This window comes from Bifidobacterium aesculapii, from assembly GCF_001417815.1.
Lineage (GTDB): Bacteria > Actinomycetota > Actinomycetes > Actinomycetales > Bifidobacteriaceae > Bifidobacterium > Bifidobacterium aesculapii.
The window spans coordinates 1-55,270 of sequence record NZ_BCFK01000020.1; the positions used below are offsets into that span (position 1 = coordinate 1).

The 55,270-nt window shown below is 63.4% G+C and carries 38 protein-coding genes; 30 read left to right on the top strand and 8 right to left on the bottom strand.

The features are described 5' to 3' along the window. Positions 1-113: 113 nt before the first annotated feature. Together BFAL_RS02245 and BFAL_RS02250 are read right to left on the bottom strand one after the other, a co-directional pair. Positions 114-1,382 carry an MFS transporter gene (locus tag BFAL_RS02245; protein ID WP_055426816.1) on the bottom strand — a complete coding sequence of 423 codons (1,269 nt, stop codon included), beginning with the start codon at positions 1,380-1,382 and terminating at the stop codon, positions 114-116. A 155-nt stretch (positions 1,383-1,537) separates the two neighbouring features. After that, on the bottom strand, positions 1,538-3,268 hold the full coding sequence (locus BFAL_RS02250; RefSeq protein ID WP_055426817.1) for a glycoside hydrolase family 13 protein: 1,731 nt from the start codon (positions 3,266-3,268) through the stop codon (positions 1,538-1,540). A gap of 319 nt (positions 3,269-3,587) precedes the next feature. Here BFAL_RS02250 and BFAL_RS02255 point away from each other — a divergent pair, with 319 nt between their 5' ends. The 3 genes from BFAL_RS02255 to BFAL_RS02265 all read left to right on the top strand — a co-directional run bounded on the left by BFAL_RS02255 (position 3,588) and on the right by BFAL_RS02265 (position 6,941). Then, complete coding sequence (locus BFAL_RS02255) at positions 3,588-4,697, top strand: LacI family DNA-binding transcriptional regulator (RefSeq protein WP_055426818.1); 1,110 nt, start codon at positions 3,588-3,590, stop codon at positions 4,695-4,697. 141 nt (positions 4,698-4,838) lie between these two features. After that, on the top strand, positions 4,839-5,489 hold the full coding sequence (gene orn / locus BFAL_RS02260; protein ID WP_055426819.1) for an oligoribonuclease: 651 nt from the start codon (positions 4,839-4,841) through the stop codon (positions 5,487-5,489). 3 nt (positions 5,490-5,492) lie between these two features. Then, the gene (locus BFAL_RS02265) at positions 5,493-6,941 is read left to right on the top strand and encodes a DEAD/DEAH box helicase (RefSeq protein WP_082440282.1); all 1,449 of its coding nucleotides are present in this window, start codon (positions 5,493-5,495) and stop codon (positions 6,939-6,941) included. A 15-nt stretch (positions 6,942-6,956) separates the two neighbouring features. Here BFAL_RS02265 and BFAL_RS02270 read toward each other — a convergent pair whose 3' ends face one another. Continuing rightward, positions 6,957-7,829: a response regulator transcription factor gene (locus tag BFAL_RS02270; RefSeq protein WP_055426820.1), complete on the bottom strand. Its 873-nt coding sequence runs from the start codon at positions 7,827-7,829 to the stop codon at positions 6,957-6,959. Between the two features lie 9 nt (positions 7,830-7,838). Further along, the gene (locus BFAL_RS02275; RefSeq protein WP_055426821.1) at positions 7,839-9,038 is read right to left on the bottom strand and encodes a sensor histidine kinase; all 1,200 of its coding nucleotides are present in this window, start codon (positions 9,036-9,038) and stop codon (positions 7,839-7,841) included. Between the two features lie 468 nt (positions 9,039-9,506). On the opposite strand from BFAL_RS02275, the gene BFAL_RS02280 reads away from it, so the two are divergent. The 3 genes from BFAL_RS02280 to amrS all read left to right on the top strand — a co-directional run bounded on the left by BFAL_RS02280 (position 9,507) and on the right by amrS (position 14,636). Further along, a complete protein-coding gene (locus tag BFAL_RS02280) occupies positions 9,507-11,129 on the top strand; it encodes a polysaccharide deacetylase family protein (protein WP_055426822.1) in 1,623 nt (540 codons plus the stop codon). Positions 11,130-11,755: 626 nt separating this feature from the next. After that, complete coding sequence (gene amrB, locus BFAL_RS02290) at positions 11,756-13,465, top strand: AmmeMemoRadiSam system protein B (protein ID WP_082440284.1); 1,710 nt, start codon at positions 11,756-11,758, stop codon at positions 13,463-13,465. A 16-nt stretch (positions 13,466-13,481) separates the two neighbouring features. Further along, complete coding sequence (gene amrS, locus BFAL_RS02295) at positions 13,482-14,636, top strand: AmmeMemoRadiSam system radical SAM enzyme (protein ID WP_236691629.1); 1,155 nt, start codon at positions 13,482-13,484, stop codon at positions 14,634-14,636. 155 nt (positions 14,637-14,791) lie between these two features. Here the strand turns inward: amrS and BFAL_RS02300 are convergent, their stop codons facing one another. Continuing rightward, on the bottom strand, positions 14,792-16,891 hold the full coding sequence (locus BFAL_RS02300) for an SCO7613 C-terminal domain-containing membrane protein (protein ID WP_055426824.1): 2,100 nt from the start codon (positions 16,889-16,891) through the stop codon (positions 14,792-14,794). A gap of 433 nt (positions 16,892-17,324) precedes the next feature. On the opposite strand from BFAL_RS02300, the gene BFAL_RS02305 reads away from it, so the two are divergent. From BFAL_RS02305 to BFAL_RS02320, 4 genes are all read left to right on the top strand, one after another. Then, positions 17,325-19,106 carry a proline--tRNA ligase gene (locus BFAL_RS02305; RefSeq protein ID WP_055426825.1) on the top strand — a complete coding sequence of 594 codons (1,782 nt, stop codon included), beginning with the start codon at positions 17,325-17,327 and terminating at the stop codon, positions 19,104-19,106. A 434-nt stretch (positions 19,107-19,540) separates the two neighbouring features. Next, positions 19,541-26,176, top strand: a complete 6,636-nt coding sequence (locus BFAL_RS02310; RefSeq protein ID WP_152973489.1) for an Ig-like domain-containing protein — start codon at positions 19,541-19,543, stop codon at positions 26,174-26,176. 296 nt (positions 26,177-26,472) lie between these two features. Beyond that, on the top strand, positions 26,473-27,327 hold the full coding sequence (locus BFAL_RS02315) for an aldo/keto reductase (RefSeq protein WP_055426827.1): 855 nt from the start codon (positions 26,473-26,475) through the stop codon (positions 27,325-27,327). Between the two features lie 4 nt (positions 27,328-27,331). Beyond that, positions 27,332-28,099: an HNH endonuclease family protein gene (locus tag BFAL_RS02320; RefSeq protein WP_055426828.1), complete on the top strand. Its 768-nt coding sequence runs from the start codon at positions 27,332-27,334 to the stop codon at positions 28,097-28,099. Positions 28,100-28,102: 3 nt separating this feature from the next. On the opposite strand, the gene BFAL_RS02325 is transcribed toward BFAL_RS02320, so the two are convergent. After that, positions 28,103-29,488: an ATP-binding protein gene (locus BFAL_RS02325; RefSeq protein ID WP_055426829.1), complete on the bottom strand. Its 1,386-nt coding sequence runs from the start codon at positions 29,486-29,488 to the stop codon at positions 28,103-28,105. 593 nt (positions 29,489-30,081) lie between these two features. Here BFAL_RS02325 and BFAL_RS02330 point away from each other — a divergent pair. From BFAL_RS02330 to BFAL_RS02360, 8 genes are all read left to right on the top strand, one after another. After that, a complete protein-coding gene (locus BFAL_RS02330) occupies positions 30,082-31,341 on the top strand; it encodes an Nramp family divalent metal transporter (protein ID WP_055426850.1) in 1,260 nt (419 codons plus the stop codon). A gap of 1,070 nt (positions 31,342-32,411) precedes the next feature. After that, positions 32,412-33,884: a sugar transferase gene (locus tag BFAL_RS02335; protein ID WP_370696048.1), complete on the top strand. Its 1,473-nt coding sequence runs from the start codon at positions 32,412-32,414 to the stop codon at positions 33,882-33,884. 94 nt (positions 33,885-33,978) lie between these two features. Continuing rightward, on the top strand, positions 33,979-34,224 hold the full coding sequence (locus BFAL_RS02340; protein ID WP_055426830.1) for a hypothetical protein: 246 nt from the start codon (positions 33,979-33,981) through the stop codon (positions 34,222-34,224). Further along, a complete protein-coding gene (locus BFAL_RS10570) occupies positions 34,208-34,486 on the top strand; it encodes a type II toxin-antitoxin system RelE family toxin (RefSeq protein WP_082440288.1) in 279 nt (92 codons plus the stop codon). The genes BFAL_RS02340 and BFAL_RS10570 overlap by 17 nt, the downstream gene beginning before the upstream one ends. Before the next feature lie 281 nt (positions 34,487-34,767). After that, the gene (locus tag BFAL_RS11500) at positions 34,768-34,953 is read left to right on the top strand and encodes a BrnT family toxin (protein WP_152973490.1); all 186 of its coding nucleotides are present in this window, start codon (positions 34,768-34,770) and stop codon (positions 34,951-34,953) included. Then, positions 34,925-35,182: a type II toxin-antitoxin system BrnA family antitoxin gene (gene brnA / locus BFAL_RS02350; protein ID WP_055426832.1), complete on the top strand. Its 258-nt coding sequence runs from the start codon at positions 34,925-34,927 to the stop codon at positions 35,180-35,182. Before BFAL_RS11500 ends, brnA begins: the two co-directional genes overlap by 29 nt. Before the next feature lie 155 nt (positions 35,183-35,337). Then, entirely contained in the window at positions 35,338-35,604 is a 267-nt protein-coding gene (locus tag BFAL_RS02355) for a hypothetical protein (protein WP_055426833.1), read from the top strand. 10 nt (positions 35,605-35,614) lie between these two features. Then, positions 35,615-35,884, top strand: coding sequence for a ribbon-helix-helix domain-containing protein (locus BFAL_RS02360; protein ID WP_055426834.1), 270 nt, complete (start codon positions 35,615-35,617; stop codon positions 35,882-35,884). Between the two features lie 368 nt (positions 35,885-36,252). Here BFAL_RS02360 and BFAL_RS02365 read toward each other — a convergent pair whose 3' ends face one another. Beyond that, the gene (locus BFAL_RS02365; RefSeq protein ID WP_055426835.1) at positions 36,253-37,701 is read right to left on the bottom strand and encodes an ATP-binding protein; all 1,449 of its coding nucleotides are present in this window, start codon (positions 37,699-37,701) and stop codon (positions 36,253-36,255) included. Positions 37,702-38,148: 447 nt separating this feature from the next. Here BFAL_RS02365 and BFAL_RS02370 point away from each other — a divergent pair, with 447 nt between their 5' ends. From BFAL_RS02370 to BFAL_RS02420, 11 genes are all read left to right on the top strand, one after another. Continuing rightward, positions 38,149-39,387, top strand: coding sequence for a nucleotide sugar dehydrogenase (locus BFAL_RS02370; RefSeq protein WP_082440293.1), 1,239 nt, complete (start codon positions 38,149-38,151; stop codon positions 39,385-39,387). Positions 39,388-39,453: 66 nt separating this feature from the next. Then, positions 39,454-40,740 carry a nucleotidyltransferase family protein gene (locus BFAL_RS02375; RefSeq protein WP_055426837.1) on the top strand — a complete coding sequence of 429 codons (1,287 nt, stop codon included), beginning with the start codon at positions 39,454-39,456 and terminating at the stop codon, positions 40,738-40,740. Positions 40,741-40,848: 108 nt separating this feature from the next. Beyond that, positions 40,849-41,976: a glycosyltransferase family 1 protein gene (locus BFAL_RS02380; protein WP_055426838.1), complete on the top strand. Its 1,128-nt coding sequence runs from the start codon at positions 40,849-40,851 to the stop codon at positions 41,974-41,976. After that, positions 41,973-43,238, top strand: coding sequence for a glycosyltransferase family 4 protein (locus tag BFAL_RS02385; RefSeq protein WP_055426839.1), 1,266 nt, complete (start codon positions 41,973-41,975; stop codon positions 43,236-43,238). Before BFAL_RS02380 ends, BFAL_RS02385 begins: the two co-directional genes overlap by 4 nt. 2 nt (positions 43,239-43,240) lie before the next feature. Beyond that, positions 43,241-44,488: a glycosyltransferase family 4 protein gene (locus BFAL_RS02390; RefSeq protein ID WP_152973491.1), complete on the top strand. Its 1,248-nt coding sequence runs from the start codon at positions 43,241-43,243 to the stop codon at positions 44,486-44,488. 16 nt (positions 44,489-44,504) lie between these two features. After that, entirely contained in the window at positions 44,505-45,932 is a 1,428-nt protein-coding gene (locus BFAL_RS02395; protein WP_055426841.1) for a lipopolysaccharide biosynthesis protein, read from the top strand. A 35-nt stretch (positions 45,933-45,967) separates the two neighbouring features. Further along, positions 45,968-47,050, top strand: coding sequence for a polysaccharide pyruvyl transferase family protein (locus BFAL_RS02400; RefSeq protein WP_055426842.1), 1,083 nt, complete (start codon positions 45,968-45,970; stop codon positions 47,048-47,050). Between the two features lie 28 nt (positions 47,051-47,078). Further along, positions 47,079-48,221, top strand: a complete 1,143-nt coding sequence (locus tag BFAL_RS02405; protein WP_055426843.1) for a glycosyltransferase — start codon at positions 47,079-47,081, stop codon at positions 48,219-48,221. A gap of 24 nt (positions 48,222-48,245) precedes the next feature. After that, complete coding sequence (locus BFAL_RS02410) at positions 48,246-49,541, top strand: O-antigen ligase family protein (protein WP_055426844.1); 1,296 nt, start codon at positions 48,246-48,248, stop codon at positions 49,539-49,541. Continuing rightward, entirely contained in the window at positions 49,528-50,250 is a 723-nt protein-coding gene (locus BFAL_RS02415) for an acyltransferase (RefSeq protein WP_160319019.1), read from the top strand. Before BFAL_RS02410 ends, BFAL_RS02415 begins: the two co-directional genes overlap by 14 nt. Before the next feature lie 26 nt (positions 50,251-50,276). Then, a complete protein-coding gene (locus BFAL_RS02420; protein ID WP_055426846.1) occupies positions 50,277-51,272 on the top strand; it encodes an acyltransferase family protein in 996 nt (331 codons plus the stop codon). Here BFAL_RS02420 and BFAL_RS02425 read toward each other — a convergent pair. Beyond that, positions 51,231-52,652: a hypothetical protein gene (locus tag BFAL_RS02425; RefSeq protein ID WP_152973493.1), complete on the bottom strand. Its 1,422-nt coding sequence runs from the start codon at positions 52,650-52,652 to the stop codon at positions 51,231-51,233. The genes BFAL_RS02420 and BFAL_RS02425 overlap by 42 nt on opposite strands. 594 nt (positions 52,653-53,246) lie before the next feature. Here BFAL_RS02425 and BFAL_RS02430 point away from each other — a divergent pair. Next, entirely contained in the window at positions 53,247-54,713 is a 1,467-nt protein-coding gene (locus tag BFAL_RS02430) for a tyrosine-protein kinase domain-containing protein (RefSeq protein WP_082440290.1), read from the top strand. The last annotated feature ends 557 nt before the right edge of the window (positions 54,714-55,270 follow it).

Consider the following 55,270-nt stretch of genomic DNA (forward strand, 5'->3'; position numbering starts at 1 on the left):
AAGCCCACTTCCACCCGTTACGCATCGTGTGGAGCGATAAAAAATGGGTCGCTCCTCCCCCGAGGAGCGACCCATTGGAAGGGGGAGTGGGGCGGTCTGGCCGCCCCATGGTGTTACTTGACGCGCTTGATGCCGAGGACGGCGATCGCGGCGATCGCGGCCATGGCGATGGCGGTCGGGAACACGAGGTTGTAGGACTGGGTGGCGGCGACGATGCTGGAGGTGATCGCCACGCCGATGGCCTGGCCGGCGCAGGTGGCGATGTTCATGAAGCCGAGGTCCTTGCCGGCGGTCTCCTTGTTCGGCAGGACGTCCACGTTCAGCGCCTGGTCGACGGACAGGTACATGCCGTAGCCGAAGGAGGCGATGCCGCCGAAGAGGAACATGCCCATCTCGGTCGGGAAGATCCACGGCATGGCGAGACCCAGCGCGAACACGGCGCAGGCGACGGCGATCGGGGCCTTGCGGCGGTGGAGCGCGTCGGCGATTGGGCCGGAGATCAGGGAGGCGACCATGGAGGCGACCATGGTGAGCACGGAGATGATGGCCATCGCGTTGGCGGCCTGCTTGTCGGAGTCGCCGATGTGATCGGTGAGGATGTACAGCTGGTAGCTGAAGATCATCTGGTAGGCGACGATGAGGCAGGTGCGGCAGATGAACGCGCGGTAGAAGTCACCGCAATCCTTCAGCGGCGGGGTGAGGGACTCGACGATGACCTTCCACATCGGCTTCGAGGTGTCCTTCGGCATGTCCTTACTGGACGGCTCCTTCGGGGTGAGGAGCACGGCGAGCACGCCTGCGGCGAGGGCGCACAGACCGGTGCAGATGAAGCCGAGCTCGATGTTCTCCATGAAGCGGGAGCCGATGAGCGTGCCGATGCCCTGGCCGATCACGCCGCCGCCTCCGATCGCGGCGGACACGGTGGCTCGCGAGGATTCCTCGACGCGGTCGGAGATGAGGGCGTAGATCGGGGCCTGCACCATGTTCAGGCCGACGAGGGCGAGGATGTAGAAGATCGCGATGAGCAGCGCGGTGGACGGGCGCGACAGCGACCAGAAGCAGATGCCGTAGATGAATGCGCCGGTGAAGATCCACGGGGTGCGCTTGCCCCACTTGGAGCGCGTGCGGTCGGACAGGGCGCCGACGAACAGGGCGATGAAGATGGAGGCGATGGAGCCGGCGGAGTTGATTGCGCCGAGGGCGGCGGTCGATTCGACGGCGCCCATGCCGAGGTCGGCGCGCAGTCGCTGCGGGACCAGCACGGACATCGTGCCGAAGAAGGCGACGCCGGAGAGCACGGCGAAGGCCATGAAGCCGGCGACGTAGCGCCACTTCTCGGACTTGGTGTTGGAAGGCGTGGGTGTCACGCTTGCTGCTGTCATTGTTCTTGCTTTCTCTTCGTTGAGGGTTATTGCTGGAAAGGGAAATCTTGGGGGGGTGTGGGGCCTGTCCGGGCCGAAGGGCAGCCCGGACAGGCACGGTTGGTTAATCGGCAGGGGAACGGGCCCGGTGAGGGCGGCCGCCGCCTGGTAAGGACTCAGGCGAGCTGGATCCAGGCGGAGGTGTCCTGCGGGAGCTTGCCGTCGTCCGTCAGCGGCCCGGAGGTGAGGAGCACCTCGCCGGCGGGCAGGTCGACGGGGTCGGCGCCGAAGTTGGTGATCGACGCCCATCCGTTGGCTCGCTTGTAGGCGATGGTGCCGCCGGTGAATCCGTTCGCGCCGTCCGGCTTGCCGGAGGAGCGGTCCTCGGGAAGCCATTCGAGGCTCAGGTCGTCGGTCTGCAGCTTGTGGCGCAGGGCCAGCGTGCGGCGGTACAGGGTGAGCATGGAATCCGGGTCGGCGGCCTCGGCGTCCGCGGCGAAGTCGGTGAACCATGCCGGCTGGGGCAGGTGCGCCTCCTCGCTCGGGGTGCCGTCCGCCTTGGCGGCGGGCGTGAAGCCGAAGGAGTCGGCCGGGTCCGCGGTCCACGGCAGCGGCACGCGGCAGCCGTCGCGGCCCTTGGTGCTGGCGGCTTGCGAGGTGCGGTGGCCGGACGGGTCCTCGACGCGGTCCCACGGGATGTCCGCCACTTCGAACAGGCCGAGTTCCTCGCCTTGGTAGACGTATGCGGAACCGGGCAGGGCCATCTCCATCAGGATCGCGGCGCGGGCGCGCTTGGTGCCGAGCGCCTTGTCGAGCGGGTAGGTGGTGCCGTCGCGCAGCACCCAGTCCTTGGCGAGCTGGTGGTATTCGCTGGTCGGCACCTGCGGCAGGCCGTAGCGGGTGGCGTGGCGCACCACGTCGTGGTTGCTCATCACCCACGTGGCGGAGGATCCGGAGCGTTCGGCGCTGGCGATGCCCTCCTCGATGGCCTCGTGGAACGCGTCGCGGATCCAGTCCTTCTTCGCGAACTCGAAGTTGAAGATCTGTCCCAGGTCGTCCGGGCTGGCGTACAGGTACTGGCGGTTGGGCTGCACCCACGCCTCGGCCACGGCGAACGCCGGCGGGTCGTACTCGTTGAAGACCTTGCGCCACTCGTGGTAGATCTCGTGGACCTCGTCGCGGTCGATGACCGGGTGGGAGCCGTCGTCCGGCTGGTCGGAGGTGCACCACACGACGTAGTTGTCGAGGTCGTCGCGGTCGAGGTCCTTGGCGAGTCCGTGCGCCACGTCCACGCGGAAGCCGTCGGCGCCGTGGTCGAGCCAGAAGCGCAGGGTGGTGAGGAAGTCCTCGCGTACCTCGCGGTTGTTCCAGTTCCAGTCCGGCTGCTCCTTGGTGAACATGTGCAGGTACCACTGGCCGTCCGGCACGCGGGTCCAGGCGGGGCCGCCGAAGTGGTTCTCCCAGTTCGAGGGCGGCAGGTCGCCGTTCGGGCCCTTGCCGTCGCGGAAGATGTAGCGGTCGCGCTCCGGGGAGCCCGGGGCCGCTGCGAGCGCCTCCTTGAACCACGGGTGCAGGTTGGAGCTGTGGTTGGGGACGATGTCGACGACGATCTTGATGCCGTGCGCGTGCGCGGCCTTGGCGAGCGCGTCGAAGTCGTCCATCGTGCCGAGCTTCGGGTCGACGTCGCGGTAGTCGTCGACGTCGTAGCCGCCGTCGGCGAGCTGCGAGGGGTAGAAGGGGCTCAGCCAGATGGCGTCCACGCCGAGGTCGGCGAGGTAGCCGATCTTCTCGGTGACGCCGGCGATCTGCCCGAGGCCCTCGCCCTTGGTGTCCTTGAAGCTGCGCGGGTAGACCTGGTAGACGACCGCCTGCTTCCACCACAGGGCTGGATCGGTTGCTGCAGCCATTGTTCCTCCTTGAATAAAAACGCTTGCAGTTGTTTTCTTGAGCGTGTGCTCGCTGTTGGCGATACTTGAATAATAGCGCTTGCATTGCGATATGCAAACCGCATCATCGCCCGGCGTGTCGAACGGGTTTGACATTCGCATGATTCGCGGATTTGCAATGATGCAAACGGTTTTATAGACTGGGTATGCAAGCGTTGCGATGCATCACGGACGATGCGGTATCGTGGTGCATCGGCGTCATGTGGCCGGCCCCGCCGGCGAAGACGGAAACGCACATGCGCGATCATGCGCGGAACGCGCGAACGGAAAGGAGCGGAACATGGCCGATCGACCCACTGCCAGAACCACCATCGCGGACGTCGCGAAGGCGTCCGGCGTATCCGTTTCCACCGTGTCCCGCGCGCTGCGCGGCCTCGACAAAGTCAACCCGGACACGCGCGCACGCGTCGAGGAGGCCGCCGAACGCCTTGGCTTCTCCTTCTCCAAAACCGCCTCGTCGCTCGCCAGCGGCAAATCGATGCGCGTCGCCGTGCTCATGCCCAACGAGATCAACAGCTGGTTCAACGCGAACACGTTCGAAGGCGTCTACGAGGTCCTCTCGCGCGAAGGCTACGACGTCGTGCCGTACGTCATGTGGACGCGCGGCGACCTCGACTGGTTCTTCCGCACCCTGCCGGGCACACGCAACTTCGACGCGGTCATCGTCGTCTCGTTCATCCTCGACGACGACAAACGCGACACGCTCGCCGCGATCACCCTGCCCGTCGTCGGCGTCAACGTGCCGGACGTGAGCGGCTTCGACGCCTCCGTGCGCATCGACGACCAGGCCGCCATGCGCGGCGTCGTGCGCCTGTTGCGCTCGCTCGGCCACGAATCCGTCGCCTACGTCGAACAGCCCGTGCAGCCCTCGCCGTTCGTGTGCAGCGACTCCGTGCGTCTGCAGGGATTCCTCGATGCGGTCGAGGAGCAAGGCTACTCGGACGAACAGGTGATGACTGTGCCGTCGCTCGACGGATTCGGCGAACAGGACGACTCCACGGGTCTCGGCGACGGCTCATACGGCATGTCGCCGTCCGTGCTCGACGCGGAGGCCGCCGCCGTCTCCGATATCGCCGCGCAGCTCGTCGGCGCCATGCCGCGCCCCACCGGCATCTGCGTGGAGAACGACCGTTGCGCCGTGCTGCTGCTCAAGGAGCTGCGGCGGCTCGGCTGGCGCATCCCCGAAGAGGTCTCGCTCATCGGCTTCGACGGCGACGATCTCGGCGACGTCGTCGACCTGACCACCGTCAAACAGGATCCCGTGCGATTGGGCCGCGTCGCCGCCGGCAGGACGCTCGCGCTCATGCGCGGCGAGACGCTCGACGAACCGCACACCGTCGCCGCCACGTCGCTGCTCACGCGCGCCACCACCGCCCGTCTCGTCGGCTGACGGCCGCGCCGCGTGCGGGCGCGCTCGGGCAGCCGCGCGCGGGCGCTGCCGCGGCGGCCGGAGCACTCCGCCGCGGTCGTCTCGGCGGTATAGTCTGTACTGTTCCGTTCAGACGGAGAACACCCAAGGAAAGAGGCAGACATGGTGGACGCGCACGACGCGGAAACGTACACGGCGGAGGGATCCCGCCTCATCTGGATCGACTGCGAGATGACCGGACTCGACATCTTCGGCGGCGACGAGCTCGTCGAAGTGTCCGTCGTGCCCACCGACTTCGACCTGAACGTGCTCGACGAAGGCGTCGACTACGTGATCAAGCCGAGCGAGAAGGCCGTCGCGCACATGAACGACTTCGTGCGCCAGATGCACACCCGCTCCGGACTCATCAACGAGTGGGAGCACGGCCTGAGCCTCGAGGAGGCCGAACGCAAGGTCACCGAATACGTGGCCCGATTCACCCCGGACGGCGTCAAGCCGCTGCTCGCCGGCAACACCATCGGCTCCGACAAGAAGTTCCTCGACCACTACATGCCGAACCTCGTGAGCCACCTGCACTACCGCAGCATCGACGTGAGCACGTTCAAGGAGCTCGCCCGCCGCTGGTACCCGGACGTCTACGAGAACCGTCCGCCGAAGAACGGCGGCCACCGCGCCCTCGCCGACATCATCGAATCGCTCGACGAGCTGCGCTACTACCGCGCCGCCGTCATGGCCCCCGCCCCCGGCCCGGACGCGGCCGAGTCCAAGGCCATCAGCGAGCGCATCGTCGCCACCAGCCTGCTGAACAAGTAGCGTATGCGGCAATCCGAGGCGCTCGCCATCCTGAACGCCGGCGCGAACGTGTTCCTGACGGGCGCGCCCGGCGCGGGCAAGACGTACGTGCTCAACGAGTTCATCCGCGGGGCGCGGGCGGACGGCGCGAGCGTGGCCGTCACCGCGTCCACCGGCATCGCCGCCACGCACGTCGACGGGCAGACCATCCACTCGTGGAGCGGCGTCGGTCTCGCCACCGTGCTCGACGCGCGCCTGCTGAAGACCATCAGGACGCGCCGTCGGCGCAAGATCCAGGCGGCCGACGTGCTCGTCATCGACGAGGTGTCGATGCTGCACGCGTGGCTGTTCGACATGGTCGACCAGGTGTGCCGCGACCTGCGGCGCGACCCGCGCCCGTTCGGCGGACTGCAGGTCGTGCTCTCCGGCGACCTCTTCCAGCTGCCGCCCGTCTCCACGTCGCAGCGCAACCGCGACGTGGTCCCGCCCTCGCCCGAATTCGTCGCCTCGCGCGAGCGCTACATGCGACGCGGGCTCGACCCGGAGGGATTCGTCACCGAATCGCTCGTCTGGCCGGAGCTGAATCCCGTCGTCTGCTATCTGACCGAGCAGCATCGCCAGGATGACGGCAGGCTCCTCACCGTGCTCACGCACATCCGCGAAAGCCGCGTGGACGACGACGACCGCGATACGCTCGTCACGCGGCTCGGCGTCGCGCCCGAAGCCGGCACGGTCGCCACGCACCTGTTCCCCGTCAACCGGCAGGCCGACAACCTCAACGACATGCGGCTCGCGCGCATCATGGGCGAGGCGCACGAGTTCCACGCCGAACAGGCGGGGCCCGCGAACCTCGTCGAACGACTCACGCGCAACATGCTCGCACCGCAACGGCTCGTGCTCAAGGCGGGCGCGGCCGTGATGGCGCTGCGCAACGACACGGACCGGCAGTACGTGAACGGCTCGCTCGGCACCGTGCGCGGCTTCGCGGACGAGAACAAGGGCGGATGGCCGATCGTCGAATTCGAGAACGGCAACATCGTCACGATGAAACCCGCCTCATGGGAGATGATGGACGGGGAGACAGTGCTCGCCTCCGTCAAACAGGTGCCGTTGCGCTGCGCGTGGGCCATCACCATCCACAAGTCGCAGGGCATGACGCTCGACCGGGCCGTCATGGATCTGCGCCGCACGTTCGCGCCCGGCATGGGCTACGTGGCGCTCTCCCGCGTCGAATCATTGGACGGACTGTACTTGGAAGGCGTCAACAACCGCATGTTCGCGGTCTCCGATGACGCGGTGCGGCTCGACGGCTCCCTGCGCGAGGCGTCCCGGGAGGCTTCCGATCGGCTCGCCGCGTCCGGTGCCGGGGCGTTCAAGCCGGGATTGCTCGGTGTCGGGGGCGGCGGGGTCGGTGATGGCGGTGCCGATTCGTCCCGTACCGACGACGGCTTCACCCAATCCGCCCTGTTCTAGCGCGCCGTATCGCGGCTACCGGGAAGCGGACAGCCATTTGACCACGGCCTGCACCAGTGTCCGCGCGTCGAGCTTGGTCCGTGCACGTGACGAGTGGGTGCGCACGCTGGCCGCCGAGATGCCCAATCGGGCCGCGATCTCGCTTTGCGTGAACCCCAATGACGCCAATTCCAGCACCTGCGACTCCTGACGACTGAGCGCGTCCGTTCCTTTGGCGGCTTTCGCGTTCCTTCCGGAAACGGATCCCATATTCGCGAGTATGCGATGGTGCGCCGCGGCCGCGGTCTCGAACGTCGGCCACTCGCGCGAGACATCATCATATGGAACCGGCCACTCGCGCGAGATGCCATCGTCCGATCCCGGTCGCCGCACTTCGCTTCGCGTGCCGCGACCGCCGGCCTCTCCACGCCCGCGACCGCCGTCCCAACCATGGAGGTCGCCGGCCGTCGGCGACATGAGCGGTATGGCGAACGTGTGCCCGTCATGCACCAGACGAATCGCCTTCGAAAGCCATGCGTAATCGGCCTTGCCGACCAGCCCCTGCGCTCCGGCGAGCGCGGACTCGCGGCGGTACGCTTCCAGCGGATACGCGGTGATGATGAGGATGCCGGCATCCCCATCGGTCTCGCGCAGCCGGCGGCATACGCGCGTGCCGCGGTCATCGCCGAGCTCCGCGTCGAGCAGCAGCACCTCAGGCCATCGTTCATCGGTCAGGCAGTTGACGATCACCTCACGGGCCGATTGCGCCGTCCACAGCACGCGGAACCCGTCGACGCGCTCCAGCAGAGCCGTCAGCGCCCGCAACGTGATGGCGTCGTTGTCCGCGACGGCGATGGTGATATCCTCTGCGCACCCGTCGGCTCCCGCGCGCGGTGTACCCTCCTGCATGGTCCGATCCTATCCCCGTTGTGGCGCGGTGGGAATGACCGCGTGCAGATGCCACATGCCGTGTTCCGCTGAAGCGGTCAACGAGCCGGAACGTGCGGCGATGCGATGGCGCAGCAGCGCGAGACCGTGGCTGGGTGTGACTCGGCCCGCGTCGTCGCGCGTGGCCCGGGCGGACCGTTGAGGCGTAGGAGGAATCGGATTGGACGACGTGACATCGACGCCGCTTTCACTGACCGTGATGCGCAGCATGCAGCGGCGGTCGGCGGGATCGGCGTGACGGATGACATTCGCCACGATCTCACGCGCCAGTGCGACGAGCAGGTCGCGGGATGCGTCGTCGATGCCGTTCGTGTTGTCGTCCACGTCACCCTCCACGGTGATGTCGCAGGCGAATCCCGCGTCATGCAGCGCGTGCTCCCAGCCGTCGACGCGCGTGCGGAAGCCGGCGCGTGAGGGCGCGGTGTCATCGCCGGCTGCGGTCGATCGGCGTACGGTGCCGCCGCCGATGATCGCCGTGCCTTCCACAGTGTCGTCGCCTGCGTTGCCGCCGCTTCCCACCGCCACGTCACCAGCCGCTCCGGGAGAGTCCGGTCCGTCCGGTTCCTCGGCGAGCAGTCGAATGATCTCATGCACGTGAGCCAACGCTTCGTTCGACTGCGCGAGGATGCGTCGGAACAGTTCACTCCGTTCGTCCGTACCGGTCTCGTGCAGTCCCAGCCGCGCCGTGAGGCTGATGGAGGTCAGTTCGCCGCTGGTCGCGTCATGGAGACGATGCGCTGCGTCCATATTCCGTTCCATGTGCTGGACGTGCAGTATGCGACGGCGTAGGGTCTCGAGCTCCTGTTGCCGGCGGATCAGGATGCCGATGATCAACGCCGCCAGATACGAGCTGCACAGGGAGATCATGGTGCCGATCATGGTGGCGGGCGGAATCTGTATGCCGGTGTCCGCCATCTCCCAGTACTTCATCAGGCACAGATAGGCGAACGCGAGCGCGGAACACCACGGCCGCAGACGGAACGCGAGGTATCCGAGTGCAATCGTCAGACACCATCCATTGGATTCCAGATACGGGTAGGGGAGCCACAGATCGATCGAATACGCGGCGATGACCGCAACGCTCGCCGGAAGCGGCGCCACGGCGAACGATGCCGTCGCAGCGATGATCACCACCTGTGCGATGGCCTTCGCGATCGGCCAATCGCTCATTGCCATCAGCCCGATACGCCAATTGGGAATGGAAACCACCAGTGCCGTCACCGCGATGAGAGTCGTCCAGCGATGGCGCAGGCAAAAAGAGCGCAGCCATTGGATCGTGGCGCGTGCCGCTGTGGCATGTGTCGCGTCCTCGGACATTGCATCCGTCTCCGCGCGATTATCGTGCGCTCGGGAGGGGTTCTGCGCACGAGAATCGCGCCGAGGGGAGGTGGACGCGGTATCGGTGGGCGTTGGGGGAATCATGGCACGCTCCTTTGGGGTCGGGCTCCAATCGCTTTCGATTATCCGCTTCGATACGGCTCCGTTGCGGTCATGGCATATGCCCGGTCAACGAACGTGGACGGAACGCGCGGCCGCGCATGGGGAAGCCGGGGCGGCGGCCCTATGGTGGGAGGTATGCGGGCGAGGGATAATGGACGCGGAGACGATGGGGCGGCGGACAGCCGGAAAGGGGACGTCATGACGGACGAACACACGGGCGTGGTCGACGACGATGGGCGTGGCGGCGCAAACGACGGAGACGGTGGCGCAAATGACGTTCGCAGCGGTGCGAACATCGGGGCCGATCGCGTGAACGACGGACACGACAACAAGGACGACGCCGACGCGGAATACGCCGACCTCCTCGGATTCGATGAGACGCCCGACGGGGGATACGACGAGAGAGACGAGAAACCGGGCGGGAAATCCGAAGCCGGGAACACGACGATTGGTGCCGGTGACGGTGCCGGGCGCGGTGACGGTGCCGGCCGTGATGACTTCGCCATCCGCCGCCCGAACGGAACCCGCCCCAAGCCGCTCGTCGTCGCGCTCATCGCGGTCTTCGCCGCCGGACTCGTGTTCGCCGGGTGGGCCGTCACCCGCAGCATCCTCGACGCGCGCGCCCGCGACCATGCGACGGCGCTCGCCGACTGCCGCGCCGCCCGCGCGCGCTACACGGAGACGCTCACCGGCTACACGCCCACCGCGCGCAAGGCGGCGACGCTCCTCAAAGACACGGCATCCGTCGCCGGCAGCGACACGCGCGACCGGCTTCAAGCGCAGTTGGACAGCCTGACCGACGCCGATGTCGCCGGCCCGGCGAAACGCGACTGCGCGACCGATCTGAGCCGAAGCGACCTCGACGACCTCGGCGACCGGTATGCGACCGCCACCAGCATGATGAACGACGGCCTCATCTCCATCCGCTACGACGTGACCATGCTCCAGCAGATGAAAGACGGCCTCAACGCACAGGACGTGCGGAAACGGCTCTCCGGACTCGTCACGCGCGGCGAACTCGCCTACAGCCGTTCCGCGGGCAAGGCGGATGAAACGTTGCGCGCCACCCTGCGCGGCGCGATCGACGCGGCGAAGCAGACGCTCGCGGACACGCCGTCCGATCAGACGGATGCCGTCGCCGCGCGCGTCCAACCGCTTGCCGAAGCCGCCGACGCGGTGATCGCAGGCATGCCGCTCGACTGTCATTTCGCCGATTGCGTGGCCCTCACCTTCGACGACGGGCCGAACAAGGAGGTCACGCCGCAGGTGCTTGACGCGCTCAAGAAGGCCGGCGTGCCGGCCACGTTCTTCCTCCAGGGGCAGTTCGTCAACGGCTCCAACGTGAAGCTCGTCAAACGCATGGCCGCCGAAGGGCACAGCGTCGGGTCCATGTCGTGGCGGCATACGCAGATGCACGCCATGCCCGCCGACCAGCTCGCCAAATGGTTCAAGGACACGGACGCCGTGATCGCCGAGGCCTCGGGCAAGCCGGTCACCCTGTTCCGCCCGCCGGACGGAGCATGGAGCGATGCGCTGCGCGACCAGGCCAAGGCCAACGGTCAGGCGATGATTCTGTGGGGCGTGGACTCCGGCGATTGGGGCAAGCTCGACTCGGCGCAGATCGAGAAGCGCGTGCTCGACAACGCCTATGCCGGCTCCATCATCGCCCTGCATGACGGCAACGCGGCCACGGCCACGGCGCTTCCGAAGATCATCGACGGACTCAAACAGAAGGGGTACCACATCGTCACCGTGGACACACTCCTCGCCGGCGACATCCAGCCCGGCTCCGTGGCCTACGGTCTCAACGACGTGCAGTAGCGGATTCCGCTCCGGACCCGTCGGGCCATGCGCCGCTTTCGGAACGGTCGTGCCGCCGGGATGGAACAGTCGGAGACCGGGATGGACGTGATGGGCGAACCTGCGCAGTGCGGGGCTGAACCTGTGCAGTTCACGCGCGAACCTGCGCAGTTCACGCGCGAACCTGCGCGATTCGACATCGAACCTGCGCAGGGGGTTCCTGAAGAGCACCGGATTCTGGCGGGTTGCCTGAATCAAAAACGGCGGAATGAAGCCATTCGCCAATAGGAGGCATGTACGAAAACGAGGCTTCTTCAGCAACCCCCTGCGCAGGTTGGACATCAGACTGCGCAGGTTGCGCGACGGATTGCGCAGGTTCGTCTTCAGACTGCGCAAGTTGGCTGGTCAATCGCGCAGGTTCGCCCGCGAACCGTTCCGGATTCGCTTTCAGACTGTGATTAGTTCAGTGACTTGCGTAGGGCGGGGTTCCCGGGGAAGGGATTGGCCTGCGTGGGGCATGCACGGGGCGTGGCTTGCCATGACTACGCATGCCGGCGCCCCTGGATTCCGCATCGGAAAGCTGCCGTGAATCAAGGGCCGGAAGATATGAGCCGGGGCGGGTAGGATAAGTGGCAGGGGTGATTCCAATGACGGATTACGATACGCGTGAACATGAAGGGGCGGCGGCCGTGCAGGGGGAGCAGGGCCGCGTTCGTCCGGCTGCGGTGGCCGGCACATTCTACCCGGCCGACCGCACGATACTCCAGGCGATGGTCGACCGGCAGCTCGCATACGGGCACCGGCTCGTGGCCGATCTCGCCGATGCCCTTCCGGCCGGCGTTCCGAAGGCGGTGATCGTGCCGCACGCAGGCTACGTGTACTCCGGAACCACTGCGGCGCTCGCCTATGCGCTGCTCGAACGCGGGCGCGGCACCGTGACGCGCGCGGTGATTGTCGGCCCGACGCACAGGGTCGCCGTCCGTGGCGTGGCCTGCCCGACGGCCGACGCGTTCGCCACGCCGTTCGGAACCGTGCCGGTGGATACCGCCGCCGAACGTGCGGCGCTGGGCCTGACCGACGACGACGGCCCGCTCGCCTCCGGCATGACGGCCCGGCCCGAGGCCCCCGCCCCGGCGTTGATCGTCAACGACCCGACCCACGCGCAGGAGCATGCGGTCGAGGTGCAGATCCCGTTCCTTGAGACCGTACTCGGGCCGGATCTGCGGATTGTGCCGTTGAACGCGGGCAACGAGTCGCCCCGCGAGGTGGGCGACGTGCTGCGCGCCTTGTGGGGCGGTCCGGAGACGGTGGTCGTGATCAGTTCCGACCTGTCGCACTACCATCCGCAGGAGTTCGCACGTGAGCTTGACGACGACACCCTCGACGCGATATCCGCGGTGGATGGGCCCATCGACCCGCGCCGCGCCTGCGGCGCCTACCCGGTGAACGGCCTGCTCGACGTGCTGTCCCGCGGCCTCGCGCCCGCCGATGCCGATGACTATGTCGCATCCGCCGGTGCCTCCGACGACGGCGATTCCACAGTCCCGCCCGACGCCCGCTCCGCGTTCGACCTGCGCCTGCTCGGCCGTTCCACTTCCGGCGACGACGGCGTGGTGGCACCCGCCGGCGCACCCCGTCCGGCGATGCGCGACCCGGACGAACCGGTGGTCGGCTACGCGTCGTTCGCCGTGTGGGCCGCGGACGACCGCGGCGGCGTGCTGCTCAAGCTGGCGCGCGCGGCGATCCGCGAACGCCTGGGATTCGACGACGACCCGGCCGGCCGCCCGGATGCGATCGCGGCCGCGCACCCGTGGCTGGACGAGCCCGGCGCGAGCTTCGTCACGCTTACCGAACACGGCGATCTGCGCGGGTGCATCGGCACGTTGCAGGCGCATCGCACGTTGGGCGCCGATGTCGCCGACCATGCCGTCGACGCGGCGTTCCGCGACCCGCGCTTCGAGCCGGTCACCGCGGCCGAGTATCCGCTGCTTGACGTGGAGGTGTCGGTGCTCTCCGCGCCGAAGCCGATTCTCGTGGTCACGCCCGAATGGCGGCGCGGCGAGGACGGCTTCATGACTCCCATACCGGTGGAACATCCGGTCCGCTCGCGCCGCGAGTTGGAGCGTGCGTTGCGGCCCGGTGAGGATGGTCTGGTGATCGTGGAGAACGGCGGGCGCGGCCGTCGCGCCACGTTCCTGCCGCAGGTGTGGGAGCAGTTGCCGGATCCGCGTGATTTCGTCGCGCATCTGCTCGCCAAGGCTGGGCTTCCGGCGTCATACGACTGGGTGGACGGTGAGATCGCGTGCGAACGCTACCGGGTGACGGCCTATGCCGAGCGCGGGCGCAACGGTGAGTGATATGGCGATGAGCGATATGACGGTGAGTGATATGGCGATGGGCGGCACGGATACGGGCGTCGGATCGTCCGTAAGCGATGCCCCACCCGTGCGTGAAATCCCGAACCGCGACCCGGCGCTCGGTCGCTGGCAGACGCGGTTCGCGGACGGTTCCGGCCGTGCGCGGTGCGAACTGTGCCCGCGCCGTTGCGTGCTGCGGCCCGGCCAGCGCGGCTTCTGCTTCGTGCGCTCCAACCATGACGGCGCGATCCGCTCCGACACGTATGGACGCAGCTCCGGCTTCGCCGTGGACCCGGTGGAGAAGAAGCCGCTCAACCACTTCCATCCGGGGTCTTCGGTGTTGAGCTTCGGCACGGCGGGCTGCAATTCCGCGTGCCGGTTCTGCCAGAACTGGGACATTTCACGCGCCCGCGACTATGACCGGCTTGGCGTTGAGGCAGGTCCGGAGCGGATCGCGCAGGTCGCCGCGGAGCGTGGCATCGCTTCGGTGGCGTTCACGTACAACGATCCGATCGTCTTCGCCGAGTATGCGATCGATACGGCGTGGGCGTGCCGGGCGCGCGGCATCCACCCGATCGCCGTGACGGCCGGGTATATGGCCGAGCCCGCCCGCGCCGACTTCTACGCGGCGATGGACGCGGCGAACATCGACCTCAAGGGCTTCACCGAGGACTTCTATTGGAAGGTCACCGGCACGCATCTCAAGGATGTGCTCGACACCATCGCGTATGCGGTGAACGAGGCGCGCACGCCCGACGGACGGCACGTGTGGGTGGAGCTGACCACGCTGCTCATCCCCGGTCTCAACGACGACGACGTGCAGCTGCACGCCGAATGCGCGTGGATCCGCGAGACGCTCGGGGCTGACGTGCCGCTGCATTTCTCCGCGTTCCACCCGGCGTGGAAGATGACGGACGTGCCGCCCACCCCGCGCGCGACGCTCACGCGGGCGCGCGGCATCGCGCTTGTGGAGGGACTGCGGTACGTGTATACGGGCAATGTGCATGATCTCGAGGGTGGTACGACGTTCTGTCCGAATCCGGATTGCCGTGCCGCGCTCGTGGAACGCGACTGGTACAGGATCGCCGTCGACCGTCTGTCCGGCACGGCCGATGATTCGGGCGCCGCGCACTGCCCCGCGTGCGGCACGCCCATCGCCGGACGGTGGTGACCGTGGGACGCCGGTGGTGATTGTGGGACAGGTGACTGTCAGTCGGATGACCGTGGGTCGAATCGCAGATCGGTGTGGCCGCAGGTTGGATTGCGGAGTCGGATTGTGGATTGTGGATTGTGGATTGCGGATTGCGGCGCGTCGGGCACCGACGCCTACCGAAGCTGGCTGATGCGCGTGGCGAGCGATCTGACGCTTTTCAGGCTCGCCTCGTAGCGGGCGGCGGCCACGATGAGCACCACGCCGCCGATGAGCAGCCACACCCACCAGAATCGTTGCGAGAACGCCGCCAGCCACGGCCACAGCACGGTAAGCACATGCGCGACGAGCACCACGGCACCACTGACGAGCGGCGCCTGCAATCCGCGCAGCGCGCCGACCAGCAACGCGGCCAACGCGATGACGAACAGGGCGAGCGCACGTGGGAATGACAGTGGATGCGTCCAGCTCATCAGCAGCGGTGGGATCATGAGCAACGCGAGCGCCGGCCACAACGCCTGCCAGCTGCGCAGCGCCGGCCACGCGAGCATCCAGCGGACGCCCACGGCCAGTGCCGCCACGCCGACCATGCCGCCGAGGAGGTCGGCGGGCGCGTAAGGGCGTGGTTCGAGTACCGCTATCGTCAGCAGCGCGAACGTGGTGAGTCCGGCGAAGATGGTGACTATGACGCCCGCCGAGTCCGGCCCCGCCGCCGCCCGGCGCACGGCGACCTGCATGGATGCGGGGTATTGTGCGCCGGCCTGCGGTACGGATCCCGGAAGCGGTGCTGCTGCGGCCTGCGGTGCGGCTGTGCGATGCGGTGCGCCGGCGGCCTGCGGAGCGGCTGTATACGGATAGGATTGCGCCGGTTGCGCCGGCCCCTGCGTTGGTCCTTGAGCCGGTGCCCAAGCCGTTTGGATTGGTTGAGTCGGCTGAGTCGGCTGAGTCGGCTGGATTGGCTGGACCGGCATCGCCGTTGCCTGCGCTGGTTGCGCCATTGCCTGTGCCGGGTATGCCGCCGGTTGCATCCGCATCTGCGCCGGCTGAACCGCCATACGCACCAGCTTGTCAATCGGCCGGGCGGCCCGCGCCCATGCGCACGCCGCGGCCGCCAGCAGCCCGACGAACGCCGTCATCGACGTGACGAGCGCCTGCCATCCTTCGTGCGAGAATTCGGCGCACGTCATGATGACGAGGATCGTCGAGCCGTTGAGCGCGCCCGCCACGTGCTCCGCCGCGCTCAATCCGGCCACGTCTTGCGCGCGGCGTGACCCTCCGGGCGCGCCTACGTTTCCGGTCGCCCCGGTCGCCCCGGCCGCCACGCCATTCCCGGCAGCCCCATTAGCCCCGGCTGCGCCGCCCTCCCGCCGCGGCCATGCGCATGCGGCGATCACGACGGCCGCGCCCGCCACGACGGTCGGCAGATACGCGATCATGCGCCCCGTTTCCAGCGCCATCGAACCGGGCAGGGCGCGCATGATCGCCGTGGTCGAGGCGGCGATTGTCCACACCAGTCCGGTGACCGGCACGAACCGCAGTCCCGTGGGCAGTGGCCGGCCGGAACGGGTGCCCCGCCGCACGTGAAGCACGACGAGTGCGAGCAGCCAGCCGACGGCGGTGAGCGCGATCAGCAGCGACACCAGCCACAGGGGATTGTGGTAGTCGACCGCCATGTACGCGCCGAACGTTGCGATCGCGAGCAGCACGCCCGCGACCGCCAGCGCGGCGATGGGTTCGGCGTCGGGCGCGCGCCGACTCGGGTCGGCGGGCAGGAACGCGGCGATCGTCACGGCGACGGCCGCGCCCGCCACGCATTCCAGCGGGAACAGCACGGAGAAGTCGAGGACGGGCAGCGCGTACGTCATGAGGATCGCGGCGAGCGGCAGCGCGAACGTGACGTACAGCGAGTAGGCGCGCAACGGCGGCATGCCGTCCGGCAGCGGCACGAACCGTATGCCGAGCGTCGTCGCGCACACGACGGCGAGCGCGAGCCCTGCGAGCAGCGCCATGATCCGGTCGGATGCGGGCGCGTCGTCCATCGAGCTGAGCAGCAGCGCGCCCACGGCGAGCGCGATGAGGCCCGCCCATGCGAGTCCTTCCGCGGTGACGCGCAGCCGCGGCGTGAGCGCGATGGCCACGCCGACGGCCACGACGCCGACGGTGGCGACGCATGCCGTGCGGCCCGCGTCGCCGAGCAGTCCGTAGGCGAACCATGCGAACGCGATGACGGCGATGACGACGAGTGCGACGCCGAGCACGAGCAGCAGCGTCTGCACGTTGGAGCGTGGCGGATTCGAGGGGACGGGCGCCGGCTGCGCGGTCCGGGATGATGGCTGTGGTATCGGTGATGGCTGTGGGATCGGCGTCCGTGACGTGGCATCGGGTGCCGGCATGATCGGTCCGGATTGCGGTGGTTGCGGTTGCATCGTTCGTGATGGTCGCGGTATCACCGGCTGAATCGGTTGTACAGGCTGTACCGGTTGCGGCGTCTGCGGCATCTGTGCCGATTGCGTCGGTTGCGTCGGTTGCGTCGATTGCGTCGGCTGCGGTCTCGTCATTGGGTCCCCTTCCCCGCGTGCTGTCTCCATTCTCCCACGCGGATGGTGATAATCCAAGACGCAGGGGACGGGCCTGCGCCGTCCGGGCGCGGGGGCTGCCTTGTCGGTTGAGACGAATATCTTGGTGCGTATGACTTCCAAGACGCTTCGTATGTCCACTTTGTTCCTGCGCACGCTGCGCGAGGACCCCGCCGATGCCGACGTCGATTCGGCCAAACTGCTGCAGCGCGCCGGCTATATCCGCAAGGCCGCGCCCGGCATCTGGACCTGGCTGCCGCTCGGTCTGCGCGTCCTCAACAAGATCGAGGACATCATCCGCGAGGAGATCGACGGCATCGGCGCGCAGGAGGTGCACTTCCCGGCGCTGCTGCCGCGCGAACCGTACGAGGCGACCCACCGCTGGGAGGAGTACGGCGACAACATCTTCCGTCTGAAGGACCGTCATCAGGCCGATTACCTGCTCGCGCCGACGCACGAGGAGATGTTCACCCTGCTCGTCAAGGACATGTACAAGTCCTACAAGGACCTGCCGGTCACGCTGTACCAGATCCAGACCAAGTACCGTGACGAGTTCCGTCCGCGCGCGGGCCTCATCCGCGGCCGCGAGTTCATCATGAAGGACGCCTACTCGTTCACCATCGACGAGGAGGGCATGCGCAAGGCGTACTACGACGAGCGCGGCGCCTACGAGCGCATCTTCCAGCGTCTCGATCTGAAGTACGTGCCCGTGTTCGCCATGTCCGGCCCGATGGGCGGCTCCGCCTCCGAGGAGTTCCTCGCGCCGATGCCGATCGGCGAGGACACGTTCGCGCTCGCCCCGTCCGGCAAGGCATGGAACGTGGAGGCGCTGCACACGCCCGAACTGCCCGAGATCGACGCCTCGAACACCCCGGCGATGGAGACCCGCGAGACCCCGGACTCCAAGACCATCGAGGCGCTGGTCGACACCGCCAACCGCCTGTACCCGCGTGAGGACGGCCGCGAATGGACCGCCGCCGATACGCTGAAGACCGTTGCCATCACGGTGATGCACGCCGAGGACGAGGACCATGACAAGCCGTGGCGCGAGGTCGTCGCCGTGGCTGTGCCGGGCGATCGCCAGGTGGATATGAAGCGTCTCGAGGCGCAGTTCGCTCCGTCCGAGATCGAGGAGTCCACTGAGGAGGATCTGAAGGCCCACCCCGAGATGGTGGCCGGATACATGGGGCCGATGGTGTTCGGCAAGCAGGGCGAGGCGGCAGGCGTCGCCGAGCCGGTGCGTTTCTTCGTCGACGCGCACGTCGTCAAGGGAGCCGAATGGATCATCGGTGGCGACGAGGCCGGCAAGCACCGCTTCCACGCGGTCTACGGCCGCGACTTCACCGCCGACGGCACCGTGGAGGCCGTCGAGGTGCGCCACGGCGACATGAGCCCGGACGGCTCCGGCCCGCTGAGCTTCGAGCGCGGCGTCGAGATCGGCCAGGTGTTCCAGCTCGGCCTCAAGTACTCCAACGCCTTGGATCTGAAGGTCCTCGACCAGAACGGCAAGACCGTGCCCGTGTGGATGGGCTGCTATGGCATCGGTGTGAGCCGCGTGCTCGCCTGCATCGCGGAGACCCACCATGACGAGGCCGGCCTCGCCTGGCCGAAGGTCATCGCCCCCGCCCAGGTGCACGTGGTCGCCACCGGCAAGGACGAGAAGGCGTTCGAAGGCGCCGAACAGCTCGTCTCCGAGCTGGAGGCCAAGGGCGTCGAAGTGATCTACGACGACCGCAAGAAGGTCTCCCCGGGCGTCAAGTTCAAGGACGCCGAACTCGTCGGCGTGCCCGTCATCGCCGTGGTCGGCCGCGACTTCGCGAACGACGGCACCATCGAGATCCGCGACCGCGACGGCGGGAACAAGGTGGTCGTGCCGGCCGCCGAAGCCGTCGCCACGCTCCTCGAACGCCTGTGATGCGCACGATCATCCGTGAAGATCATCCGTAAGTAGTGCCGTGGCCCGCACCCCAGCGGGCCACGGCACTGTGCTACCGGCCCAGACGGACTCCAGGAACTTCACAAACAGCAGGTACGGCAGGTGCGAACAGGCGCCATGGCGGCCGAAGAACCGTACATTCCTCCCACCTTCCACACGGCTCTCGTCACGTTGAACGACTCGTAGCCCCATCACCACGGTACACCGGTTGACCACAAGACCTTCCGATGGTACCATGCTCAATGGTACACAGTTGTATCACATGGAAGTACCGTGAATCATCGCTCGGACGGGCAACACCGTTCCGGGTGGATCAGGAGAAGGATCTCGCAATCGCACGCGGGAGGGAGTCAACACCAATGACAGGAAGGCACCAGCAGCCACAAACGGGAAGCGGACAGAGGCCGCCGTCCGTGCACAAGGGAAATCCCGAGACCGGTGCGGTCTCCGGCATGGGCATCGCAGACCGCATCGCAACCCGTCTCGCCCGCATGCCGCGGGCGGCGGTGGGCGTCATTGCGGCGACCGCCACCATGCTCGCCATGCTCGCCGCCGGCACCGCCGCCAACGCCAGGGCCGACGTGACCAACACCTCGCCCAACGCCACGGTCCGTCCCGTGGACAACATGGGCTTCGAGAACGGGCTCGACGGCTGGACTGCCAACGGCGGCGCCACCGCCGCGCAAAGCGGGGCATCGGAGGGGAACGGCTACGCCGAGCTGCCCGCGGGCGCCTCCATCACCCGCACCATCACCGGCATCCCGCAGGGCAGCTACTCCCTCAACCTCAACGTGAAGGGCACGGCAAGCAAGAACACAGCCAACCTCACCGTCTCCAACACGGGCGGCCCGAACTCGGTGCTCAAACTCGACGCCTACCTCAAGCCCGACCAGTGGACCGCCACCGCGCACCGCAACGTGCTCGTCTACAACGGCCAGATGACCGTCACCATCACCGCCGGCGCCGCCGCGCTCGCCGTGGACGGCCTCAACCTCCAGCTCGACTCGGACGATGCCAACACCGTGTCCAACTGGGACTTCGAGCAGGGGCTGGACGGCTGGGACGCCAGCGGCACGGTAAGCATAGACGAATCCGCCGCGGACGCCGGCTCCAAAGCCCTCAGACTCGCAGCCGGCGCCACCGTCTCCCAAAGCGTGAAGGTCGAGCCGCACACCAAGTACGTGCTCACCGCGCGCACCAAGGTCGATCGTCAGGACACGTTCACCACCGAGCCGCACAACAACTGGCGCGGTCAGGACGGCCTGCTCGTCAACCGCGCGTCCACCGGCGACCGCATCAACATCGGCGTGCGCGGCGCGGACGGCGCGGTGATCCGCCAGGCGCCCTCCGGCACCACCGGATACACGCTCGTGAGCCTCGTGTTCACCACCGGCGACTCCGATCAGGTCACCGTGTACGCCAACACCGTGCATGACGAGGCGTACACGAAATCCGTCACCCTGCACCGCACCGAAGGCGCCTACGTGGAGGACCCGTGGACCGGCAACGGCACGGACTCCGCCTGGGTGGACAACATCGACCTGTTCGCCATGCACGACGATGACGTGGCCAAGGGCGCGGACGTCTCCTTCCTGCCGCTCATCGAAGACAACGGCGGCAAATACTTCGCCAACGGCGTCCATCAGGACGCGCTGACCATCCTCGCCAACCATGGCGTCAACTCCATCACCAACATGATCTTCGTGCAGGCGGGCAACGACACCTACACCTCCACCGCCAAGCCGGAGAAGCTCTACCAGTCGTGGAACGGCCCGGACGGCACGCCCATGCCGTACCGCATGCCGCAGGGAGGCTACTTCGACAAGGTGCATTCCGCCGAACTGGGCGTGCGCGCCACCGAACTCGGCATGAGCTACCTGCCGAGCTTCCACTACTCGGACTCCTGGATCAGCGCCGCCAAGGCGTACACGCCGCTCGAATGGCTCAACAAGGCCTATGACGGCACGCTCACCAACTCCGACCTGACCCACATGAAGTCCATCGTGTACAACTACGTGCACGATTTCATGACCACGCTCGTGGACCGCCACGTGAACCTCGCCGGCGTGAAGACCGGCAACGAGCAGGACGGCGGCCTGATCAGGCCCATCGGCCAAGGCAAGTCCAGCGAAGGCCATGCGGCCATCGTCGCCGCCTCCTATGACGCGATCAAGGACGTGGCCCCCGGCATCCCCACCTACGTGCATACCAACAACGGCTACGACGTGGACTACGCGTTCGGCATGTACGAGGGCCTGTCCGCCAACGGCGCCCAGTACGACGGCGAAGCCCATTCCCTGTACGGCGGCCGTTCCAGCGGCAACATCATCAAGTTCGCGAACGCGATGAGCGCGAGCGAGACCCACCGCTGGCGCGACTACGTGAACGTGGAGGCCGGCTACAGCTTCACCCGGTTCAAGGCCACGTTCGACCAGCAGACCTCGCAGATGACCCAGGCCGCCTACGAGGGCAGCCCGAACGGCCAGTACAACTGGCTGCTCGACTACATGCAGGCCCCGCTCGACACCCCCGACCCGTACGGCCGCACGCGCGGCTTCTACTACTGGGAGACCGATTGGATCCCCACGCCGGGCGCCGCCAGCACCGAAGGCGGTTCCGCGGACGTGAACCAGCGCATCATGTTCAACAACGGCGACCCGAACATCAAGGAGATGGGCAGCGCCGAAGCCGGCAAGGCCGGCGACATGATGGACTCCATGTACGCGTACCTGATCCGCGGCGTCGCCAAGACGAAGACCGCGGACGTGACCACGCCGCTGAGCATGGACAACGGCATCGATGACGGCCGCTACGAAGTGACCCCGACCGCGCCCACCGCGATCGCGTTGGAGAACGCCGACCTCCAGCTCACCGCCGGCGGCATGTCCGAACGGCTCAGGCCCACCGTCCAGCCCACCGGCAAGGTGCTCACCGACAGCGTCGTCACGTACTCGTCCGCCGATCCGTCCATCGCCACCGTCTCGCGCCAAGGCTTCGTAACCGGCGTCAAAGCCGGCGAGACCACCGTCACCGCGCGCGTGGGCGGCGTCTCCGCCACGGCGAAGGTCACCGTCAAGCCGGCGGTCGAAGCCGCCGAGGGCGACCTCACCGTGACCGTGGACGGCAAGCAGGTCAAGGACGGCGACGTGGTCGCCGCCAAGGCACTCGGCCGCGTGGACATGACCGCTGCGCTCGCCAAGACCGTGAGCGACCGCCACGCCGTGTTCACCTCGTCCGACCCGTCCGTGGCCACGTTCTTCGGCGAGACCTGGCAGACCGCCAAGGGACGCATGGAGCAGAACACGGACACCGGCTCCACCGTGCAGCTCAATGTGGCGAACGCCGGGCGCACCACCGTCACCGCGGCCTCCTCGGACGGCAAGGCGAAGCTCTCGTTCACCGTGGACGCCACGAAGACGCCCGTCGAATCCGTCACGCTCGACCGGACCGGGCCCATCACGCTCAGCCACGGGCGCAGCGTGAAGCTCGCCGCCACCGTGAACCCGAAGGATGCCACCCTGTACAAGGTCACGTGGAGCTCGTCCAACCCGGACGCGGCGAGCGTGGATCAGGACGGCAACGTCACCGCCGTGGGTAAGGGCGACGCCACCATCACCGTCACCTCGGACGACAACCCGTCCGCCACGGCCAGCGTGCTCGTCCACGCCGTGCCCGTGCAGGTGGAGGGCGTCTCGTTGGGACGCGACAAACTCACCCTCCAGCTGGGAAGCGCGAAGACGCTCGACGTGCTCGTCACCCCGGACGACGCCGACGACAAGTCCGTCACCTGGAAGTCCGATGACCCCGCCATCGCCAGCGTGTCCGACGACGGCACCGTGACCGGCAAGGCGATCGGCGAGACCACCGTCACCGTCACCACCGTCAACGGCGGATTCACGGACAGCCTCACCGTCAAGGTGCAGAAGGACGCGATCGCCGCCACCGGCGTGAAGCTCGACCGTCACGAGGTGTGGCTCAAGTCCGACGCGTTCAGCTCGCAGCCCACCGGCGGCAAGGCCACCGTGCAGCTCACCGCCGCCGTCGCCCCGGACGACGCCACCGAAACCGACGTGGATTGGACGTCCAGCGACGAATCCGTCGCCACGGTCAACGCGTTCGGTGTGGTCACTGCGGTCAGGAGCGGCGTGGCCACGATCACTGCCACCACCAAGGACGGCAGGCACCACGATTCGGCCACCGTATACGTGCCGGTCGCGTCCGAAAGCTTCGACAACCTCGAAGCCGGCGACAACGCCGGATTCGGCAGGTTCGCGAACTACGCCGGCCAGATGGGCGCGAAGGTCGTGGAAGGTTCATCCGGTTCGGCCGGCGATTCGTCCGATTCCGGCCACGTGCTCGAAATCTCCGGCTCCGGCTCCGGCGCGCGCGCCGCGTCCAAGACGTTCGCCACACCCGTCACCGGCGGCGGCGCGGCGTTCGACGTGGACTGGAACGTGGGCTCGCCCGCCGGCTCCAAGGGCGCCTACCTCACCCTCGTGGACGGCGCGAACAACCGCTACCTGAGCCTGCAGACCAACAAGGGCGCCGAACTCGTGTACGCCACCGGCGGCCAGTCCAGCACTAAGGACACCAACACGGAGATCCAAGGCGGCAAGGCCGTGGGCAGCGGATTCAACGCTGGCAACACGTGGTACCACGTGCACGTGGAACTCGACTTCGCCAAGCGCGAGACCACGTTCACCGTGACCTCGATCAAGGATGCGAAGCTCACCGCCACCCACACGGTCCCGTTCGCCGAAGGCGTCGACTACACCGGCGGCCTCGCCGGCGTGCAGCTGTGGGGCACGCGCGGCGCCGGCGTCCTCAACTGGACCACCAGGCTCGACAACCTCGCCGTGTACTCCACCAAGCCCGCCGCCACCGGCGTCACCGTGGACAGCACCAACGTCAGGCTCATCCCCATCAAGGGCACGCTGAGCGCCACCCACCAGGTGAAAGCCCGCGTGCAGCCCGAGGGCTACAGCCAGGACGTGACCTACACCTCGCTCGACCCGGACGTGGTCACCGTCTCCAAGAACGGCCTCATCGCGCCCGCAGCCTACGCCGCGAACCTCGAGGCGGTCCAGCCCGCCAAGGGCACGGTCCGTGTTGCCTCCGCGCAATCGCCCGACGTCCACACGGACGTGACCGTGGAGATCACCAACACGCCCGGCGCCTCCGAGTTCTTCACCGTCACCGATGCCGAAGGCAACGACCTGACCGGCGGCAAGGCCACGCTCGACGCGGGCCGGACTCTCGTCCTCACCGCCAAGAGCACCGGTGGCGACGGCGACGTGCTGCTCGAATCGGCCGAATGGACCACCAGCGCCGCCAAGGTGGCGCAGGTGACCGCCGGCGGGGGTTCCGCCGCGGCCACCGGCACCGTCAAGGCGCTCGCCGGCGGCACCGCCGTCATCCACGTGAAGGCCACGCTGTACAACAGCGACAAGCCGCTCGAAGCGGACGTGACCGTCACCGTGAACGGTGACGCCCCCACCACCGCGGACGGCATCATCGTGACGAAGGCGCCCGCCAAGAGCGAGTACGCGATCGGTGAGGCGTTCGACGCCGCCGGTCTTGAAATCGCCGAAACCGCAGGCGGCAAGACCCTCGGCACGCTCGAGGTCTCCGATTACGAGCTGAGCGGATTCGAATCGAACCTGCCCGGCGCCAAGACCGTGACCGTCACCTCCAAGGCGGCGGACACGGCCGGCAAGACCGCCACGTTCACCGTGAACGTCACCGACCCGAAGCTGCCCGGCGGGAACCTCCTCGCCAACGGCGGATTCGAGAATGACCTCGACTCGTGGACGCCCACGTGGAACAACAAGCAAGGCTCCGTGAAGGTCAAGACCCAGACGAAGGCATCCAACCTGCACGAAGGCAGGAAGAGCCTCGACGCGTGGAACGCCACCGCCATGGACTTCCGGATGGAACAGCAGGTGACCGGACTGGCCAAGGGCTGGTACATGTTCTCCGGCTGGATCACCGGCGACAGCGGCAAGAACGACGACATCCGCCTCTACGCCAAGGACGCCGCCGGCAAGGAACTCGGCACCCCGGTGCGCGAAGCCCTGCCCGGCGAGGTGGACGGCGGCTACGAGTGGAGGAACCCGACCATGGCCCCCGTGTACGTGGGCGAGGACGGCACCGTCACCGTGGGCTTCAGCGTCAAGCAGGACGGCGGCGGCTGGGCCGTGCTCGACGACTTCAGCCTCGTGCGTGTGGCCGCGCCCGATTCCGCCGTGACCGGACTGGCGGTGGTCTCCGCTCCCGCCAAGACCGAGTACGCCAAGGGCGAGGAGCTCTCCACGGACGGGCTCGCCGTGCGCCGGCTCCTGGCCGACGGCACCACCGCGCCGCTGACGGACAAGGACGGCGCGCTCACGTTCGCCGGCTACGATCCCGACAAGCCCGGCGAGCAGACCGTCACCGTCTCGATGGCGGTGGGCGGCGACGCCTCTCACGTGGTCTCCGCCGAGTTCAAGGTGACCGTGAAGGACGATTCCACCGATCCCGATCCCGATCCGGATCCCGATCCCGAGCCGGGCGAAGACAAGACCGCGCCCGTGATCTCCGGCGCCGATGACGTGACCATCACCGTGGGCGACGCGTTCGACCCGCTCGCCGGCGTGACCGCCGATGACGACAAGGACGGTGACGTGACCGACTCGATCACGGTGGACGGCACGGTGGACACCACCAAGGCCGGTTCCTACGAGCTGACCTACACCGCCGTGGACAAGGCCGGCAACAAGGCCAACGTCAAGCGCACCGTCACCGTCAAGGCCAAGGACGGTTCCGGTTCCGGCGGTGACAACGGTTCCGGTGACAACGGGTCCGGCGATAACGGTTCCGGCGATGGACAGCAGCCGTCCGGCAAGCCTTCGGACAAGCCGTCCGGCGACTCCGGTGCGAAGCCGTCCGGCAAGCCCGCCGGCCTGTCCAAGACCGGTGCCTCCGTGGCCGGTGCCGTGGCCGTGGCGGTGATCGCCCTCGGCATGGGCGGCATCACCCTGGTGCTGCGCCGCCGTGGTCTGCTTGGCTGATTCACCCCGGCGGGCTTCCCGGTCCGCTCGGTTGACTAGGCCCGAGCTGCCGCGGTCTGCCGGCTGACCCGGCCGGTCCGGTCCGAATACCCCGACACCCAGTAGGTGCCGGGGTATTCGCGTATTACGAGGTTCTCAGCGGTCAGGTTGCGTCAGGCCCGGCGGAGTTCTGCCGTTGAGACTGCCGGACGTCGGTTTGTGCCGAACCCCGGTTCACCCGCACGCGTGTACAGTGGCATACTGGACGACTCGGAACGCTCGGGAGTCGCAATGGAGTCGCAATAAAGGAGCTGCATATGACCACCTTCCACACGCCCCTCGTCACGTTGAACGACGGGCATCTCATCCCGCAGATCGGCCTCGGCGTGCTGCGCATCGACGACGAGGGCGTCGTGCCCGTCGTCGAGAACGCGCTCGAAGCCGGCTACCGCCACATCGACGGCGCCGCAGGCTACAACAACGAGGCCGGCGTCGGCCGCGCGCTCGCCGCCACCGGCTTCAACACCGGCGAAGCCCGCAAGTCCCTGTGGCTCACCACGAAGCTGCGCGACTCGCAGCAGGGCTACGATTCCGCCCTCAAGGCGTTCGACGATTCCCTCGCCAAACTGCAGGTCGACTACGTCGACATGTACATGATCCACTGGCCCACCCCGTTCGACTGGCGCAGCGGCGAGACGTGGAAGGCGTTCGCCAAGCTGCGCGAAGAGGGCCGCGTCAAGACCCTCGGCGTGTGCAACTTCCTGCCCGAGCATCTCGAACGCCTGCACGAGGAGACCGGCGAATGGCCGGCCGTCGACCAGATCGAACTGCACCCCACGTGGCAGCAGCGCGAGGTCGTCGCCTTCTGCAAGGCGCACGGCATCGCGGTGGAGGCGTATTCGCCGATGGCGCGCGGCGCCGACCTCAACGCGGGCGACGGCACCATCGAGCGCATCGCCGCCGCGCATGGCGTCACCCCCGCGCAGGTGATCCTGCGCTGGCACATCGAGAACGGCACGATCATCATCCCCAAGTCCGTGCACGCGGATCGCCAGCGCCAGAACCTCGACCTGTTCGGCTTCGTGCTCGAACCGGCCGAACACGCGGCCATCGACGCGCTCGACGGCCCGACGCGCGCCGGCCACGACCCGCTCACCTTCACCTACGCGTGAGGCCATGACGCGCAGACGCAGCAGGGGCGGCGCGCGCTTCCGCCGTCGCCTCGTACGCGGGCAACGGTTCGTGGAGCGCGTACTCATCCTCGTCTTCCTCGCCGCGCTCGCCGGTGCGGGCATCGGCCTCGCGCTGCCCGAACTCAGCCCGACCGTCGCGAAGGTGACGGGGGAGACGGCCGCGACCGGGCAGGCCGCGGACGTGCTCGCCGCGCTCGCCGTCGACGACGCGCCGGACGCGTCCGGCTACAGCCGTGACGCGTTCGGCTACCGCGAGACCGACGATGACGGCGACGGCTGCGACATCCGCGAGGACATTCTCGCGCGCGATTTGAAGAACGTCGCGTTCAAGGGCGTGACTGGGCGTGACGCGTGCACGGTGAAGACCGGCACGCTCGACGATCCGTACACCGGCAGGACGATCACGTTCACGCGCGGCGCGCGGACGTCTTCCGCCGTGCAGATCGACCACGTCGTCGCGTTGGAGAATGCGTGGCAGTCCGGCGCGCGCAACTGGGATACGGCGAAACGCTACCGGTACGGCAACGATCCGTACAACCTGCTTGCGGTCGACGGCCCCGCGAACCAGGACAAGGGTTCCGCCTCCGCCGCGTACTGGCTGCCCACGAACGGCGCGTACCGGTGCGGATACGTGGCGCGGCAGATCGGCGTCAAATCGAAATACGGATTGACCGTCACCACCGCCGAAAAGGACGCGATGCTCGCCGTGCTGCACGCCTGCCCCGGTCAGGAGATCCCCGCCGACCAGTGAGTCTCAGCGCTCCGGATTGTCCAGCATCGGCGCGCGCCCAGCGTCGTACTCGCGCAGTAGTCGGCGCAGCAGGAACGCGGTGAAGTACGGCGCGGTGAACACGTGTTCGCTGCTGCCGATGTTGCCCGCATGCAGTTTGACGCCGAAGCGGATCTCCGGGTAGGCGTCCGAGGCGATGAGCGTGCGCATCGATTTCGCCGTGCCCTTGCGCGCCTTCACTTCGACGGGGACCAGCCATTCATGGGTGCGCACGAAGAAGTCCTGCTCCAGCGTGGAATCGTCCTTCTTGTAGTAGTAGAGACCGTAGCCGGATTTTCGCAGCGCCTCGGCGACGATGCTCTCGTACAACGCGCCCTTGTAGACGCCGAGATTGCGGTTCGCGCGCAGGTCATCGCTCGCCTCGTCGTCCAGCATGGCGACGAACAGGCCGGTGTCTCCGAAGTAGATTTTGAACTTGTTCTCATCGTAGTTGCCTTTGAGAGGCAGCTCCGGGTAGGAGAGACACCGGCAGACATTCGCCATGCCGGAGGACTCCAGCCATTCGACGCATCCTCGGTAGTCCTTGAACCTCGCCCCGTGCGCCACTTTGCTGATCTGGAACTTCTTGTTCTCTTTGGCGAGTTGTACGGGGATGTGGTTGAACACGTTGAGGATGCGCGCCTGATCGAGTCCGGAGGCGTATTTGCGGATGTCTTCCTGATAGTCGAGGATGAGCTGGCGTTGCATCTGCAATGTGCCTTCGAAGGTTCCGGTGCGGATGGATGAGGCGACCACGGCGGGCATGCCGCCGAGGATGCAATAGTCAAGGAACAGCGAGGAGTAGGTGCTCATCTCCACTTGGCTGAACGGCTGGACCTTGCATAGGTGGGCGAGCATATCGTCCGCGATTCCGGATTCCCCGGTACCGTCGTAGCCGCGCGCCCACAGATATTCCTCGAAGTCCATCGAATACATCTCGTAGTCGGTTTTGTAGCCTACGCTGTTGCTTTCGATCTGCCGGTAGCCGATGCCGAGCATCGATCCGCTGCAGATCACGTCGTATCTGCCGTCGATGGCGAGGAATTTCAGCGCGGTCGCGATATCCGGGTGCGCTTGGATTTCATCGAAGAACAACAGCGTCTTGCCGGGGATGAACCGTTTCGACGGGTCGATGAGGGAGATGGCGCGAATGACGGCGTCCGCGCCGTAGCCGTCCGTCGTGATGGCGCGGTACTTCGGTTCCTCCACGAAGTTGATCTCCACGGTGTTCGCGTAGTGGCGGCTCGCGAAGTTGCGGATCGTCTCCGTTTTGCCGACCTGCCTCGGTCCTTTGATGATGAGCGGGAGGCGATGCGGATTCGATTTCCACGATTCAAGGAAGATGTCCGCGCTGCGTTTCAGGTACGTCATGCCTCTCCTTTCGTGCGTCCCGCAGGACCGGCGGCGCGTTGCATGGTCTTGTGCGGTCGCGCATGTCTTGCACGGTCTTGAACAGTGTTGCTATGTCAACGATTCTATAGCCTTGCATGCACTTTTATGAGCGAGTTTTCCTGATGCGGCAACATTTTATGAGCGACTTTTCGGATTGATGCCACATTTCATGAGCGAGTCCGGCGGGGTTGCGGCGGGTAACGTGCGTGCGCTATACCGTAGTGCGGTAGTCGGCGAGGGGAGTGCTGCAAGTGCGGAATACGGGTATGCATGATGACGGTTCGCGGGAATCGAACGATAATGCGCGGACGGTGGATGATGACGTGCGGGAGGCGTCGGCGCGGCAGGCGCTGAACGACGACCGCGTGGTCGAGGGGGCGAACGCGACGCATGATCCGACCGTCGCGAAGGCGTTGCGCCGCGGCCGGGCCCAGGGCAAAGGGTATGGGCGAACCCATGCCGTGCGCCGGAACGCCGGCGCGACGGGAGGCACCGGCTACGGCCGGCGGCACAGCGCGGACAAGCACCGCGAGTACGTGCTCGCGGGCGGGCCGGAGCGCGTCGCCTCGGAGATAGAGAAGGAGCGCCAGACCGCGCGTCACGAGGCGGGCGTCGTCCAGCACGGCCATTCGCTGGCGAGCATCCTCGGGCCGGCGTTCGTCGCGGCCGTCGCCTACGTGGATCCGGGCAACGTGGCGGCGAACATCACTTCCGGCGCGCGGTACGGGTATCTGCTCATGTGGGTGCTCGTCGTCGCGAACGCGATGAGCGTGCTCATCCAATACCAGTCCGCGAAGCTCGGCATCGTGACCGGCAAGTCGCTGCCGGAACTGCTCGGATCGCGCATGAGCGACGCCGGGCGATTCATGTTCTTCATGCAGGCGGAGGTCATCGCCATCGCCACCGATCTGGCCGAACTCATCGGCGGCGCCATCGCGCTGAACCTGCTGTTCGATCTGCCGTTGTTCGCCGGCGGCGTGGTGATCGGCATCGTCTCGACCGTGCTGCTCATGTTCGAGGGCGGGCGCACGCACCGTCTGTTCGAGAAGATGGTCATCGCCTTGCTGCTGGTCATCACGTTCGGGTTCATCGCCGGACTGTTCATCGCGCCGCCGGACCCGCACGACGTGCTCGGCGGGCTCGTGCCCCGCTTCTCCACGCGCGATTCGGTGCTCATGGCCGCCTCCATGCTGGGCGCGACCGTCATGCCGCACGCCATCTACCTGCATTCCACGCTCGTCAACGACCATTACGCGGGCGGCGAGGCGCGCCCGACCACGCGCGAACTGCTGCACGGCTCGAAGATCGACGTGTTCTGGGCGCTCGTGCTCGCCGGCACGGTGAACCTCTCGCTGCTGATCCTCGCCGCGAACTCCCTGTACGGCATGAAGGGCACCGATTCGATCGAGGGTGCGCAGCATGCGATCGTGAGCGTGCTCGGCCCGGTGATCGGCACGATCTTCTCGATTGGCCTGCTCGCCTCCTCGCTGAGCTCCACGTCGGTCGGCACGTACGCGGGTTCGGAGATCATGCACGGGCTGCTCAGGATCAAGGCACCGATGTGGGCGTGCCGCGTGGTCACGCTCGTGCCGGGACTCATCGTGCTGTGGTTCGCGCCGAACCCGACCGAGGCGCTGGTCGTCGGGCAGGTGATCCTCTCCATCGGCATCCCGTTCGCCATCATCCCGTTGCTGCGCTACACGCATGACAGGAAGCTCATGGGCGAATACGTGGACGGCATCGTCAAGCATGTGGTGTTCATCGCGGTGGCCGCGCTGATCGTCGCGCTCAACGTGCTGCTCATCGTGCTCACGTTGTTCGGCGCCGCGTGACGCCGGCGTCACGCAGGCGCGTGCAGGCATGTGACATGACCGTCTCACATTTCGGCGTTTCGAGCGAGGTTAACACTCGGTGAACACTCGTGAGTGCGATGCCATCGGCGGTGTTGCAACGATTCGGTGGGTGATTGTCTGATTGCGTGTGTCAGTGCCGATTCCACCCCCAACTGCGGTTTACCGTTTTCACCAGGGTTGAGGGGAGAAGGGCGAAGAATCACAATCCTTGGGAAATGACCGTTGCTGCACGATGGCGCCGGAAAGAGGCCGGGGGGACATCTACCCTCAAACTGAAAAGTCGGCCAAATCACGTTGAGTGCGGAACCACTCAGGCCAAGCAGGCCGCCGAAGACGGAACCGTCTGGTCGAGAGCGGAACCGTCTGGTATCTTGCGCCGTACATTCGTTGATGAATTGACTACCCCCTCAGACCTGCTTTGCGGGCCAGCCTCCCTGACGAGGGGAGCTGAAGAAATGGGATAAACGATTTTACGACGAAGGACACAAACCCGTACTCATCTCTATATATACACTCCGTCCATCGCTATGCCCCTCGCCATGGGGCGTTGCGACGGGTTTTCGTCATTCCGGGGCATCGCGACGCGGGCACAGCCCATCCACCTGACACCTCGAACCGCACGCATCCGCCGCCAGACAGCCTCAGACCGCGCCCATGCGCACTCTGGACGTTACCGTGGTTCCCGCAGCGGTCAACCAGACAAGGACGAACGACTATGGAAAGCACATGGCGCACCTACCGGTGGCCGCTGCGCGTGTACGGGCGCGTCGGGGTCTGTCCGCCGCAAAAGGATGTCCCGGGGGGATGTATGTAATATTCATGTGAAGAAGGCTCTCATTTCGGGGAGAAGACGCATTCACATGGCGGAATCGGATGTGGCGAGCAACAGTCGCGCCGATTGGAGAGGAACGAGGAACAGCATGGCGGCATCGCAGTTCACACAGTCCGAGGAAAGCACGACCGCATTCCCATACGGTGACACGTCCAAAGCGAGGCGGCGCACCGAAGAGCAGCTGAATGATTTGAGAGCCTGGCAGCTGTCGCATGTGATGTACTGGCGGTTCTTCGTGAACCTTGCGCTCGTGCTCGTCGACGCCGCCATGTTCATCATCGCAGGGGCGACCGTGATGCTCGTCTGGCAGCCGTACGACGCGCTCCTGTCCGACCGGTTCCACCTCGACATCGACTTGACCCTGTACCTCGTCATCGCGTCCGTGATCTACGTGTCCTGCCTGAACGGTGTGGGCGTGTACCACCGGCATGTGATGGGCGACGGCTACCAGCTCAACTCGCTGCTGTTCATCGGTGCCGTGCAGACGTGGGTGATGCTGTGCGCGTTCAACTACGTGCTCGACCTGGACGTGTGGTTCAGCACGATGCTGATGATGATGTCCGTCGTGTGGTTGCTCACCATGGTGGAGCGGTTCATCGTGCGTCTGTTCATCACGCACGGGCGCAAGAAGGGCGAATACGCGTACGGCACGGTGATCGTCGGATCGCCGCAGGGCATCGGCCACACGCTGAAGTTCCTCGCACTCCGCCAGCAGTTGAACTACCGGCCGATGGCGGTCTGTCCGATCGCCCTCGACCCGGCGACCGGTGCGGTCCTTCCCGACACGGACCGGGAGGCGCTCCAGCGCGAGGTGCTCGCCAACTGGGGGGCACAGCTGCCCGTGCTCGAATACGACGACCACACGCTCGCCGAACAGATGGTCGACATGAACGCGCAGACCGTGATGGTCTCCGACGTGCTGCGCCGCTACTCGGACAACTACAACATCTTCTCCGTGCGCATGGAGTCGCTGGGATTGGAGATCGCGATGGTCGCCTCCGCGGCCGACACCTCCAACCATGAGATTCAGGTGCGCTCCATCCAGGGCACGACCATCATCACGCAGCGGCTCGCCCAATACACGCCGGCCACTCGCTGCATCAAGCGCGTGTTCGATCTGGTCGTCTCCACGCTGGCGATTGTGCTGTCCCTGATTCTCACCGTGCCGGTCGCGATCGCCATCAAGGCGACCGACGGCGGCCCCGTGTTCTACAAGCAGAAGCGCATCGGCCTGCGCGGCAAACCGTTCCAGATGATCAAGTTCCGTTCCATGGTGGTCAACGCGGACGAGCTCAAGGCGAAGCTCGCCGCCGAGACCGGGCAGAAGGACCGTTTCATCTTCAAGATGAAGAACGATCCGCGCATCACCAAGGTGGGTCATTTCATCCGCCGCTTCTCCATCGACGAGCTGCCGCAGTTCCTCAACGTGTGGCTGGGCGACATGTCCGTGGTGGGGCCGCGCCCACCGCTGCCCGAGGAGTACGCCCGCTACAACAAGCTGTACGCGACCCGCATGCTCGTCAAGCCCGGCATCACCGGCCCGTGGCAGGTGTCCGGCCGGTCCGACCTGAGCGCCGAGGAGAGCGAGGCCTTGGACGTGGCATACGTGCAGAACTGGTCGATTCTGGGCGACATCGTGCTCATGTTCCGCACCGTCGGTGCCGTGCTGAGCCACAAGGGCGCGTACTGATTCGCGTGTGCTGATTCTCCGCCTGGCCGCGCCATGGTGCATAGCGTGTCTTCATATTCAGGGGATACGCTGAAACCACTAGTGAAAGGGAGGCATGGTCATGTCCAGTGCGATTATCAACGTTCCTGTCGATATGGACGTGCTGTACGATGCTGAGCGTGATTCGCGTGATAGCGGTGTGACGCTTGTCGAACGTTTACAGAACGTCATAGCCGAGTGGGCTCAGGCCCGTGAAGATGCGGATGATCTGGCGGCGCTTCAGGACGCCATGGCACATGATGACGGAACCCGGTATAGCGCGGATGATGTCGATAGGATGCTGGATGGCATGGAGGCTTGAGTATACGAAGGCTGCCGTACGGCAGTTGCGCAAGATGGGGCCTGTGGATAGCAAGCGGATTCGTGATTGGATGCGTAAGCATATCGATGGTTGTGATGATCCTCGGGCGCATGGCAAAGGGCTGACTGCCAATTTATCGGGCATGTGGCGTTACCGTGTCGGCGATTGGCGTGTTTTGGCGCATATCGACGATGGTGTGGTCACTGTCGTGGTGTTCACGATTGAGCATCGTAGCGAGGTCTACAGGGTCAAACGCCATTAGCCGGCAAAGGGCACTTGGGGTCGAGTCCTCGACTGAGGACCCGACCCCAAGTCGGCTCTGTGTTCTCAGGCCCAATACTGGGGATAGCGGTCATAGCGGATATAGCGTTTGCCGGCATCCGGATTGTCGATTTCCATATTTATCGCATATCCGATAGGTGTAATATCGATATCCATAAGGAGGTCTGCTTGCTATTTGAGTATGATCCGAACACAAGCGCCGCCAATCTGGCCAAACATGGCATCGACTTCGAGGACGCTTGACACTTATGGGACGGGCCTGTGCTCAAGGTGCCGACCTACGCGGGAACCGACGAGGAACGCATCATGGTCATAGGTCTGATTGACGGCAGACACTGGTCAGCGATAACAACCACAAGGGGCGACCGCACGAGAATCATATCCGTACGCGGATCTCGCAAGAACGAGGAGGCAGCATATGACGGAGCAGCAGATCAAGGCGGCTGACATCGACCGCAAATTCGATGACGGTGAGGACGTGATGGGCTATTTCGACATGTCGCGTGCTGTGGTGGAGGACGTTTCCACCACGCGCAAGGTGAATCTCACGGTGCCGAAATGGATGGTGGAGCGTCTGGATAGTGAGGCCGAGCATCTGGCGGTGTCGCGCAACGCTCTGGTCAACATGTGGCTGGCGGAACGCATCAAGCGCGAAGAACGAGAGTTTGTGCATTGAACGATCATGGGATTGCTTGCGCGCATTCGTGTCTGTTTCGACGATTGTCCGTGCACGATTCACCGTGCGTGCTCCGCGCCGGCCGCGTCATGGTGCATAGCGTGTCTTCATATTCAGGGGATAGGCTGAAAACCACTAGTGAAAGGTGGTGTCTTATGCCGGTTGGCGATGTTGTCGTAGATCCGCGCGTGAATATGCGGCATCCCGACGTGTCCGAGCGTTCGGTGTGCGTGGCGTGGCGCAACGTCGTGCGGTTCATGCCGCGAGATGGTACCGACCCATTGCGTTATGTGGCGGTCGGGTACGACGAATATGGCCGACTGTTGGAGATGATCGCCGTGCTGGATGAGTCTGATAGGTGGCATGTGTTCCATGCCATGAGGGCGACTCCTAAAGTGTTGCGTGAATTGAGATTGTCGTAAGGAGGGCATTATGTCTTTTGTTGCCAAGGGTGGCCGTGTGGTCACTGACGAGATGCTGGACGAGTGGGCGGATGATGCCGATAATGGCGAGTTCGGCGGCAGGCCGGGTGATGTGTATTCGGGCCCGGTCGTTCCGGTTGCGCAGGCTGAATCTGTCAGTCGTACGTTTTCGTTGAGTGCTGACATGTCGGCCATGTTGGATGCCATGGCGAAACGTCGCGGTGTTTCCGCTGACGATATTATGCGTCATGCGCTCGTTCGCGAGTTCGCTTCTGTCTGAGTTTATCGGCGTGCTGGTTTTTCGACACGCCGATTTGCATACTCACAGATGATGGAAATGCGTGGAGCGCCGTCGTTCCATACGAAGTTGGACTCGAGTGCGTGGTGCGGTGTGCTCCACATGAGGCCTGCGGGGGTGCGCCGGCGTGCGGCGTGTTTCTTTTGCTTTTGGAAGCAAAAGAAGCACAAGGAGAGTAATGGCGGCGGTTTCGTTGGAATCAAGCCGTTTTGGGTGCTTTCCGAGGGTGCTGCGCAAGCTGAATCGACCGCAGAATCGCCGGAAATGCAAATGGCGGGCAAAAGAGAACTCGCGGTCGAATCCCTAAGGGCCCGACCTCAAGCACGACCACAAGTCGGCCTTGTGCGTTCTCAAGCCCAATATGGGAGATAGCGGACGTACCGTTTGCCGGCATCCGGGTCGTCGATTTTCAGCTGGTGCTCGTCGAGACACATTTTGATAAGCCGTGAAATCTGCGATGCGGCGCTCGATGGCAGGCCGAAACGTTCACGCAGGCTGGCGTTGGTCATGGGCTGTCGTTGTGCGTATTGTGCGCACGCATGCCAGTAGGCCGCATCCATGCGCTGTTGCCGCGTGAGTTCACGGAATGGCGTGGATTGCGTGAGCACCACGCGCATGTTGTCTCCGGGTTCCTCCGCTTGCGGTGCGGGAAGATGGTGCCGTTCGCAGTCAAGCACCACCTTGTCCCACCCCGACCCGGCTTCCTCGCAAAGGTGCAGCCTGCGGCACAGCGCCGCCATGCGTTCGTTGCGGGAGTGCGGAGGGTCATTCAGCAGTCGCGCCACATCCACCAGTGAGCGGCCGGGATTGGTGAATTCAAGACGACCGTCGAAGATGCAGACCATGGGGCCGGCTCCGGTGATGGAAAGGTCCTGGTGGATGAGCATGTTGGCGGTGAGTTCGCGGAGCGCCGTATGGGGGAAGGCCCGTCGTGTCACCTGTCGGGCTCCCTCGATGGTTTCCTCTTCCGGCAGCAGTGCTTCGATGTAGTCCAGCATCTGGTCGAGTTTCGCGTACCCGTAGGGGAATGTCTTGCTTCGCGAGGGGGCGATGGATGATGGGCCGTCATAGCGGATGACCCGTAGTGCTTTTCGCGCCACGCTGGGGAAATCGTTGAGGTTGCGCGCGAACATGAGTGCTCCCAGGTTGGTGATGGCGTATCGTCCGCTGTCTTGTTCGCTGATGAGATGCTCGCTGGCCAATAGGTGGAGCATGTGTTCCGTCGACGTGGTTTGCGGGATGCCGAGTTGCTGCCGGTACCAGTCGGTATCCAGTTTGGCGAGTATCTCCTCGTCGGTCAGCCCGTTGAGTGCGTGTTGCAGTTCGAACACTTCCGCGCGAGTGCGGTTCCACAGTTCCTCTTCGCGGCGGGAGCCGTGCTTGAGCTCTTGCGTGGATGAGCCGGTACGAATGTAGGCGAGGCCTTGCCACAACACCGGTCGGTATTGGGCGGGCCAGATGCGTAGCAGGACGAGGTGCTTGCCGAACGCTTCCGCTTCTTCGAAGCGGAATTCCGCGTTGTCGGACAGATGCTGACGCAGCCAGAGTTCGAGTTCCTGGTTGCCGATCTTTTTGGTCTTGGGATTGAACGTCGTACCTATGAGTTGGTGAGAGGCGTCGTCGATGCCCCATACCTTGTATGCGAAGGTGTGGCCGAGTAGTGCGGCCGAATTGGCGAGGGCGGAGATGTCGCGGCCGATGCGGTCCGGATCGGTGTTGCCGTGCTTGAATTCAAGGCATTCGTTTTCGCTGCTCTGGCTGGCGAGAGCCGTGATGAGCGTGATGATGTCTTCCGGCATGTGGTGTCTCCCTTGTGCTGTTGTAGGCCATACTAGTTTCTTTTGCTTTTGGAAGCAAAAGAAACACACGGAGGATGATACCGGCGGTTTCGTTGGAATCAAGCCGTTTTGGTGATTTCCGCGTGTGCCGCGCAAGCTGAATCACCCGCAAAACCGGACGCGAATGCAAATGGCGGGCAAAAGAACGATGACGAGTGGGATTCGTAGCGGCTTTGCGCGATTTTGGTGCGCTGCGGCCCCGCGCAGCGCACCAAAATCGCGCGGAGACAGGGGCGGTGGAGGGAATGGGCGCGCGGTGCCCCCTTGCGTTATAGTGAAGGCAGTTTGTCGCAGGAGCGCGCCTCCGGGTGGGGCGGAATACCGGGCGTGCGCCCGGTTGTGCGGATCGCGGCGGTATGGTGGATGCCCGGACGAGAGGATGATGGCGCAGTGAGGGATTTCGACTCGTTGAAGATCGCGGTGGCAGGCACCGGTTATGTGGGATTGAGCCTCGCCACGTTGCTGTCGCAGCATCATCAGGTCACGGCGGTGGACATCATCCCCGCGAAGGTCGATATGATCAACGAGCGCAAGTCACCCATCCAGGACGAGTACATCGAGAAGTACTTCGCCGAGAAGCCCCTTGACCTCACGGCCACGCTGGACGGTGAGAAGGCCTACTCCGACGCCGATTTCGTGATTATCGCCGCCCCGACGAACTACGACAGCCAGAAGAACTTCTTCGACACCTCGGCCGTGGAGTCCGTCATCGATCTGGTGATGAAGGTCAATCCGGACGCGATCATGGTCATCAAGTCCACGATTCCGGTGGGCTACACGAAGTCCATCCGCGAGAAGACCGGCTCGAGGAACATCATCTTCAGCCCGGAGTTCCTGCGCGAGTCCAAGGCCCTGTACGACAATCTCTACCCGAGCCGCATCGTGGTCGGCACGGATCCGCAGGACGAGCATCTCGTCAAGGCCGCGCACACGTTCGCGAAGCTGCTCCAGCAGGGCGCCATCGAGGAGAACATCCACACGCTGTTCATGGGCTTCACCGAAGCGGAGGCCGTGAAGCTGTTCGCCAACACGTATCTGGCGCTGCGCGTCTCCTACTTCAACGAGCTCGACACGTACGCCGAGTCCAAGGGCCTTGACACGCGCGAGATCATCGACGGCGTGTGCCTGGACCCGCGCATCGGCACGCACTACAACAACCCGAGCTTCGGCTACGGCGGCTACTGCCTCCCGAAGGACACGAAGCAGCTGCTCGCCAACTACCGGGACGTGCCGGAAAACCTCATCCAGGCGATCGTCGACTCGAACACCACGCGCAAGGACTTCATCGCGGACAGCGTGCTCAGGAAGGCCGGCTGGTACGGCTACAGCGACAACAACGAGTACGATGCGGTCGACGAGAAGCCGGTGACGGTGGGCGTGTACCGCCTGACCATGAAGTCGAACTCGGACAACTTCCGCCAATCCGCCATCCAAGGCGTGATGAAGCGCGTGAAGGCCAAGGGCGCCACCGTCATCATCTACGAGCCGACGCTCGAAAACGGCTCCACGTTCTTCGGTTCAGAAGTGGTCAACGACATCGACGAGTTCAAGCGCCGCAGCGATGCGATTCTCGCCAACCGCTACAACAGTGTGCTCGACGACGTGAAAGACAAGGTGTACACGCGCGACCTGTTCCGCCGGGACTGATCAGCGGACTGGATGAACGGACTGACCAACTGACTGACCCAGACGGCTTGCGGGGTGGTGACGGCTATGGACGGGATACGCGTCTTCGATTTCGATGAGGGATTGTACCTGTGCCGTCTGATCGCGTGCGCCTTGCAGGGCGTGCGATGCCCCGACGATGCGAAGCCCGAGACCGTTTCATGGCATGACGTATTCGACCTTGCGAAGCTGAACAGCGTCGAGGCGATCACGTGGATGGGATTGCCTGAGCATCCGGTGCCGCCGATTGATGCGGATCTGAGCGACGAGTGGCGACGTTGCGCGGATATGACGCTGTTCCGCCAGCTTCAGTTCGATGCGGAGCGGGAGAGTATAGCCCGTGGACTGGTGGACAGGGGCATCTCCTTCCTTGCGCTCAAGGGAGCTGCCATGAGCGCGTACTATCCGTCCGCGGGCATGCGTTCGATGAGTGACAACGACATCCTGTACGGCAGGATCCGGCCGCTTCCGGACGTTCCGGATGGTCCGGACGGTCTGGACGGTCATGACGGTCACGGGTATGAGGCGTTCGACGAGCGGCGATCCGCGGACGACGTGCGCGAGGTCATGCTCGGTCTCGGCTATACGCTGTATGACGTGGCTCATGGCGAGATGGATTTCGTCCGGTCGCCCATGCTCACGTTCGAGATGTTCCAGGAGATCTCCCGTCCGGGCAGCGAGCATCACGACTATTACGCCAACCCGTGGCGGCGCACGGCGCCCCGCGACGCCGCATCGTTCGAAGCCTGTAAGGGCGCCGGCGAGATGCGGTGGCCCATCGAGGACGAGTACCTGTTCCATCTCGTGCACATGTTCAAGCATTGGGAGCATGGAGGAGGCTGTGGCATCCGGTTCGTGGCGGACGCGTATGTGTACGATGTCGCCATGCATGACCGCGGAGCCGATGCCGGGTATGTGCGCGGTGAGTTGGAGAAGCTCGATCTTGTCTCGTTCGAACGCCGCGTGCGGGGTCTCGCGGCGCTCGTGTTCGGTGGGCGTTCGGCGTCCGGGAAGCTTCGTCCGGCCGATTTCACCGATGAGGATGCGGCGTTCCTGCGCTCGCTGCTGACGTGCGGGATCTACGGCAATCTCGGGTTCAAGGTGCAGCATGATGTGGAGCGGTCCGTCGCCGCGGGGTCTTCCGTTTTTTCTGGTCGGCTGCGGTACTTGTGGTCGCGCATCTTCCCGAGCCGTGGTCTGCTGGTTTCCGCCTACCCTTGGCTGGAGGGGCGTCCGTGGCTCATCCCGTTCATGCCCGTGTACCGTTTGGTGCGGGGGCTGGCGTTGCATCGGCGGAAGGTCATCGGCGAATTGCGGGCGTTGTTGTTCCGTTAACGCTCCCGACATGACGTGTATGGTTATGCGGGCATTGTGGGACATAGGGTGTCGGTAGTCTTGACGATGGTGAGAGTACGTAGACCGTTGTGTCCGGGAGGAGAACGCATGCCGGTAGTTCGTGTTGCGCAGATTATGGGCCGCATGATGGGCGGCGGAGTGGAAGCCACCATCATGAACCATTACCGGCATATCGACCATGACCGTGTGCAGTTTGATTTCATTGTGGACGATGATTCCACCGTGGTGCCGCGCGCGGAGATCGAATCGTTGGGAGGGCGCGTGTTCGTCGTGCCGGCCTATAAGCGGCTTCCCGCGTATCTGCGTGCGTTGCGCGTCCTGTTCGCCGAGCAGAGGCCGGACATCGTCCATTCGAATCTGAACTCGCTGAGCGTGTTTCCGTTGAGCGCCGCGAAGAAGGCGGGCGTGCCGGTCCGCATCGCGCACAGCCACAGCACGTCGAACCCGGGGGAGAGGGCGAAGACCGCCATGAAGATGGTGTTGCGCCCGTTCTCGCGCGTGTACCCGACCGATTACGCGGCCTGCTCGAATTTCGCCGCACGTTGGCTGTTCGGCGACAAGCTGGTGGATGCGGGTCGCGTCCGCATCATGAAGAACGCCATTGATGTGGATCGGTTCGTCTTCGACGCCGCTGTCCGGGCAGCCAAGCGCGCCGAGCTTGGGGTGGATGATGCGCAGCCGGTCATCGGCCAGGTGGGGCGCATGTGCTTCCAGAAGAACCAGATGTTCACGCTCGACGTGTTCGCTCGTGTGTTGGAGCGTCGGCCGGATGCGGTGCTCGTCTTCGCCGGCGACGGCGATATGATGCCCCGGGTGCGTGACCGGATTCGGGAGCTCGGCATCGAACGCGCGGTTCGAGTGCTTGGTGTGCGGGATGATGTGCATGAGCTGTATCAGGCGTTCGATATGCTGGCGTTCCCCTCCACATACGAGGGGTTGGGTATGGCGGCCATCGAGGCGCAGGCGTCGGGCATGCCGGTCATCGCTTCCGATCAGGTGCCTGATGAGGCCGGCATCATTCCGGGACTGGTGCGTTTTCTGCCGTTGGACGACGTTGATGAGTGGGTCGATGCGCTTGCTTCGGCCGATTCCGTTGCCGAACGTGCGGATGAGAGGGATGCGGTGTGCGCCGCGGGGTACGACATCGAGGACAGCGCGGCGAGACTGTGCGACTGGTATGAGGAATTGGCGAGGAAGGAAGGAAACGAGCGATGACCGATGAGAGGAAGCGGCGCAAAAGGGTCGCCGTCGTGACGTCCGGCTATCTGCCGGTGCCGAATGTGTTGGGCGGCGCCGTCGAGGCGTTGGACATGGTGATGGCGCGGGAGAATGAGAAGACTCCGCGATTCGATTTCACGGTGTTCTCCGCATGGGCGGACGGCGTGGACGAGGCCGCGCGGGGATTCACGCACACGGAGTTCGATTTCGTGCATGCCCCGTGGTTCGTGCGCGCTGCGGACCGGTGCGTGTACGCGCTCGCCAAGTACGTGCTGCACAAGCCCAAGCTGATGAGCTACCGGTACATCGTGCAGCGTCTGTGGTACATCCGCCATGTGGCGGCGCAGCTTGCGAAACGGGATTTCGACGCGGTGATGATCGAGAACCACGCCACCTTGTTCATGACGATGCAGAAGCATGGGAATATGGACAAGTATGCGGGCAAGGTGTACTACCACCTGCATAACGAGGTCACGAATGATTTCGGCTGCAAGTCGGAGATCGCGCGCGTGCGCAAGGTGTTCGGCGTCTCCCACTACATCGTCGGCACGTTGGACGCGTTCCTTGCGAAGGCGAACGGCAAGGGGTTGGAGCCGGAGCAGAAGTCCGTGTGGCGCAATTGCGTGGACATCACGCGGTTCAATCCCGCTGATGGCTCGGTGCAGGCCGGCGGCAAGGCGTTCCGTGGCAAGCTCGGCATTCCCGAGGATGCGACCGTGTTCCTGTTCTCCGGGCGTCTCACGCCTGAGAAGGGCGCGCGGGAACTGTTGGAGGCGTTCGTCACGGCGGATATCGACAACGCGTATCTGGTGATCGCCGGCGCGTTCTTCTTCAACTCGAACATCGTGAGCCCGTTCGAGCGTGAACTGCACGAACTGGCGAAGCAGGCGGGCGACCGCATCAAGTTCACCGGTTTCGTGGACTACAAGGACATGCCGTCCGTGTATGCGATGGCGGACGTGTGCTGCCTGCCGTCCATCTGGGACGATCCGGCGCCGCTCGCCGTGATCGAGAGCCTCGCCTCCGGCAGGGCGCTCATCACCACGCGTTCCGGTGGCATCCCCGAATACGCGGACGATAAGGCCGCGGTGATTCTCGAGCGTGACGGCGATCTGACGGCCAATCTGGCGGACGCCATGCGTGATTTCGCCGCCGATCCGCAGAAGCGCGCCGCATACGGCGCGCACGGCCGCGAGCTCGCCGAACGGCTGAGCACCGCCGCCTACCTGAACCAACTCGTCGAACTGATGGGGGAGTGACCTTGGATAACAAGCGTAGGATTGCCATTGTTTCTGGTGGCGGATTGCCGGTACCGAATGTCGAAGGCGGTGCCGTAGAGGCATTGGTCAATATGCTGGCGACGGAGAATGAGAAGCGTGGCCTCATCGATTTGACGGTGTTCTCGTCCTGGACTGCCGCGGCTCAGGAGGTCGCCGACAAGAAGTCGGATGATGCCAGATCCCATACGCAGTACGTGCTGTTCAAGATGCCGTGGTTCGTGCGCCTTGTGGACAAGTGCATGTACTGGACGGCGAAGAACATCCTGCATAAGCATGAGCTGATGGCATACCGGTATTTCGCGCAGCGCCTGTGGTATGGGCATAAGCTGTCCCGGTACTGCGCGAAGCATGACTTCGATCGCATCGTCTTCGAGAACACGCTGTTGCCGATGCGCATGCTGAAGAACGCGAAAAACGCGAAGTACGTGGATCGCACTCTCGTACACATGCATAACCAGCTGACGCATACGTTCGGCATGGACGAATACCTGACCAAGATACGAGGGTACCTCACCGTCTCGCAGTACATTTCCCATGAGCTGGAGAAAGCCATTGCCGGTCTTGACCCGAACCGGTGCCGCGTGCTTCGCAACTGTGTGGACACAGGACGGTTCAATCCGCTGAGCAAGACCATTCAGGAGGGAGGTCGAGCCTTCCGAAAGGAGCTTGATATTCCCGAGGACGCCACGGTGTTCCTGTTTTCCGGTCGCCTTACCGCTGAGAAGGGCGCCGAAGAGTTGCTGGAGGCGTTCGTCAAAGCGGATGTCAGCAACGCGTATCTGGTGATTGCCGGCGCGTATTTCTTCAACTCGGGCATGGTCAGTCCGTTCGAACAGCGGCTCCACGAGCTTGCGGAACGACTGAAGGACCGCATCAGGTTCACTGGGTTCATCGATTATGAGAAGATGCCATTTGCCTATTCCATGGCGGACGTGTGCTGTCTGCCGTCCATCTGGGATGATCCGGCGCCGCTCGCCGTGATCGAGAGTCTTGCCTCGGGCAGGCCGCTGATCACCACCTATTCAGGTGGCATTCCGGAGTATGCGGATGATCAGGCTGCGGTGTTGTTCAAGCGTGATGACAGACTGGTTGATAATCTGGCCGAGGCTATCACGCGGCTGTCCGGTGACACGCAGCTGCGTGAGCGTATGGGACGGCATGGTTACGAACTGTCCCGCAAACTGACGTCGGAACAGTTCCTGCGTGATTTCGTGGCGTTGACGGAATGAATGACAAGGAAACCGAGTGAACAAGTATAAGAATCTGTTGTTGAACATCGGTTTGTTCGCGTTGAACATGTTCGCGAACAAATTGGTCGTGTTCTTATTGGTGCCCTTCTATACCTATTACATGAGCGCCGGTGAATACGGCGTCACCGATATGTCGTTGACCGTCATCACGCTGATTTATCCCATCGCGACATTGTCGATTGCGGAAGCGGTGCTGCGGTACGGTATCGATGATGCGAAGGACACGAAGTCGTATGTGACGGCCGGTGTTTTGATTACCATTGCCGGTTGCGGGATCGTGGCCGTTTGCCTGCCTTTGTTGGATCTGAATTTCTTCGGCGGGTTGGGAGCGTACAAGGGCCTGTTCCTGCTTGCCTTCAGCTCGAATGTGTTCATGCTGTTGTTCGGCAACATCGCGCGGTGTTTGAACCAAATCAAGATGATGACGTGGATTTCGATTATTTCGTCTTTGGTTACAGGTGGCTCCGCTGTTCTATTCGTGGGCATGATGCAGCTCAGAATTCCCGGATACTTCTATTCGGTGGCATTGGGACAGTATGTGGCGGTGTTGCTGTACCTGATTTGGGGCAAGCATTATCGGTACATCAGCATTGGGGCCATACGCGGTTTGCGTACATACGTCGGTCCGATGGTGCGCTATTCCTTCCCTCTCGTGCCTAATTCCCTGTTCTGGTGGATGAGCACCAGCATCAACCGGTTCTTCATCACCGGCATGCTGGGCATTACCGCCAGCGGCTTGTTCGCTGCTTCCAGCAAGATTCCTTCCATTCTGGTGATGATTTGTTCGGTGTTCCAGCAGGCGTGGCAGTTGTCCGCATTCCAGGAGTTCAAGAAGAGCGACATCAAGGGCTTCTTCTCGACGATTTACCGTGTCTTCAACGCGGCGATGATGATGGGGGCGGCGCTCATCATCGTGATCACTCCGGTATTGGCCAAAATCATGCTGCAGAAGGAATTCTTCGACAGTTGGTATCTGATTCCGATTCTGGTGCTCGCCATGTATTTCAATACGATGAACACCTTTTTTGGCACCATCTACACTTCCGCTATGAAGACCAAGTATCTGATGATCAGTACTGCCGTGGGAGGCGTAGTGGTCATGGTCATGACATGGGTGCTGGTACATGGAATCGGTTTGCTGGGAGCCTCCGTGGCCATGGCCATCGCCAATGCCGTGGTATTGGTAATGCGTATGGCGAATTCGCGTCCCATCATCGCGGTCGATATCCGATGGAAGTTCGTCATCCCCTGCAACGTGTTGCTGCTGTTGCAAGGTGTGGTGATGACGTTCCAGACGACGACGGCTATCTCCGTATCCGCTGTGCTGTTCCTTATCATCTGCGTTGTTTGCCTTCTGGACCTGATTCCTTTCATCAAGAAAACACTCACGTTGTTGTCGTCCCGCGCACGGAAGACAGCCTGACGAACGATATTCACTCGGTAGAGAATGGAAAAAACATGGTAATGAACCAGTACGTTAAGACCGCCATCAAAGATTTCAGCCTTGGCCTTGCCCGTTTGGAATCCACGTTTTCGCATGATCGGAAAGAGCTCGCGAGCAACAGGATTACATTGTTGGATACGGCGATCAACACCGAGAACTGCGGCGATCAGATCATCATGCATTATGCTGACAAGAACCTGAAGGAACTATTCCCCGGAGCGGTCCGGCAGGAGCATGTGCAGACCCACGGGTATTCCTCCACGTTGGAGCATGTTCCGGCGAGTACCCTGAAGATTGCCTGCGGTACCAATATGATCGCCACGGATATGGCCGGTTTCGGCCAGCTGATGACGCCGATTCTCAACCTGCGTTCATACAGGCATTCCGTGTGTCTGCTGGCCGTCGGTATGCGGTCTCTGACGGACATCGATGCCCCGTTCACGAAGTACTCGCGTGATTTCCTGCGTTTCGTGCTTACTCCCGATGTCATGCATTCCGTGCGTGACGAGAATACGAAGAAGAAGCTTGCGGAAATCGGCATCAAGAACGTCATCAACACCTCGTGCGTGACGATGTGGGGTCTCACTCCTGAATTCTGTGCCGCGTTGCCCAAGCAGAAGCACACCGAGGTGCTGACTACGGTCACCAACTATGCCCGAGACCCCGAATCGGATCGGTTCATGCTGGAGACTCTGCTGCAGGAATACGATCGTGTCCATCTGTGGGTGCAGGCCGAAGAGGACCGTGAGTACGTCGCTCAGCTGATTGATGCCGGATCCATTGACTACATCGAGCATTCCAAGGATGCCCTCGACCGGTTCCTCGCCGATAACGCCGATCACCTTGACTACTTCGGCACACGACTTCATGCCGGTGTCCATAGCCTCAATCAGGGCCTCCGCGCCATGATTGTGGAGGTCGATAACCGTGCGCGTGACATCGCTGCGGATACGAACCTTCCGGTGGTCACGCGGAAAGAACTTAAGCAGGCCATGGTGCCGCTCATCCGCGAGCCGCGAGCCACCGAGATTCATATTCCGCTTGACCGAATCAACCAGTGGAAGAGTCAGTTCATTCATTGGGGCGAATCCCGTTGAACGGTCACCGTACGGTCAAAGGAATGTGATGAGCGAGATCAAACGAATACTTGTATACGGGCTGGGTAGCAAGGTCGGCGGCCAAGAAGAATACATCATGAACCTGTATCGGCACATGGACCACAGCCGCATCGTTTTCGACATCATTCCCCATGGCAGTCCGAACTTCTATGCACGTGAGGAAGTCGAAAGCTACGGCGGACGGATTCTGCCGGTTTTCACTCAGGACGGTCAATTCTCAACATCGATGCTTGCTGATGTCTTGGACAAGGCCCGAGCCAATCACGACACCATCTATTTCAACATGTGTGCGTTGTACCGGTTGGACCCGTTCCTGCTCGCCAAGAAGAACGGATACGAAACCTTGTTTGTCCATTCGCATAACACGAAGGACCCGAGCAGAAGTCGTCTTGTCAATATGGTGCACTACATCAACCGTGTCATAGTGCGTAACTGGGCGAAACGATGCTTCGCTTGTTCGGTTCCCGCAGGGGAATGGTTATATGGCAAGTCCTACTTCGATAGACGAATCGGCGGTAAATGTGAGGTCGTGCCCAATGCCATCGACCTTGAAAAGCATTCGTATGACGAAAATGCAAGAGTTCGTGTACGCGGGGAACTTGGAATCTCCGCCGATGCGATAGTCTACGTCAACGTAGGACGTTTGATTTTCCAGAAGAATCAGTCCTTCGCGCTTCGGGTATTTGCGGAATTGTTGAAAGTCCAATCGGACGCATGGCTCCTATTGGCCGGTCAAGGTCCGGATCGTGATGAATTGAGGCGGATTGCATCGGAGCTGGGCATCGAGGAACGGGTGCGATTCCTTGGTGTGCGTAAAGACGTCCAGGATATTATGAGCGCGTCTGACCTTATGCTATTCCCCTCACGATTCGAGGGGCTTCCGTTGACGTTGTTGGAAGCGCAAGCCGCCGGGCTCCCGGTCATCAGCACTACCAGAATCCTAGAGCCGGCGACGGTGGTGGATGAGTTGATGATAACGATGGACGATGTCGATTGGAATCCGATGCATTGGTGTGAGACTGTGGCTGAATATCTGCGGACCCACACCAACGGAAGGCGATCGTATGCTGCGGAATTGGCCTCTGCCGGCTATGACATCAAACAATTGGCTCGGCACATGCAGAGTCTTCTGCTTGGTGAGATCGCATAGAGGGAAGCGTTAAGGATAGACAAGATGGATATTCTGTTCCAAATTGTGACGATGATGTTTCCCAAAGCGGGCGTGCAGGCCGGGGGCGTTCCTTTGACGTTGAATCTGGTATTGTTGGCTGCCGTCATTGTCAGAAATCCCAATCAGACGATGCTTGCGATTCAGAAGATCAAACCGGTTGGCTACCTGTATGCGGTGTTACTGGTATTTGGTGCCATTTCGCTGATTCTTTCCGTCGGTCACTGGAAGCTGTTCAAGATAGCTGAAATGATTACTGTGCTGGCCTCACCGCTGGCTATCGTGTTCGCTAGTCGTATGAACGCCGAGAAGATGTTACGTATTACCTGTATTGCGCTGATCCTGGTCGATCTCTACGCTGTAGTGCAATTCGCCGTGGGCATCGTCAGTACGGCGGTGCCGGGTCTCACATACACATATGGACAATCCATCACCAGTAAATCTCTCGGATATGGATATGGCTCGGGTGGTGCCGATTCGGCAAATAAAATGCCTTCCACGTACACCAACGGCAATTATCTGGGCATTTTCGACGTGCTCGGCATCGCGCTCATGTTGGCTTGGCGACCATTGACGAAATGGTGGAGGGCTTCGAGGATCATAGCCATCGTTCTCGGTGCTATTGGTCTTATGCTATGCGGTTCACGATCCATCGTTATACCGTTCATTCTCGTCTGTGTCTTTTTAGTCGTTCAGCGCTATCGTTCATGGCCCAGACGGATGAAAGGCACCTATCTTGCCATCGGTCTTGTCGGACTGGCGATCATAGTAGTGTATCTTGCGGTATTCCAGTCTAATATGATCAATCATTTCTTCAACCGCATCGTGGTCCAGACCGCAGGTGATTCCACGGGAGCCGGGCGCACGGTGCAATGGGAGAAGCTAGGGCAGAATATGCTGCTTCTTGGACCGTTGCAGATTAGCCGTCTGATGTTCTTTGGCCAGGAATCCACCTATGATCTGGGAGGTGAAGGTCTGCCTGAATTCTTCGCTACGTTTGGTGCGGTCAGCACATGCGCCTTTTACGGGATGATTGTGGCGGGAGTTGTTTATTGCATGAAGAACAAGCCGATTCAACCGATTGCGTTTGGTGTGCTTTGTTCCGGAGTGGCGTTTTCGGTCGATCAGTCGTTCTATTACCCGCCTACGGTCATGCAGGTTTTCATGGCGCTCGGTATCGCCGTTGCGATCATGGAGCGATATACATCGGACAGTGCCAATGATATGAATCACGTGATGACAATACGAGCGGCACAGCATCATGGTGCCGGAGAAAGGAGCCTTACCATTGCGCGCGTATAACACTACCCCGGTGGCTTTGGCTGTGAAGGCGGTCGCTGCTCTTCCCAAGAGCCTGTCCGTCAGCATCAGAGTATTTGGATTACGTAAAGGCCTCCGCCTGCCCATCATCGTGTCTCCGTTCACGATAATCAGAAACATCGATGCTTCGACGGTTCAGTGCGACATTCCCAGTGAGCAGGTGAGGACCGGCATGATCCGTATCGGATTCGGCAATGGTCCTGAGGGGATACTCGCCTCCAGACAGTCATACTTCGGCACTGATGGAAAATCTAGGATTGTGTTCAAAGGCTCGTGCTCGTTTTCGCGCGGATGCACCCTGAAGGCGGTCCATGGCGGTGTGCTCACGTTAGGCCGTGGGGTCGAATGCAATCCAGGAACCTATCTGTTATGCGCCAACAGCATCACCATTGGCGACGACTTCCTGTCGGGCTGGGATTGCGTCATCAAGGATAATGACGGGCATCCCGTAGTCGACGCCGATGTTGACTTGGATACGGTGCATGAGTTGGTCGATGAGGGCAAGCCGATCATCATCGGCGACCATGTCTGGTTCGGCGCGAAGGTCGTTGTATTGAAAGGCGCCCGCATCGGCTCAAACAGCATCGTGGGATGGGGAAGCCTGGTGACCAAGCAGTTTGAGGGTGAGCATCAGATTATTGCCGGTTTCCCGGCGAAGATTATTCGTGGGAACGCGAATTGGAAGCACTGAATCATCATTGACGGGAAGAGAGCAAGATGAAGCGTAGACAGGATATCGTCACTATCAGGGCGTTGGCCATCCTCGTGGTGATGCTTGGCCATAGCATCATCATCTACTCATCCGGATGGAACCTATATCCCACCATCCAAAGTGCTCCTGCACTGGCACATGTCAAGGACATTATCAACGTCATGCAGATGCCGTTGTTCTTCTCCGTGTCGGGATTCTGTCTGGTTTTCACGCTCAGTTCAAAAAGAGGCGTATCCGTTCTCGACAAAGTGAAGCGATTGCTTATTCCATTCCTGATCGTGGGGTTGTGCTGGATGATTCCGCTTCGTCTTGCTCTGGGATATCCGGGGTATCGAGGTCAACCGCTCTGGCGCATCGTATTGGTCGATTTGCTGCTCGACGTCGACAGCGGTCATTTGTGGTTCCTACCGACACTCATGCTCATGTTCATCGTCGTGATTGCCGCGTACAAGCTCTGCACAGCCGTGCGATGGCCTGAATGGTCGTTCGAAGTGGTATTGGTGGTTCTTGCAATGGGAGCCGCAGGTGCGGTAGTCATCTTCTCCGGACTCGAGACAGTGCCCTATGCGGGACGATTCGGACATAATTTCCTCTTCTTCGTGATGGGATATGTCTGGCATCGGCATGAGGGCATCATCATGCCGATGAAGACCTCCATCGGGAGAGTCGTTTCGGCAGCCCTGCTTGTCGCCGCATGTGTGGCCATTTGGTTCGGTGTTGGTGCAACCGGTATCGTCTCCGTTGCGTTTGCCCTGATTATGGTCGCGTGCATCTATGTGCTGGTGCCCGACTGGTCTTCCGAACCTGTCCGGTTGATTTCCAAAGACAGCATGGGCCTGTATCTGTTCCACTCCCCGATGCTGTACATTTCGTTTGCTCTCTGGCCGGATATCGCTCCATGGCTGATGGTTCTCATCAACTTCGTCGGCTTCGGTCTATGCGCGTTGGGCATCACCGAGCTATTGCGGAGACTCCATCTTGGATTCGTGCTTGGTGAATGAGATGTCGCTCATGCCGGTCGCCGCGAGGAACAGCCAGAAGGCGTAGAAGGCGTACGCCTCATACTGGCAGTACAGGTAGGCGAGCAGCAGCAGCCACACCACGGTGGTGAGGCTCCATTGGCGGTGACGGGTCACATGCGCCAGCACGGCGGTGGCCATCAGCACCAGAGTGACGATGCCGAACTCCGCGATGACGGAAGCGTACGCGTTCATCGAAAACACCGAAAGATCGCGCACATGGGCGAGACTGAGCATCTCATTCGTCATCGTGCCATGCCGCGACCTCACCCACGTGGCCGCATAGGGGAACCCGCGCCTCATCGCTTCGCCCAGATTGCCCGTGCCGAACCCCAGAAGAAGATGCGCCGGATCATGGATTCCCGCGAGCAGGGGAGACAACGTACGGAACAGTCTCGCGGACGCCGAGGCATCCCCATTCCAGAATCCGTGATTCCAAATCGAGCGCAGACGGGGATTGACGGCCACTGCGGCAATGGTGGCCGTCGCAAACACGGCCACGGTGCCACCCAAGCCGTGCAACAGCGTTCTGGCGCCGATCCTGCGCCATGGCACCATGACGATCAGACACGCCAAGGCGGCCACCATCGTATCGATGACGATGCGCGTGCCCGCGTTCATCACCATGGAGCCGACGGCGAAGCAGACGATCAGGGCGGCCAATGAACGGCGCCGCGTCAACCAGTAGACCGGCAGCAGCACGCCGAACAAGTGCATGCCGATATACGAGGGCTCCGTGAACAGGAACTGTGGACGCGCCGCCACATAATTGCGCTGCATCATCCCCATGAACAGCGTATGCAGACCATCGAGGTGCGCCGTGATGGAGATGAACTCGGCCACCCCCACGGCGAATGCGCACCAATACGCCACGACCAGCACCGTCACCATGGACGAGACCGGCAGCCTCCTGACATCGATGGCGATGACGAGCGACGCGAGGAAGGAGGAACCCAAGGCGATGGAAACGAGGGTGACCAGAGCGGAAAGCGGATGGAACGCGACCGTCAGCCAACCATACAGGCTGATGCCAAGCGCCCAGACCGCGGCGATGAGCCAAAACCGGTGGCGACGCAGCATCCGCAGCAGGGTTCTCCAATGGCACAGGGCATAGGCGGCGAACAGCAACGGCGAGATCGGATTCCAATACGGCATGGGCAGGCCGAAACGAAGTCCATCGACCGGCAGCAACGCAAGCGCCGCATAGTACAGGAGATCCGCGCGTTGTGGCGCGCGGACCCAGCGCGTGCGCGCCACGCACATGTCAATGACGGATGAGAGCACGCGCCCATCATGCACCGTCGCATTGACCGAAGCAAGCGCATCGTCGACGTCCGATTGTGCGCTGTGCCTTACGGCCACATTAATATGCCTGTAACGGAACTACAGTAAAGGCAGTACCCGTCTCAGTCGTTATCTCAGTCGTGTGTGACTGAGATAAGAGACAGGCACAAGCTCATTTGCAATGATGGTTATGTGGACTGGAGCATTTCGAACATGCCGTGCGTGAATTGTCGCTGAACATCTTCAATCATCCAGGTGAATGGCTGGATACGGCTACGTGTGGGGACTCCTGTTCCCCGCCACAGCAGGTGATCGAGACCTACTATCCGCAATGTCCCGCAATAGGTTCACCCGGTTCCTGCTGGTGTTCCACCGGGCGTTTCGGAGTATACGGAGCCATCCGCATGCGATGTTGCGCGAGCTTCGGCTTCTGCTGTGCGGCCGGTGAACCGGGTGCGGTTATGGCCTGAGGCTATACTGCCGATAAGGTTCCTTGATCAGTCGCGGACGCGATGGTACTGCATCGGCAGCGTCCGTCCACCAAAGCACCTCGAGAAGTAGGAGAGACCGGTGACATCGGATATTCCGGAACAAGACGTGAAAATTGTAGAGCAGACTCCTGCAGTCGCTGTGATAGGCAGCCGTGCCGAACCCAATGGCCAGGATTCCGGTATGACCATCATGGACATGCTGCGCATGATCGGCAAGCACTGGCTCACCGCCGTCATCGTGTTCATCATCGTGGTGGGCGCGGCAGCCGGGTTCACGTTCACCCGCACCAAGCAGTACACCGCCACCGCGCAGATGTTCGCCAGCTACAACAGCGTCGCCGCGGATGCGAACCTCAACAATGTGGGCGTGCAGTCGGCGGCAGGCTCTTATATCGCCACCCAGCTCACCAGCTATCCCGATCTCGTCAAGACCAGCGCCGTGCTGCAGCCGGTCGTCGAACAGGAGAGCGGAGACTACACCGTCGGCACGCTCGCCGGCATGGTGACCGCGACGAACCCCGAAGGCACGTACATGCTGAACGTCTCCGTGACGGGCCCGGATCCGCAGCAGTCCGCCGATCTCGCCAACAGCATCGCCAAATCCCTTTCCGATGTGGTGGCCTCCGAACTGTACTCCTCGGGCGAGCAATCCATCGTGAAGCTGTCCGTCGTGCAGAAGGCACAGACTCCGAGTGGCCCCAGTTCCCCGAATGTCATGCTCAACTTGCTGGCCGGCTGCGCCATCGGCCTGGTGCTCGCCATCGTCTGCGCCATCCTGCGCGACCTTCTGTCCCGCCGTATCCAGGACATCTCCGATCTGCAGGTGATCGCTCAGCAGGCGACCATCGTGGGCGTCATCCCGAAGGATGATGATCTCGACGGCACGAAGCCCATCGTCGTGACAAAGCCGGACGGCTCCATCGCCGAGGAATTCCGCCGCATCCGCACCAACCTCTCGTTCACCACCTCCAAGGACGGCGACAAGGGCCGGCTCATCGTGGTCACCTCGTCCATGCCGTCCGAAGGCAAGACCACCATCTCCTGCAACCTCGCCGCCACACTCGCCGAAAACGGCGCCGCCGTGCTGCTCATCGACGCCGACCTGCGCCACCCTTCCGTGGCGAAGCGACTCGGCCTCGAAGGCAACGTGGGTCTCGCGCACGTGCTGTCCAACCAGGCGACCGTCAAGGACGTGGTCCAGCGCTACTGGAAGCCGAACCTGCACATCCTGCCCGCAGGCCCGCGCATCCAGAACGCGTCCGTGCTGCTCAACTCGACCATCATGCATAGCCTCATCAAGCAGGCCGTGCAGCAGTACGACTACGTGATCATCGACACGACGCCGATGTCCGTCGCCAACGACGCCGCCGTGTTCGGCCAGCAGGGCAACGGCGTGGTGCTCGTCTCCGGCAAGGGCGTCACGTACAAGAGCGCGTTGCGCGGCACCGTCACCGAGCTTGGTGAGCTCGACGTGCCGATCCTCGGCTTCGTGTTCAACCTCGCCGACCAGCAGAAGAGCGGCGGCTACAGCTCGTACTACTACTACGGTTCGTACTACCACTACGGCGAGTACGGCTACGGCAGCGAGGACGCCGACAACGGCAAGCAGAGCAAGAAGAAGCCCGCCGGCAAGCGCGGCCGCAAGTAGCGCGGCCAGCCCGTTGGGCGTTGCCGGTGTTCTAACGCGATGGTCCCCGTTCGTACGGCATGTACGGGCGGGGACCACGCGTTATGCGGCATCATCACCGTCGTCGCCACCGGCGAGATCCTCGACGGCCAGAGGTTCTACACCGCACGCGAATACCAATGCCGTAGACCACCGGCGAACGTCAACGATGCTCCAGGACGGCAGTACAGTATGCCCTAGGACACCCCGTCAACCATCCCCGAGACATCCGTCAACCGTGCCCGGGACAATACACTGCTTTCAAGGTGGTGTCTCTCCGCCGGTACTGTGTCCAGCCAAAGTCTGGCCAAAGTCCGCCTGAAAATGTGCTTAAACCAGTCAAAAGTGCGCATGAAAATGTGATTTCTATATAGAAAAGTCCACCTGAAATATCGCGATGCCGGCGCGATCAAGGACATGCCGTTGTACATGGCCGGCATCGTCTGATCTCCGGCCGTGCCAGAATCAGCGGGAATCTGGCCCGCCGGTAGGTGATGGTGCCGTCCACCGGCAACAGCGCAATCGCCGCATTATCTCAG

Excerpts from the sequence above, each read along its gene's own strand:
- BFAL_RS02245 (WP_055426816.1), bottom strand. The coding sequence starts at position 1,382 with ATGACAGCAGCAAGCGTGACACCCACGCCTTCCAACACCAAGTCCGAG.
- BFAL_RS02250 (WP_055426817.1), bottom strand. The coding sequence starts at position 3,268 with ATGGCTGCAGCAACCGATCCAGCCCTGTGGTGGAAGCAGGCGGTCGTC.
- BFAL_RS02255 (WP_055426818.1), top strand. The coding sequence starts at position 3,588 with ATGGCCGATCGACCCACTGCCAGAACCACCATCGCGGACGTCGCGAAG.
- orn (WP_055426819.1), top strand. The coding sequence starts at position 4,839 with ATGGTGGACGCGCACGACGCGGAAACGTACACGGCGGAGGGATCCCGC.
- BFAL_RS02265 (WP_082440282.1), top strand. The coding sequence starts at position 5,493 with ATGCGGCAATCCGAGGCGCTCGCCATCCTGAACGCCGGCGCGAACGTG.
- BFAL_RS02270 (WP_055426820.1), bottom strand. The coding sequence starts at position 7,829 with ATGCAGGAGGGTACACCGCGCGCGGGAGCCGACGGGTGCGCAGAGGAT.
- BFAL_RS02275 (WP_055426821.1), bottom strand. The coding sequence starts at position 9,038 with ATGAGCGATTGGCCGATCGCGAAGGCCATCGCACAGGTGGTGATCATC.
- BFAL_RS02280 (WP_055426822.1), top strand. The coding sequence starts at position 9,507 with ATGACGGACGAACACACGGGCGTGGTCGACGACGATGGGCGTGGCGGC.
- amrB (WP_082440284.1), top strand. The coding sequence starts at position 11,756 with ATGACGGATTACGATACGCGTGAACATGAAGGGGCGGCGGCCGTGCAG.
- amrS (WP_236691629.1), top strand. The coding sequence starts at position 13,482 with ATGACGGTGAGTGATATGGCGATGGGCGGCACGGATACGGGCGTCGGA.
- BFAL_RS02305 (WP_055426825.1), top strand. The coding sequence starts at position 17,325 with ATGTCCACTTTGTTCCTGCGCACGCTGCGCGAGGACCCCGCCGATGCC.
- BFAL_RS02315 (WP_055426827.1), top strand. The coding sequence starts at position 26,473 with ATGACCACCTTCCACACGCCCCTCGTCACGTTGAACGACGGGCATCTC.
- BFAL_RS02320 (WP_055426828.1), top strand. The coding sequence starts at position 27,332 with ATGACGCGCAGACGCAGCAGGGGCGGCGCGCGCTTCCGCCGTCGCCTC.
- BFAL_RS02325 (WP_055426829.1), bottom strand. The coding sequence starts at position 29,488 with ATGACGTACCTGAAACGCAGCGCGGACATCTTCCTTGAATCGTGGAAA.
- BFAL_RS02335 (WP_370696048.1), top strand. The coding sequence starts at position 32,412 with ATGTACTGGCGGTTCTTCGTGAACCTTGCGCTCGTGCTCGTCGACGCC.
- BFAL_RS02340 (WP_055426830.1), top strand. The coding sequence starts at position 33,979 with ATGGTCATGTCCAGTGCGATTATCAACGTTCCTGTCGATATGGACGTG.
- BFAL_RS10570 (WP_082440288.1), top strand. The coding sequence starts at position 34,208 with ATGGCATGGAGGCTTGAGTATACGAAGGCTGCCGTACGGCAGTTGCGC.
- brnA (WP_055426832.1), top strand. The coding sequence starts at position 34,925 with ATGACGGAGCAGCAGATCAAGGCGGCTGACATCGACCGCAAATTCGAT.
- BFAL_RS02355 (WP_055426833.1), top strand. The coding sequence starts at position 35,338 with ATGCCGGTTGGCGATGTTGTCGTAGATCCGCGCGTGAATATGCGGCAT.
- BFAL_RS02360 (WP_055426834.1), top strand. The coding sequence starts at position 35,615 with ATGTCTTTTGTTGCCAAGGGTGGCCGTGTGGTCACTGACGAGATGCTG.
- BFAL_RS02365 (WP_055426835.1), bottom strand. The coding sequence starts at position 37,701 with ATGCCGGAAGACATCATCACGCTCATCACGGCTCTCGCCAGCCAGAGC.
- BFAL_RS02375 (WP_055426837.1), top strand. The coding sequence starts at position 39,454 with ATGGACGGGATACGCGTCTTCGATTTCGATGAGGGATTGTACCTGTGC.
- BFAL_RS02380 (WP_055426838.1), top strand. The coding sequence starts at position 40,849 with ATGCCGGTAGTTCGTGTTGCGCAGATTATGGGCCGCATGATGGGCGGC.
- BFAL_RS02385 (WP_055426839.1), top strand. The coding sequence starts at position 41,973 with ATGACCGATGAGAGGAAGCGGCGCAAAAGGGTCGCCGTCGTGACGTCC.
- BFAL_RS02400 (WP_055426842.1), top strand. The coding sequence starts at position 45,968 with ATGGTAATGAACCAGTACGTTAAGACCGCCATCAAAGATTTCAGCCTT.
- BFAL_RS02405 (WP_055426843.1), top strand. The coding sequence starts at position 47,079 with ATGAGCGAGATCAAACGAATACTTGTATACGGGCTGGGTAGCAAGGTC.
- BFAL_RS02410 (WP_055426844.1), top strand. The coding sequence starts at position 48,246 with ATGGATATTCTGTTCCAAATTGTGACGATGATGTTTCCCAAAGCGGGC.
- BFAL_RS02420 (WP_055426846.1), top strand. The coding sequence starts at position 50,277 with ATGAAGCGTAGACAGGATATCGTCACTATCAGGGCGTTGGCCATCCTC.
- BFAL_RS02430 (WP_082440290.1), top strand. The coding sequence starts at position 53,247 with ATGACCATCATGGACATGCTGCGCATGATCGGCAAGCACTGGCTCACC.